Here is a 57671-nt window from a genome sequence, read left to right as displayed (position 1 = left end):
GACGCTTAAGCGTCTGCCTGTCCGCCACGATAATGGCTTTTAGCTCAGTCAAAGCGACCTCAAAATTGTCATTAATAATCACAAAATCAAAATGGACATATTGCGCCATCTCAGTCACTGCGCCGGCTAGGCGTTGCTCTATTACCTCCATAGTATCTTGCCCACGCGTCGATAAGCGCTGACGTAAAGTGGCAATGCTTGGCGGTAAAATGAAAATCATAATGGCGTCAGTAAAGATTTTTTTGACTTGTAGTGCGCCCTGCCAATCAATCTCTAAAATAACATCGACGCCTGCTTCTAACTGCGTCCGCACGCTTTGCTCCGAGGTGCCATAGTAATTACCAAAGACCTCAGCATGTTCTAAAAACTTGTTTTCACCGATGGCAGTTACAAAGTTTTCGACATCGGTAAAATGATAATGATGACCATCAATCTCGCCGGGACGCGGCGTGCGCGTGGTGTGTGATACGCTGACGGTTAAGTCATTAGTCGTGGCAAGTAGCTGCTTTACCAGTGAGGTTTTGCCCGTACCTGAGGCGGCGGTAATAATAAATAATGAACCTGTCATACAATTTGTCCTAATGGAGTGTGTGCTAGTCAAATCTGTGCGAATAAAAAAGCCAAAGCTGTTTTAGTAAACAATTCAAAACTGGTAAAAAGAAAAATCGCCATCATGTATGGCGATAGACATTGTCATCGATGCACTATTATAAACTGCTTTTGTGGCTTTTATTTTAATTAAAGCCGCCTTTGACCAGTCGTTATCATCGAAGCGATCTAAAGATGGCATAGGGCAACTTATTATAAATCACATTTTTAGTGCATTAAGTGCAGTTAACGCTGCCACTATGGATAAATACTTTGAACGTATGAATATGTGTGTGCTTCTAGTTAAAACAGCCTCTAGTACCGTGCTATTTTCAAAGGCAATAAAAGTAAATTATGCTAAAGTAGCGTAATGAATTCATCCCAATTTTTGAATTAAAGCTTTTGACAGTAATGTTGTGTATTTAAGCTTTAATAATAAATTATCTAATGATAGGCCCTCTTATGCAAATTTATCTTGCCAATCCACGTGGATTTTGTGCTGGTGTGGATCGCGCGATTGCGATTGTGAACGAAGCATTGACACGTTTTGAACCGCCCATTTATGTACGTCACGAGGTGGTACATAATAAATTTGTCGTCTCTGATTTGGCCAATCGCGGTGCGGTCTTTGTGGAAGAACTTCATGAAGTGCCAGATGGCTCTATCGTTATTTTTTCTGCTCATGGCGTATCAAAAGCTGTTGAAGATGAGGCTGAGCGCCGTGATTTGACGGTATTTGATGCTACTTGTCCGCTGGTCACTAAAGTACATATCGAAGTCGCTAAATTTGCGCAAGAGGGTATGGATGCGGTATTGATTGGACATGCGGGACATCCCGAAGTGGAAGGCACGATGGGGCGCTTTAACCGTCGCCACGGCGGTCACATTCATTTGGTTGAAAACGAAGCCGATGTGGCAGCATTGAGCGTACAAAATGCCGAACGTTTGGCATTTGTTACCCAAACGACCTTATCTATGGATGACACCGCGCGCGTTATCGATGCACTGCGTGAAAAATTCCCTAGTATTCAAGGTCCGCGCAAAGACGATATCTGTTATGCCACGCAAAACCGCCAAGATGCGGTAAAAGACTTAGCCAGTCGCTGTGAGGTGGTCTTGGTGGTTGGCTCGCCCAATTCATCAAACTCTAATCGTCTGCGTGAGCTGGCTGAGCGGATGAATTGCCGTGCGTATTTAATCGACAATGCCAGTGAGATGGATAAAAGCTGGTTAGATGGTGTGCAGAGTATCGGCGTCACCGCTGGCGCATCAGCACCCGAAGTACTGATTCAAGAAGTGCTACAGCAGTTGCAAGATTGGGGTGGTGATTTACCGAGTGAGCTATCAGGCATCGAAGAAAATGTCACTTTCAGTCTGCCTAAAGCCTTGCGTATCCCAGTCACCCAAGTGGGTAAATAGATAAGGCTTTGTACAAGACATCTAATAGGTAACGTATAGTAGGTAACGCAAAATGAAAAAGCAAAAAAAAGGATTTGTATTGGCAGAAGCCACTCTCGGTGAGGTTAACAAACAATTGAAAGTGAATTTGTTTGTCATCGTGGTGGTGGGATTCGTGTTAGGCAGTAATATTCTGCATTTTATGCGAGAAAAGAATGTTTTTTATGGCGTATTAATTGCCGCGATGGTCGTTGCGTTATTTTTTGTCATTAAGAGTCGACAGGTTCTTAAATTAAAACAACAAGAGCTTATTAAATAAATCATAGGACAGTCATGTCAGCTTATTATAATTTTATCAAACGCGAACAGCGAGAAGACGGCGTCAACGTCGCACATTATCAGCCAACCAAACATGCCCAAGGGGCTTGGAATGAGCATGAACAGCATATGGCACCAGCGACAGGGTTGCTCACGGCTGAGCTCAACGGTTATGTGCCGCAAGAAAACATGCGTATCGCTCGCATTAGCCTAGATATCTTAGGATTGATTCCACTGGATGACTTTACCATTACCACGCGTTGTATTCGTCCAGGCAAGACTATTGAGCTTATTGAAGCAGTGATGAGCAGTCGCGGTCGTGATGCAATTATTGCGCGGGCATGGCGTCTAATGACCCAAGATACCAGCGAGATTGCAGGCATTGAAGACCAAAAAGCGGTACATAAGCCCGAAGAGTTGCCCATTTGGGAAGACATGAAAGGCTGGCCGGGCGGGTTTATTGAAAGTGTGCGCTTGGTCGCTGATGATACGCAGCGTCGCCCAGGACGCGGTATGGTCTGGATTACTAATGATGTGGATATGATCGAGGGCAAGCCAACTGATGACTTGGTGCATCTATTGGGCATGGTCGATACGGCCAATGGCGTTGTGCCTCGGCTTGGGCTTGGCTTGTCAGAATTAGAATGGATGTTTCCCAATACGGATTTGCAAATTCATATGCATCGCGCGCCGCAAGGTCGCTGGCTTGGCATCGAAGCGGTGCAGCAGTATGGCAATGATGGCATTGGTTTAACGAGCGCTGTGTTACATGACGTTCATGGCCCTTTTGGTCGTAGTGAGCAAATATTGACGATTCGTCCGATGCCGCGTTAATTGCTCTGTGGTATTTAATTAAGCTCTATTTAATATGGTCAATTCGCTTTAAAAAAGTGATAGCAAGGCTGATAGAGAGTAGTTGCACTGTTAATATTTATCGTTGTTAATAACAACCATCCTAAGGAGTAAAGTATTTGGGTGAGTAAAAAACAAGTTAAGTGGTTCTGAAAAACAAAACGAAAGCATGTAATTAATTAATTATACAAATCAATGGTAATGGGTTGTAATAGTATCTAACCACAGAACATGACTGTCATTAGACATTACTATGAAAAAAACAAACCGTTTTTCGAACAAGCTGACAACTATTCTGGAACTATTAATAGAAGCGTATTCAGAATAGATTTTGTACTTTAATCCATTTGCTATTCACAGGAGTATGACTATGAGCAACGATATGAACAATGATATGAGCGATAAAAAATGTCCTTATGCACCGACCCAATTGACCATGGGCAATGGCGCACCAGTGGCAGATAATCAAAACAGCATGACTGCAGGCAAACGCGGCCCATTATTGGCGCAAGATGTTTGGCTCAATGAAAAGTTAGGAAATTTCGTCCGTGAAGTGATTCCAGAGCGCCGTATGCACGCCAAAGGCTCTGGCGCATTTGGTACTTTTACCGTGACCAATGACATCACTAAATATACCCGTGCGGATATTTTTAGCGAAGTGGGTAAACAGACTGAGATGTTTGCGCGCTTTAGTACCGTCGCAGGTGAGCGCGGCGCAGCTGATGCCGAGCGTGACATTCGCGGATTTGCTTTGAAATTCTACACCGAAGAAGGTAACTGGGATATGGTGGGTAATAATACACCTGTGTTCTTCTTACGTGATCCGCGCAAATTCCCAGACCTAAACAAAGCCGTCAAACGTGATCCACGTACCAATATGCGTTCGGCGACCAACAACTGGGACTTTTGGACTTTATTACCTGAAGCCTTACATCAAGTTACTATCGTTATGAGTGATCGCGGTCTGCCAGCCTCGTACAGAAATATGCATGGTTTTGGCTCGCACACGTATAGTTTTTGGAACGAAGCCAAAGAACGTTTTTGGGTCAAATTCCATTTCCGCACGCAACAAGGCATTAAGAACTTAACCGACGCAGAAGCGGCAGAGGTGGTTGGTTCTGATCGTGAGAGTCATCAAAAAGATTTGTACGATGCCATCGAAAATGGCGATTTCCCAAAATGGAAAATGTATGTGCAAATCATGCCAGAAGCTGAGGCGGATACCGTTCCTTATCATCCGTTTGACTTGACCAAAGTATGGCCAAAAGGGGATTATCCGCTGATTGAAGTGGGTGAGTTTGAATTAAACAAAAACTCTGACAATTACTTTGTCGATGTGGAACAAGCCGCATTTGCCCCAAGTAATTTAGTACCGGGTATCAGCGTTTCACCGGATAAAATGCTACAAAACCGCTTGGTTAACTATGCTGATGCTCAGCGTTATCGTGTCGGTGTCAATCATCAACAGATTCCGGTAAATAAGCCGCGCTGCCCTGTGATGAGCAATCATCGTGATGGTCAAGGCCGTGTCGATGATAACTATGGCAGTCGCCCGCATTATGAGCCAAACAGCTTTAGCCAGTGGCAAGAGCAGCCTGATTATGCTGAGCCACCATTAAAAATTGACGGCTATGCGGCGCATTATGACTTCCGTGAAGATGATAGCGATTATTTTAGCCAACCTCGCGCATTGTTTAATTTGATGAGTGCTGAGCAACAACAAGTGCTATTTGAAAACACAGCGAATAATATGGCTGGTGTGCCGGACTTTATTCAGTATCGCCATATTCGCAACTGTAACTGGTGTGATGCTGCTTATGGCGCAGGCGTTGCCAAAGCACTAGGCTTAACGGTTGAAGATGCGATGAATGCTCGTGAGTCAGATCCAGCGCTGCATTTGCCTAGCTGCTTATAGTTGATAGGTCTATCTAAAAACGTATTACTAAATCTATTTGCTGAATATACTTGCTAAACCTATTATCGATATAACGACACCGCCTTAGGAAACTAGGGCGGTGTTTTTGTTGAATTGTGCTTTTTAGCTTGAAATTTTCTGCTGCGCCCCTATTAGTATAAACAGCTTAGCGATATTCGAAATTGAACTGCTTAATTTGTAGCTGAGTAGAGACAGTCAAATGATTGCTATTTTATGATACGTTTTTGACATAAATTAAAGGAGTTTTTTATGAGTGAACAGACCCCAGTTGATAACCAAAAGGTTGATAGCATCAATGTTAATAAAAGCAGCCCAGAATTAAAAAAACATACCTTTGAGGCGGAAGTAGCGCAACTGCTGCATCTAGTTACCCATTCGCTTTACTCTAATTCTGATATCTTTGTGCGTGAGCTGGTTTCAAACGCCTCTGATGCTTGTGATAAATTGCGCTTTGAGGCGACCAATGATGACAGTCTTTATGAAGACGATGGCGAGCTAAAAATTCGCATTGCTGTCGATGAAGATGCCAAAACCATCACCTTTACCGACAACGGTATTGGCATGAATGAAGCAGATGCCATCGAAAACTTGGGTACGATTGCCAAGTCCGGTACTAAAGCATTTTTAGACAAGCTGTCTGAATCACAAAAGCAAGATGGTCAATTAATTGGTCAGTTTGGGGTTGGTTTTTATTCAGGTTTTATCGTTGCTGACACGATTAGCGTCGAAACACGCAAAGCGGGTGAGCCTGCGGATCAAGGCGTGCGCTGGGTATCAGACGGTACAGGTAGCTTTACCGTTGAGCCTATCACGAAAGAAACTCGTGGCACCGCCATTACTTTGCATTTAAAAGAGCAGTATTCTGAGGGTGAAGACAGCTATTTAGACCGTGGCAAAATTAAGCGCTTGGTCAATAAATACTCAGACCATATCAGCTTACCGATTCAGATGCGTAAAGAAGTTTGGCAAGAAGATGTCAAAGAAGAGGGCGACGATTCTGAAGAAAACAGCGCTCCAACCAGCGGCGAGATGGTATTGACCGACGAATGGGAAACTATCAACAAAGCCAGCGCTCTATGGACACGTACGGCATCTGAGATTGAAGATGATGAGTATGTCGATTTTTATAAAAATATTACCTATGACATGGACGCGCCACTAGCATGGACGCACAATCGTGTTGAAGGCCGTGTGCAGTATACTCAGCTGCTATATATTCCGAAAAAAGCCCCTGTCGATTTATATACTCGTGACCAGCAGCATGGCCTAAAGCTATACGTGAAGCGCGTCTTTATTATGGATGAAGCTGAACAGTTACTGCCAATGTACCTACGCTTTGTGAAAGGTGTGATTGATTCAGCAGACTTGCCATTGAACGTCAGCCGCGAGCTATTACAAGAGTCACGTGATGTAAAATCGATCCGCGATGGTAACGCCCGCCGTATTTTGACGTTGCTCGCCAGTCTAGCCAATAGTGAAGACAGTGATAAGCAAGAAAAATTCGCGCAGTTCTACGCTGAATTTGGTGATGTTATCAAAGAAGGCGTTGGCGAAGACATGGGCAATCAAGAACGTATTGCCAAATTGCTGCGTTATGCAACCAGTACTCAGGATAGTGTGACCACCAGCTTTGAAGACTATAAAGCGCGTATGAAAGAGGGTCAAAAAGCCATTTATTATCTAACGGCTGACAATCTAGCGGCTGCTAAAAATAGCCCACAATTAGAGCTGTTTAAAAAGAAAGGCATCGAAGTTATTTTGATGACCAGCCGTGTCGATGAATGGGCAATGAACTTCTTAACTTCATTTGATGAGACACCGCTACAAAACATCGCTAAAGGTGCCGTTGATTTGGGCGACTTGCAAGACGAAGCCGAAAAAGCGGAAGCTGAAAAAGCACAAGAAACCATGAAGCCTGTCGTCGATAAACTTAAAGCAGCATTGGGCGAGCGTGCGAAAGATGTGAAAGTCTCAACACGTTTGGTTGATAGCCCAGCCTGCCTAGTCGTTGGGGAAGGTGAGCTATCACCACAAATGATTCAGATGCTTAAGCAAATGGGTCAAGATGTACCAGAAAGCAAGCCAACGTTAGAGGTCAACCCTGATCATCCATTGATTAAAAAGTTAGAGACTAGCGAGCAATCTGACGTCGATTTTGATAAATTGGCGCAAGTAATTTTTGACCAAGCATTGTTAGCAGATGGCGGTCAGTTAGATGATCCAGCCGCTTATCTAAAACGTGTGAATGAGCTTTTGATGAGATAGTAGTGAGTCTTTGATACAGTCATTTTTGAGAAAAAAGGAGGTCTTGGATTCAAGACCTCCTTTTTTATATGTTCTTAGCCAAATTTAAGCGAATTTTACAAATCAGCCTTATCCTCTTGACCGACAATCCGTTACAATCGCGTTATATTAGCGAGCTAAACTGTTTAGTCATATTTTTAGTCTTTGCTATTCGTCTCTTAAAATTATCTCATTGTGAATTGCATGTAATATTGATGTCCATATGCTATATAAAAAATGTGAATTAATGACATTTTGTAGGTAGCTGCACACCAAAAATCATCATCAACTCACTTTCTTTTCTCGACTGGCTAGAGGTTTAAGTCTTTGTCACTTGCGTCGTTAAAAACCGTATCGCTTCAGCGTTTTTCGCTCAATTTCGCTGCCAATATTATTGCAACCTTGTGGATGCTAGTAGGGTCGACGCGCGCGTTTTCTTGGGTAAAACCGACCTTTATCCAGTTTGCCGTATTTGCACTATTGGCACTCGGTAGTAATGTACTGTTTTCTTGGTTAGCCGCGGAAAATGGCAGTATCTTTAATGAGCAAGGGTTGGTCAGCTACTTGATTTGGCCGATGATAATTTTATTGGGTGGCATCATTTTGGCACGGCGTTCTGGCAATCAAACGTTGGTGTTTGTGCCCGTGGTATTGTGGTTAGTGGCTGATACCTTATCTGCATTATTACAAAGTTTGGTGCAGTTTTTGGGCAGTTATGGTTGGTTACCAGATTGGAGCTATTCACTTTTACCCATACTGTTTTTGGTGCTGTTTTTATGGCAGACGTTGGCGTTATTATGGATTTTTTCTCGTCGTCTACGCATACCGTGGTGGGAGCGGGTCATTGTATTGGTAGGTGCAGTCGCACTGTTGACGATTTGGCAGCGTAATGTCGCGGACCAGCCTATATTTAAGCAGATTCCTGTAGAGCCTGTTTTAGCCGAAGCAGCATTATACGAGCAGCCTCGTTTGTTACAGCAAGCATTAAACAGTATCGATCCCAGCACTTCGGGCAAGACCGACTGGTATTTTATGGGTGTGGCAGGATTCTCTGGTCAAGATGTTTTTCGCTCTGAGATTAATAAAGTGCGTGAGCTGTTCGATGTGCGTTTTGGTACTAGTGGACATTCACTCTCGTTGATCAACAATACTTATAGTTGGCTTGATGAGCCAATCGCTACCAAAACCAGTATTCTGCGCGGATTAAAGAAAATTGGTCAGCAGATGAATGCCGATGAGGATGTGTTATTCCTAACCTTGTCTTCACACGGCAACGAAAATATCATTCAATTAGCAAATCCACCATTAGCAATGGAGAATCTAGACGCCGCATGGTTACGGGAGGCGCTAGACGCTTCAGGTATTCGCTGGCGGGTGATTGTGGTATCTGCTTGCTATTCAGGCTCATTTATCGATGAATTGGCATCACCGACTACGGTAGTGATTACTGCATCAGCCGCTGACAAAGCATCGTTTGGCTGCACCAACACAGCTGAGATGACCTATTTTGGGCAAGCGTTTTTTGCTGAAAGCCTGCGTGGCAATACCAGTTTTGAATCTGCTTTTAAAGATGCCCGTTTGCGTGTGAATGAGCGCGAGAGTGCGATGGGTTTTGAACCATCAGAGCCGCAGATGGTGATTGGTAGTCTGATGGAGACTGCTTTGCCAGCGTTCGAACAAGTATTGTTTGATAAAACCCGACCACCAGTTGCCAGCATTATTAATGACAGTGATTCTATAGCCATTAATATCGTAGAGGATAGTGCTTCTGGTCAGCCAGTGGCTAATACTGTGATCACGGCCAATTAACAACTAACAGTAAACTCAGAACCCACAACCCAAAAATCACGATGAGCCGTATTAAGCTCGTTCAGTCTAGAATCTGTAATACTGACACTCGCTTTCCTTACTACTTTAATTCTTGTGAATGGTATAATGATTGAGTACTAAGTGAGTTTGGAGAAGTACTAGTATTACTTTACCAATGCTTTTTATAAGTCATCGTGTACTTTACTTTGGATAAAAAGGATGTCGCTTATGAACAACTCTTATAAACACAGTCTATCTACTAACTCAAAAATCACGCAGATCAGCGTCAACCGCTGTTTCGATGGTGAGCAACATTACTATAGCCATCAATCATTATCGACCAAAACGCCGATGACCTTTAGCATTTATCTGCCAGATGAAGCGCTTGCTGGTCGCCGTTGTCCTGCGATTCTATATTTATCAGGTCTCACTTGCAATGCTGATAATGTCACCCACAAAGCGCATTTTCAGCAAAAATGCAGCGAGCTTGGCATGATATTTATCGCCCCTGATACATCACCTCGAAGTAGTGATGACAGCGATGTGCCAAACGACGACCGCTATTTTGTCGGTCAGGGTGCCAGCTATTATGTCGATGCGACGCAAGCACCTTGGTCAGAGCATTTTAATATGCAAAGCTATATCGTTGATGAGTTATATGACTTGTTACGCTCAGAATTTCCTATTGACAGTATCGGCGTGACAGGGCATTCGATGGGCGGTCACGGAGCATTACTATTGGGCTTTAAGTTTCCAGGCAAGTTTGTGAGTGTCTCAGCTTTATCGCCTGTGTGCGCGGCCAGTGAGTCGGCATGGGGGCAAGCCGCTTATACAGAATACTTCGGCGATGATAAATCACGATGGGCGCAGGCAGATGCTGCGCAGATGATTGAAAAATCGGGGCAGCAGTATGCAAGTATCTTGGTGGATCAAGGCGCGGCTGATAATTTTTTAGCAGAGGGTCAACTGCAAACCACCAAATTGCAACATGCTTGTGACAAATCCAATCAGCCCTTAACCTTGCGTTATCAGGCGGGTCACGATCATAGCTATTATTTTATTCAAACGGTGATTAACGATCATATTGAACATCACTGGCGTATGGCGCAAATGAGCTAAGCCCAGTATTAGAATGATGATCTGATCGATAAATTGACAGACAGTTACGCTGATTATTTAGTCAAGCGTACTTATTGATATAATATAGATTATTATAAAATAAAAGTTGGCTAAGTATCTGTTAAGCATCTCTAAAGGTAAGGTTTTATGGTAAGTAATCTGACAGCATTAGTAGCCGATGGTTTGGCTTGTAAGCAGCAAACCGTTCAGTCATCGCTTGCGACCATGCAAGCCGATATGACCGCGGCTCTAAAAAATAATCAGCATGCTGATATTAGTACTGAATCAAATGACAGACAGACACGTCCAGATGAGCTTATCGCAACTGTAGTCAATGAATCGGGTGATAAAGTGCTAGATGACGCGCAAGTCTCACGAGTGATAGAAATGGCGTGGGAGGACAGAACACCGTTTGCGGCGATAGAGCATAGCTATGGTCTCAATGAAGCAGGCGTGATTAAGCTGATGCGCCAAACGCTAAAGCCGTCATCTTTTCGCTTATGGCGTCAGCGTGTCAGTAATCGCGCGACCAAACATCAAGCTAAGCGAGGCTTCGATGTCGGTCGTGCTTATTGCAAAACCCAGTATAAGCAGCGCTAGTGGTTTGAGTTCTTAATATTATTGCTTTAAAGGCTCAGTTTTTTTAAAGTCAGTCCTTAGTTTCTTTTTATTTTTATTCGTATTTTATTTCAACAGAATCAGGTAGCTCAACTATGATTATTCCTTCTAAACCTTACCTTATCGCCCCATCAATACTCTCAGCTGATTTTGCACGTCTAGGTGAAGAAGTTGAAAGGGTGTTGGAATCAGGTGCTGATGTGATTCATTTTGATGTAATGGATAACCATTATGTACCCAATCTCACCTTTGGTAGTATGATTTGTAAGGCGCTGCGTGATTATGGGATTGATGCGCCAATCGATGTGCATTTGATGGTATCACCAGTTGACGGCATGATTGAGCAGTTTTTGGAAGCAGGTGCGAGTGTTATCACTTTTCATCCAGAAGCCAGTGGGCATATTGATCGCTCTTTACAGCTGATCAAAGATGGCGGTGCTGAATGTGGTTTAGTATTGAATCCCGCAACGCCATTACATTATTTAGACTATGTGATGGACAAGGTAGATCAAATTTTATTGATGAGCGTCAACCCAGGTTTTGGCGGTCAGTCATTTATTGAAGGGACGTTAGAAAAAGTGCGCCAAGTCCGTCAGCGCATCATCACCAGTGGTCGTGATATCAGATTAGAAGTAGATGGCGGTATCAAAGCCAGTAATATCCGAGCCATTGCCGAAGCGGGTGCTGATATGTTTGTGGCAGGGTCGGCGATCTTTAACCAAGATGACTATAAAGTGGCTATTGATGCTATGCGTGCTGAGCTGGCTTTGGCTAATGGTAACGAATAACTACGGTCTTATGTGATCGATAAATGCGTTCGTCAGTCATTTTTGTCATAAAAGAATAGTAGCAAAATGTGCTGTATAACGGATAACGATGCATAACAGCAAGTTACGTAAAGGTGAAATATGGACACAAAAAACTCAATCAATTCGTTAGAATTACCTGAGTCAGAGCAAAGCACTGAGCAGCCAATTCAGAATGAACCACAGCAACGCAGTCTGGTGCCAAAGGGCATTACTATTGGCTTGGCTGTATTTGCCTTGGTTCTAAGTTTGGCGGGTTACGGCTTTCGGCTAATGGTGGGTGATGATACTGGTGAAGTATTACGTCATGCTGCGGTCATTGTGCCTGCATTTATGCTGGGCATTCCCCTGTTTTTTTGGCTAGGTTCTAAGATACTTAACAAAGTCAAAGGCATGCATATAGAGAGCTGGAATGCTATTAGCTTGGGTTATTTAACCTCTTGTATATCGATGTTATGGTTGATGGGTACTTACAGTTAGAGTCTTATGAGCAGAGATAAAGCTGTTTGGTAAATAGTGCACTGCAATATTTATGATAGGCTATTTTTACACAATTTTTAATTATTAAGTCACGTGCTACAAGCGTGACTGGAATTTTACATGAGAATCATACCGACCAAGATTGCCAATATCATCTATCCAAAAGACCTACCCAATGGCTTATTCACCAGCTTAATTATCGCCTGTTTGCTGCTAGGGCTGGCATCATTACGTAACGGTACTGATTTACAAGGCTGGCTCAATGTCATCGAAAACTGGCTGCTTATGCTGTTGATATTTCCGACCGCCACCGCCACTGTAGCCTTACCGTTTAAATATCGAGATCCGACATTAGAGTTAAAGCTTATGTACTATCTCGGTATGTTTGTTGCCTTCTTATTTACTGTGGCAAAATTACGCTACTGGCGCTAATACTATCAGTGATAGCACACCCAAAGAGCCTTTATGTAGAAGACTTATGTGACAAGCCTTGAATTTCAAGACCAAAGCGTCCATTGTATGACTAAGATAGTTTTACCCGTATTACTGTAAAACAATAATGTTGCGACGCGCGATTTTTCTTGCAAGTATTAGACGGGACAATGAGGAAGCAATTCATGCCATACGATATCGATAATGATATAGAAGTAGATAACGAAAGTACGGATCAATTTGCAGGATTTGCCAAAGAGACGACCCTTGAGCTGGTAGAGGCAGAAGATGGTCGCTTATTGTTACGTGACGCGGAACAAGACGAAGCGCCGCTGATGACCATTGATTTTTCTGAAAAGCTTAAAGAGCTGCTCGGTAGTGACACCCAAGCGATAGGTCAGCATATGATTCATGCCGCGATTCAGGTCATTATGCAAAAGCAGATGAGCCAATGGCATGCGCATGTTTATGACAAAGAGCCGACGCACTATAGTTAGTGATGAGCTGGGTTGCTGTTAAGCTGGTTAGTAGTAGTCAATTAAAATAGTCATCATAAAAAGTAGCAAGCATAAAAAAGGGTATATCAATTGATATACCCTTTTTTTTCAAATAAATTATTTATAGAACATATTTATAAAAAATACATTCCATAAAATAGCAATTATTTGATTTTAGCTTCTTTAAACATCACGTGCTGGCGAATTTTTGGATCGAATTTCTTCATTTCCATTTTGCCAGGCATAGTGCGTTTGTTTTTAGTAGTGGTGTAGTAATACCCAGTACCAGCTGTTGATACTAATTTAATTTTATCTCTCATGATAGCTTTCCTGTAAATGAGGGGTCTTCAAACGATAGGTACGGATCTAAAATATTAAGTAGCTACATAAGATGTAGCAGAAAAGCAGCTTAAATGACGAAAATTATCGAGATATTAAGCTGCCAGTCTTAACTTATACTTTTTGACCTTGTGCGCGCATATCTGCTAACACTTTATCGATACCAAGTTTGTCAATAGTGCGCATACCTTTGGTAGACACACGTAGACGTACAAAACGATTTTCAGACTCTACCCAAAAACGATGGTTATGAAGGTTTGGTAGAAAGCGACGACGGGTTTTGTTGTTTGCGTGCGAAACATTATTACCCACCATAGGGCGCTTTCCAGTCACTTGGCAAACTCGAGACATGGCGAACTCCTAATCTATGAGGTATGAGTTTTTCTCATACCAGTCTGGGCAAGTTGCACGTTTTTGCGGCATGGACACAGCAAGCGGCAGCTTTGCACCAAACAAAACTATATGAATGTTGAGTTGATATTGCTGTTATCTAAAGGCAAATAACAAGCATACCAATTCAGAAAATTTTAAAGCCGACATTTATACCATAAAAGAGATTAATACTCAAATATTTTTATGATTATTGTCGATCTAAAGGATGGCTATTATACCCTGAAATTCGCTGGCTATGTTGTTGATTATTTAATAGTGAAGATTAATTTTTAGTTGTAAGTTATAACAAAAGTCAGTAAAGTTGCTGTTATATATTTAATACAATCTGTTAATACAACGGGTATTAATGTAAATCTATGTATCATTACCAATCTATTATGATTCTGTGTAATGATTTTCGCTTATTTGCTCGAATAAATTACTGCTGACGCGGAGTCCAAAACATGTCATATAGCTCATTGCCTTTTACCTCTAAACTGTTTCAGCTCACTTCTTTGACTTGTGCTTTAGCATTGGCAGGCTGCGGTGGCGGCGGTGACGGTGATACCGTAGATTCTGTTGCACCGGCGCCTGATTTGGGTGTCACGCAACCTGGTACTGGTGGTAATGGTAATACTGGTGGTGGCGAACAAGTGCCAGACGTCGAGCCAGACTTCTTTATCCAAAAACTGAGCACAGCGCCTACTATTATTGAGTTGTCTGATGAGCAAGCAGCCTTTAGCGTTGCGGTTAAAGCTGTTGAAAAAGTATCTGGTGGAGCGATGGTTGGTAAAGCCGTGACTCTAAAAGTAGTGGATTCTGAAAATAACGGTATCACTATCGAAGGTCAAAGCACCCAAACCACGGACAATGATGGCAATGCAGTATATGCATTAAAGCTCAATCCGCAAGCAGTTGCTGATAAAGATGACCTGATAAAAAATGGTTTTACGTTAGTAGCGACTGCTAAGAAAGCAGATGGCACTGCGGTTGCACCGCAAGAGCTAAAAGTTTCAGTCAGCAAAAAAGGTAGTGGTGACGGTACCCAAGTTATCGAAAGTGAGCTTGATATCAGTACTTCGTTAACTACGAGTTCGGTCTCCAATAACGTTTTAAACGTATATGGTGATACGGCAACCCTTAGTGTTATTGCCAAAAATAGTAAAGGTGCTCGCGTCAAAGATGTAGCGGTTGGCTTAGGTATTGCCAACGTCAAAGGAATTGCTATCGTTGGCGGTAGCACTAAAGTTACTGATGATAACGGTCTAGCGACATTTACAATTCAAGTTGATGATAAATTATCAGTCGCTGACCGTACAGCGCTAGTGGGTAAAGCGATCGCTTATGCTATCAATATTGCAGAAGAAAGTGGCGCTACTAAAGAAACTAAAGGTGAATTCAAAGCAGCGCTTCCTGTCTCTGATTATGCTTTAACAGTGACTGGTAGCTCTAGTCGTCTTAGTGCTTATGGTGACAGTCAAACTATTACTATTGCTGCCACTGCTAAAAATTCTAAAGTACCGACAGCTATCAGTGGGTCGACAGCTACCATTAAACTTAATGATGGGTTGACTGGAGTGAATTTAAGCACTAACAAAGTGACTCTAAATGCTCAAGGGCAAGCCAATGTGACCTTGAACATTGATGCAGCTGTGAGTGAGGCTGACCGCAAGACGCTTATCAAAAACGGCATTAGTTATACGGTTGTCTTAACTGAGCCTAATCGTTCATCAACCTCAAAAACAGCTTCTAGCATAGTTTATCTACCTACTGCAGAATATAAAATCAACTTTAATGAAAGCAACAAGAAAGAACTATCAAGCTCAGGTGGTAGTGCTGTTATTAGCTTCCGTGTTAACAATAGTCGCGGCGGTATCATTGCAGGTCAGAAAGTTACAGCAAGCTTGCCCAAGGACTTAGCTAATGCTGGTCTATTAACGCTACAGAATAACTCTGAGCAAGTAACAGACAGTAAAGGTGAAGTTAGCTACACAGTAAGAGTGCCTAACAACTTGACAGAAGCTCAGAAACTACAGTTAGAAAAAGCGACAACATTTGCTTTAACAGCAAGCATCATCGAGTCTTCAGGAGTACCGAGCTCTGTCAGTAGCGAAAAGATTCGTATTGGCTCAGACATAGGTCAGAGCGATATCCAATTATCAGCACAAAGCTTACCTACGACGGTTAGCGCGCTAGCAGAACAGTTCAAACTGCAAGTTTCTGGTAAACGTAAGAACGGTAGTGCAGCAGTGGGTCGTACAGTCAAAGTAGTGTTAGATCAAAGTACAAGTACTGGAATCACTATTATCGGTAATGAGCTTATTACTGATAATAGTGGAATAGCAGAATTTAGTATTGGCATCAGCAAAAGCTTAACGCCAACGCAACGTGAAAATTTGATAAAGTCGGGAATTGGTTATACAGCGGTAATAACGGACGAGGATGGCACTCAGTCTAGGTTGCCAGGAAATATCAAAGTTGAGCAGCCAGTAACCAGCATTCAGTTTGCCTCTATTGCGACACCATCTATCAGTGAGCTAGGTGGTAACGGTAATATCAGTGTTAAGCTGACGACTAAAGGTAGCAACGTTAAGCCGGTTTCAGATAAAGAAATTACTATTCAATTGGGGGCCAAGGCACTTAGTTATGGAGTCACTGTCACACAGTCGGCGATGACTGACTTCAATGGTGATGCCTTATTTGCGGTTAATATACCAAGTGATCTAACAGCCGCTGAACGTACCGACCTTAAAAATACTGGTATTAATTATCAATTGTCTTATGTTGAAAACGGTATTGTCTATAACTCTGCAGCCACAAAAGTCACTATTATCACTCCAGTGGTCACTCTAAATATTCTGAATGCTACCAATAATATTAACAGCCAAGCAGGCTATATCCTCAATAACGTTGGTAGTAATGCTAGCATACAAGCCCAGTTGAATGACCAGTCTTCTGGTGAGCAAATTGCAAGTCAGCCTGTTAAATTGACCTTTTCTAATAAACAACTGGCCAGTTTGTTGACCGTGAATGGTCAAATTGGATCATCAACTATTACTGCAAGTACGAATGAAAATGGTCTCGTTAGCTTCAATGTCGTGGTTTCAAACGATCTGACTGCTGAGCAAAAAGCTGCGCTAAGTACAGAAGTTTTGACAGCGACTTTGACTGAGACACTAACAGGTAAAAAGCAGCAAGTTAATGTCAAAGTCCAGTCTATAGCTTCTGCTATTTCTTTGCTTGTTAATTCATCAAAAGCTCTAAATTTAAACGGTGGTGAAACACAGATTGAGGTAGTGGCAAAAGATAAAAAAGGTAACGTAGTTACTGGTCAAAAAGTTTTCTTTGCATTGCCGGCTTCTGTGGCTAGTAAAGGGGTTATCTTGGTATCTGATAGTCAAACGACTGACAATTCGGGTAAAGCAGTATTCACTATCGCTGTGGCAAACAACTTAACTGAATCACAAAAATCTGCTATCGGCAGCAGCATTAGTATTGCTTTATCTGCTGCTGACGTTAACGGTAATATTGTTACTCAAGCAGCCAATGTCACAACTGTGACACCAGATGTAAACGGTACTAAAGAGAATTTAACAATAGGTGCGAATAAAGTCGTTAATACCAAAGGTGATACTTTTAAAGTATTTGTTCGTTTAGAGAATGAAGATGGCGCTGTTGCCAATCGTGAAGTAAGTTTAAATGTTGATGATCCTTTAAGAACAGGCGTTAGTGTCTCTAATGGGACTGCGAATACTAACAGTGATGGTGTGGCGACATTCAACCTGACACTTGAAAGTGGTGCTAATGTTAATCAAGCAATTTTAGCAGATGGCATTCGTTTAACGGCGACCACAACGACTGCTGAAAATGTCAAGTTGGAGCAAAACTACATCGTTGCAGTCGATACGGCTACGATTGATAGTTATCAGCTAATAGCATCTTCGGATAAACCTACCTTAAACACTGGTGGTGATCAAACTAATGCTACTTTCCGTGTGACTGACAGTAAAGGTGGTATCTTAGCAGGGGTGCCTGTACAGCTGAATATCGAAGCTTTAGAAGCAAGTGGAGCTGCTTTAACTACACCAAGCATGGTAACTACTGATGCTAATGGTCAGATCGATATTGGCGTTATCTTAGCAGCCAATTCTATCAATTCACGTCTAAATCATAGCGTAGTAATCAATGCCAAAATCGTCACGCCACAATATGATGCAGATGGCAAAGTCAGCATGCAAGTGCGTGAAGAGAAATCATTAAGCCTATCAGCTATCGGTACAGAAATTACTATTACAGCTACAGACGCTAATCTAAAAGATGGCGCATCTACTACTATCACGACCACATTAGTAGATGGTGCGGGACGTGCTATTGCCAATGCTGATATGGAGTTAGTCGACGCGAACGGTGATATTATCCATTCTAGTGCGACTGCTACTAGTAATGTAGATGGTAAAGCAGTATTTAATATTAACGAAGCTGATTTGAATTTTGATAATAACGGTAACTTACGTATTTTTGCCAGAGCCACTGGTGAGCGTGCACTAGTTGCACAGCGTAGTACTAGCAGTCTTGATTTGGTTAAAGTATCACAAGCAGGTATTAGTTTTATTAATATTGAAGATGTCTATGATGTCAATGCGGCACAAAATATTAATGTACAAATCCGTACTGACTCTCCAGCCCAAGCGACTGCGCTTATTGGTAAGGTTGTAGAGGTACAAACAACGATTGGTACGTTTGCTAACAATAATGTGATTGTTACTCAAGCAATCACTGCAGGCAATATTCAAGGCAATATTATTACTGTCCCTGTGGTGCTAACGTCTACGCTTGCTGGTACAACTGTATTACAGGCAACTGTGCTAGGCGAAATGACTAACGGCGCGCTTAAATATCAAACCACAGTTGATACCCGTTTTAGAGCCACTACACCTGCGAAGATGCTGTTTCAAGCAGTGAAATCAGTCATCACACCCGGCAGTAGCACAGAAGTTGTTGCCACGGTTAAAGACAAAAATGATGTGCCAGTAGAAGGGCAAACGGTTGTATTCAGTCGTGCTGCAGATTCATCAGCTGGCCGCTTATCTGCTGCTACCGCAGTTACAAACAGCAAAGGCGAGGCGCGTGTGGTATATCAAGCCAATGCCAGCTCACCTATCGGTGGCGTGATTATTAATGCTCGCTTATTAAACGACAATGCCAGCATTGGCACCAAAACAACTAATATTACGGTATCGAAAGAAGCGGTTTATACAACCTTAGCGTTTAGTAATGTCTTATCTACTGATAATATTTATTACACGGTTCGCGGTTCAATATCTGTTATGGATGGCTCAGGGCGCGCGGTACCAAATAAAGAAGTATCGATCAAGTCTTATGCTATTGAATATGCTCAAGGTAAAGTTTGTTTGCTTGATAGCAATGTGACTTATCAAGCGGCCAATACTACAGACGCCGATGGTAATGTGAATACACCTGAACCTATAACTTTTGCAGAATTAGTTCCTGTACTGCAGAAGACTGATTGGATTATTAGCGAAGACAGTCCTGAATATAACTATACTTTAGATAGTGATGAAGATGTGAATAGCAACAATAGTCTTGATGCTATCAATCCCGTAGCCATTATTGGTGGCACACTATCTGATGACGGTTATTCATTCGTGACTGATGAAGAAGGTCGTGCAGACTTCGAGATTCGCTATCCGATTCGTTATTCAAGCTGGGTGAAAGTGCGTTTTGAGGCTTCTACTTTCTTAAATGGTAGTGAAAATACTCAAAGTATTAACTATTCTCTACCATATTTGGCAAGTGACTTGAGAGTAGAAGATCCAAACTTATTCTCTCCTTGGATTGGTGATACCAGTCCGTTTGGTGATGCTGGTGTGGTGTGTGTAAACAGTTTGAGTGTCAATATTAATGCCGAGAAAAATACATCTAAAATAGTATTATCTCCTTATCAAGCCAGTTACTCTGTGTCTATTAACGGCGTAAGTCCAACGACAACAGCACAAGGCTATAACAGCTTTATTGTAGACTTCAATCAAGCATTTGATTTGGGTTCTACAATAGGTGTTAACAGTAACGGTTCAGGATTTTCTAGAAATATTACAATCGAATAAACCACACTCTAGTAGGTAATCTGCTCAATCACATACTGCTATCAAGCAAAAACCCCCAACCACGCGTTGGGGGTTTCGTATTTATAACCTCAATAACGAAATACAACCAACTCAATCAGCAAAGTTAGGTAAAAGCGATTAGAATAGTCGGTTTCCTATGCTAATGACCGTATTGAAAGTCAGTAGCAAGTTTAATTTTTTGATTGGGCGCACTATGTCAGACACTGCAACGATTACTTCAGCAAAAAACTCATCTCATAAACTATCTAATAACCTGTCTAACAAGACGACAATCGATACTGCCACGCTATTGATTAAATGCCGTGATCAAGCCGGTATCGTGCAAGCGGTATCTGAGTTTATCCATCGCTATGGCGCTAATATCATCACTCTCGATCAGTATTCAACTGCTCATGAGGGTGGTCAATATTTTATGCGTTTAGAGTTTGCTTTAGCAGGATTGAGCGAGATTATTGAGAATTTTGAAGCCAGTTTTGCGCATACGGTAGCCAAGCGCCATAACATGGCTTGGCGTTTACATGATAATGCGATTAAGACGAAAGTTGGTATTTTAGTATCAAAGTTTGATCATGCATTGTTGGATTTGTTATGGCGGCATCAGCGAGGTTTACTTGACTGCGAGATTACCTCTGTTGTTAGTAATCACGAAGACTTGCGCCAATCGGTAGAGAACTTCGGTATTACTTTCCATCATGTGCCAGTGACCAAAGACAATAAATCAGAGGCAGAAGAGCAGATTCATACGCTAATGGCAGGCAATGACTTGTTGGTATTGGCGCGTTATATGCAGATATTGTCGTCTGATTTTGTCAAGCGATGGCCGATGCAAGTCATTAATATTCACCATTCATTTTTGCCTGCATTTGTGGGAGCTGACCCTTATCGTCAGGCTTATGATAAAGGTGTGAAACTCATTGGCGCGACCGCGCATTACGTCACCGCTGAGCTTGATCAAGGTCCTATCATTGAGCAAGATGTACACCGAGTCACTCACCGTCAAGGTGTGACCGAGCTGCGCGCTATTGGTCGTGATATCGAGCGTAATGTCTTGGCACGCGCTGTGAACTGGCATGTACAAAACCGCGTGATTGTAGCGGGTAATAAAACCGTGGTTTTTAATTAGCCTTTAATTAGAGCGATTTCAAATTGAGAAGTGCTGGTTAACAGAAGGTTAAAAAAAGCCGTGGGTATTATTCATTAATACTCACGGCTTTTTTCTGGACCTATTGCTATTGCAGCACTGATTTTATATCAGCATCTCTAACACAAACTTGCTGCCCACAAAGCCAATAGCTAATAGGATAAAAGCATAGATAGTCATATTGGCGGCACGTTTGCCCCGCCATCCAGCACGCCAGTTACCGACCAGTAGCGCCCCAAACAATAACCAAGACAGCAGGCTAAACACGGTCTTATGCACAATATGCTGTGCCATCAAATCCTCTACATAGATAAAGCCAATGCCAAGAGCTATACTGAGCAGAACGAAGCCAACCAACAGCATGTCAAATAACAGGCTCTCCATACTTTGTAAGGATGGCAGTTTATTGACCCAAAACCGATGAATAGAGTGGTGCTTGAGTTCGCGTATTTGTAGGCGCAAAAATAGCGCTTGCACCGCTGCCATCAGCAGCACACAATAGGCGGCAAGTGATAGTAATATATGAGCTTCAAGCCCAATACTGATATTTGTAATGGGTTGATAAGGCGCACGGCCAATATAGCCAATTGTCAACCCTACCAATGCTGTTGGCGCTGCCAGTATGCCCAGACTAACAATGGGGCGATATAAACAAAATAAAAAATAGAAGAACAAAAAGAACAAGCTGATTAGGCTAATGATATTAAAAAGATTGAAATTTAGCCCGTAAAGCGTCACAACATAAGGATAAAGTAGCGCCGCATGCGCGAGCATGCCGACCATCAATAATCCCAAACTGATGCCTTTATGGATAGGCTTATCCCGAGTCAGTGCCCAACTAAGGTAAGCGCTGACTAAGATATAGGCTAGGCTAGCAAGTAAGAATGCAAAGTGCACAGATATAATGCCTCATCTCATACTGAGCGTAAAATAGCCGCTCAATTTAATGCTAAAGTGGTATTATCGGAATGATTAGAATAATCGTCCAATTTATCATAAAATGGGTGCCAATTGAGCACCAACTTGCTTATTCCTTATAAATGCTTGGCCAAGTTTGCTTGAATGAGCGCTCATATGCCTAGCTTATAAAGCGATTGTCTATAAGTCATAAAGCGCCGCGCCAAGCCTTGGTAATGCTGTATTTGCAAAATCATTATAATTTTGGCGTCGTCTTGGTGCTATATTATTGATAATAGACTATTTTTTATCATTGTTTTATGAAGATACGATTAAATACTTTACAGTATTCCCTAATAATATTTATCCGCCATTTGAGCTGAAGCCAGTTTCACTAAGTATTGTTTTAAGTAAGCATTATTTTAAGTAAATATTGTTTTCACCAAGAATTATTTTAACTGAGAGTTATTTATGTTTGATACCTTAACAGAACGCTTATCGTCGAGCCTGCGCAATATCGTCGGTACTGGGCAGTTGACCGAAGACAACATCAAAGATACCCTGCGTGAAGTGCGTATGGCGCTACTAGAAGCCGACGTCGCGCTACCCGTCACCCGTGACTTTGTGAAGCGCGTCAAAGAGCAAGCGCTTGGCGCGGAAGTACTCAAAGAGTTAGCGCCAGGGCAAGCCTTTGTCAAAATCGTCCATGACGAACTGACCGAAATGATGGGCAGTGCCAATCAGCAGCTTGAGATGACGGGTAAGCCACCAGTTGTTTATTTACTGGCTGGTTTGCAAGGTGCAGGTAAAACCACGACTGCCGGTAAATTGGCGAAGTTTTTGCAAGAGCGCCATAAGAAAAAAGTGATGCTGGTATCCGCTGACGTCTATCGTCCAGCGGCGATTGCCCAGCTTGAGCAAGTGGCAGGTCAAGTGAATGCCAAGTTTGTTAATTCAAGTAGCGACGAAAACCCGATAGACATCGCGCTGCGTGCTATCGAAGAAGCAAAGATTCAGTACCAAGATATTTTGATTATTGATACCGCTGGTCGTCTGGCTATCGATGAGACTATGATGGCTGAGATTAAGGCGTTAACTGCAGCGGTCAATCCTTCTGAAACGCTATTTGTCGTCGATGCGATGACGGGTCAGGATGCGGCAAATACTGCCAAAGCCTTTAATGATGCGCTGCCATTAACGGGTGTCATCTTAACCAAGACTGACGGTGATGCTCGCGGCGGTGCGGCACTTTCCGTACGTGCGATTACTGGTAAGCCAATTAAGTTTTTAGGTCGCGGTGAAAAATTAGACGCGCTAGAGCTGTTCCATCCTGAACGTATCGCTCAACGTATTCTTGGTATGGGTGACGTCTTAAGCCTAGTCGAAGAAGTTGAACAAAAAATCGACCGTGATAAAGCCGAAAAAATGGCGAAAAAGATGCAAAAAGGCGGCGATTTCGACCTTGAGGATCTATTGACCCAATTCCAACAAATGAAAAGCATGGGCGGCATGGCAGGCTTCTTAGATAAGATGCCAGGTATGGGCGGCTCGGATATGCAAAAAGCAGTCGAAGATGCTAAGCCAGAAGAAAAAGTACGTGAGATGGAAGCGTTGATTAATTCGATGACGCCATTTGAGCGCAAAAATCCCGATAAAATTAACCCAAGCCGTAAGCGCCGTATTGCCGCAGGTTCGGGACGTGAGATTCAAGACGTCAATCGTTTGCTCAAACAACACAAGCAAATGGCAAAAATGATGAAAATGATCTCTAAGCCTGAAGGCATCAGTAAAATGATGAAATCGATGCAAGGGTTAATGGGTGGCGGCGGTGCTGGTGGCGGCGGTGCTGGTGGCGGCGGTGGCGGTCCTTTATTTGGTGGCGGCGGTCAGCAAGGCGGCGTCAAGGATGTGAATCCACAACAAATGGCTAAGCAGATGGGTCTGGATCCAAACAACATGCCAAGCACCGAAGAGATGCAAAAACAAATGCAGAAAATGCAGAATCAAGCGCCAAAAAAGTTTAAAACCCGTTTTTAATTGATAGATGCTTAGATTGCTATAGTATTGAATTCTTAATGAAAACCCCAAGGTGCAAGTCGCTTTGGGGTTTTTTATGTCTGTCATGTTCCCATAAATATTGATGGATTAAGTATGAAAGTTTAGAAATTAATAAAATTTGCCTATCCTAAATGCTATGATAGGCGCTGTTTTATAATGCTAAGTGAATAGGCCGAGGTTATGATGTTTTTAGCAATGGATACCGTGTTTGACCAGTGTTCGATCGCGATTTTAGATGCCAGTGGTCAAGTGCTATCGAGTCATACGGAGACGGGTAAACGCCAGCAAACCCAGCAAATTCTACCGATGATTGACGCCGCTTTGTCCGAGGCTAAGCTCAACCTTGCTGATTTACAAGCCTTGATATTTAACCGTGGTCCTGGTGCCTTTAGTGGCATACGGATTAATACGGCAGTAGTACAAGCATTGTCTGTCGCCCATGATATTCCTTGTGTAGGAGTCTCAAGCCTACAAGCGATTGCGCAAGCAGCGTATCAAAAATATGGTGTGACCGAAGTGTATAGCGCCCTTGATGCGCGTATGCAGCAAGTTTATTTTGGGCAATATGTGCTAATAGGCAACCTTATGCAGGCGGTTAAGCAAGAAAATGGCGAAGATACCGAGCAGTTGCTCGATTATGACAGCCAGACAGTGCTTAATATTCCCATTGCTGGTAATGGTGCGCCGTTATTAACATTACACGACGGTCAGATCATTCAGGCAGATATTCACCCTGACGCTACTGTGATAGGGCAGCTTGGTGTTGCTCAATTTATGGCGACAGGCGGCACAGAAGCCTCGCAAGCGTTACCAAAGTATCTGCGCAATCAAGCGTGGAAAACACTTAAAGAACAAGGTAAGGCGTAACCGTCATATTAATGCCAGCCATTATCAGCGCTATATAAAATATAAAAATACTCTAAAACGCTATTAGCCAATAGATCCATATTTAGGAAAGCCATCGTGGATATCATTTTATTAATTCAAGCTGTTATCATGGGTATCGTTGAAGGTATCACTGAATTTTTACCCATCTCTAGCACTGGCTACTTGATTTTATCAGCGGATTTGATGGGCTTTTGGACCAAAGAAAAAGTCGATTTATTTGTGGTAGTGGTGCAGCTTGGCGCTATCTTAGCGGTCATTTATGATTACTGGGACAGACTATGGCAAGCGCTTATGGGTCTGCTGACAGGCAAAGCTGAAGGCATGAGTAATCCACGCCAGCTAGGACTTAGCTTGATTGTGGCGACTATTCCAGTGATGATCGTTGGCTTCACCTTCGCTGATGAGATTAAATCATATTTATTTAATCCCATCGTCGTGGCAATTATGCTGATTATCGGTGGTTTATTGATATTCTATGTAGAAAATCGCCCTAAAACGATTATTGCGCAAGAAGCAGAAGACGTCAGTCTAAAAACAGCGTTGATGATTGGTCTGCTGCAATGTCTGGCATTGATACCGGGAACATCACGCTCAGGCGCGACAATTATCGGCGCGCTATGGCTCGGCGTCTCACGTAAAGCTTCCGCTGAATTTTCTTTCTTTTTGGGTATTCCAGTCATCGTGGGCGCGGCATTATTGGATTTGCTGAAGCATCATGATGTATTGACTAATAGCGAGGATTGGCTGGTATTAGGTATAGGTACGGTGGTGTCATTTATCGTCGCCTTACTCTGTATCCGTTTGCTAGTAGAATGGGTCAGTCGTCGTGATTTTAAAATCTTTGCGTGGTTACGCATTATTACTGGCATCATTGTATTAATAGCGGCTTGGGGTTTTGGTTATCAAATGGCAGGCTAGAGCCGATTGTAGGATGAGTCTATAAGCCGCGAATAGGAAAGTAGAGATGACCGCTTCACGCCAAGGGTTCAAAGAGAGTAGTAACATTATGCGCTGCCAACTATACTATGTCAGCGAGTCGCAGCATAGTCAGGTTGCAGATATACAAGCGTTAATAATTGCACATGAGCTGCCCATTATTTTACACCTTGAGCTGTTTACCGATAAGCTTAGTCAAAAACGTCGCCAGCAGTTAAGCCAGGCAGCTACCCAACCTATATTGTTGTTGGAAGAAAAAAATAAGCTGTCATGGCTGAGCGATGGGTTAAGCGTTGCACCAGAATGGGATAAGCTGCAACGCCGTGTGGTGAGCGCGGGGCGTAAGTCTGAGTTATTATTACAAGCAGTCAAAATCACATCTGACAGTCATGTTATCGATGCTACAGCAGGCTTTGGTCATGACAGTCTGATATTAGCCAGTACGGGCGCACAGGTCATTATGCTCGAGCAGCAGCCCTTGATGGCATTGTTATTGTTAGTAGAACAGCAGCGTATGAGTGGGCTAGCAAATTGGCAAAAGCTGATGAGCCGTCTGCATATTATCAATACCAATGCGCTTGGCTATTTTGCAACTCTAGCAGCGGATGCGATAGATGACACTAAAGAAATCGATAAGAAATTAATCGATGTGGTTTATCTGGATCCTATGTTTCCGGAAGACAGTTATCAAGATAGCAAAACGGGTAAAGGCGCTAAAGTAGGCAAGCATATGCAAGCCTTACACCAATTGGCTAGCCCACCAACGCTAGAACAAGAAGAACAGTTGCTACAAAGTGCGCAAGCAGTCGTCCGTCAAAAGGGACAAAACACAAACACACAGGGGCGCGTGGTCGTTAAGCGTCCGCAATTTGCGCCGTTACTTGCGCATCAACAACCAAGTGAGAGCTGGCATAACGAAGCCGTACGCTTTGATGGTTATTTTGTTTAATAGCCGTTTCTCATCATAATAAATGCGCCTAGCGATTGAACTTAGCTGTTGAACTAAGTTATTTGACTCAGTTATTGAGCTTAGAGCGCGCAGTTAGCAACTCCATACTTGTAAAATTAAGAGTGATTGGATTTAGGAGCAGGGAATGTCGACGTTAATTATTTGGATCATGGGTGCAGGGTTATTATTAATAAATATCATGTTGCGCACCCGAATATTAAGGCTAGAAGCTCGTTTAAAAGAGTTCAGTCGTCCTGAAGATTATGTGGCATTTTTGCGTCAACAAGCCGCACAAAAAGACAAAATCCCTGCTATTAAAGCTTTACGTAAACAATATCCTGAGCTGTCGCTCATCGAAGCAAATAAACTGTGGCAACAAATTCAGTAGCTCGCCAATGTATTAATAATTCAATGTAATAGCACTTAATATAAGAGCTGCCGAAAAAGTAGGCAAACACGCACAAAAAAACCTTCTATTAATGATAATAAAAAGCCATGACATTTAACGACAAACTACAAGCCTACTTGCAATTAACGCGCTTTGATAAACCCGTAGGTATAGAACTATTATTATGGCCAACGCTATGGGGCGTAATGCTGGCGGCGATGGGTCAAGCGCAACAGCAAGGGGCAATGGCAGGTCTGCCAAGCCTAAAGATATTTTTGATATTTGCACTGGGCGCGATTTTTATGCGGGCGGCAGGTTGCGCGATTAATGATTTTGCCGATCGTAAGGTCGATGGTCATGTGACGCGCACCAAAGGACGTCCATTAGCTGATGGGCGTCTGTCTGCTAAAGAAGCAATCGCTGCTTTTTTAGTATTGGTATTACTCAGTGCCAGTTTGCTATTCTTTTTGCCGATAGCCGTATTTTACTGGTCGCTTGGCGCAGTGTTATTGGCATTCATTTATCCATTTATGAAGCGTTTTACCCATTTGCCGCAGGTGTTTTTAGCAGCGGCTTTTGGTTGGGCGATACCGATGGCGTATGTGGCGATACAAGGCGCGCCTGATATCTGGTGTTGGTTGTTGTTTATTGCTTATATGTGTTGGACCGTGGCTTATGATACCCAATATGCTATGGCTGACCGTGAAGATGATTTAAAAATTGGGGTCAAATCAACGGCGATATTATTTGGTCGCTATGATGTGATTATTATCTCGCTGTTACAAACATTGTTTTTGCTTATTATGGGCGCGACCATTTGGCATTACTTTGCACCGACAAGCTTAGGCCTGACGCCAGTATTTGGCTTGGCGTTAGTGGCGATGATGTTTGCTAAGCAAAATAGCGCTTGTGCTACTCGTAATGCAAGAGCCTGTTTTCAGGCGTTTTTAGCCAATATATGGGTAGGGCGTTACGTCTTTGCTCTCATCGCAATCGCTTGCCTATGGACGACTTTTAATGGATAACTTCAAAAAGCTTTCAAAGTCAAAAGCGAAAAAATCTTCTGATGCCAATGTACCTGTTATCGATTATCAAGCAAAGCTAGCTGAGCATGGGCTAACACGCGAACAAGTGATCGCCACCGAGCGTAAATTGGCTAAGTTTGCTAATACGATGGATTCGCTGGTACGTGTGCCTTTTACCAAACAAGGCATGGGTGCAGATGCGGCGCTTTCAACGATTCCGCTGGCAGGAGATTTAGCGGGACTGGCTTTAACCAGCTATGCTTTTGTATTAGGGCGTCAGTTGGGCGTGCCAGCGCATAAAATGACGCCTGCGGTCAGACTGGCACTCATTGATATGGTCGTTGGTATCGTACCGGGTATTGGCACGCTGCTCGATATTTTTATTCGCCCCAGTCGTAAGACTTTAGGCATCGTGCATGAGCATCTGCACAATGAATATGGCATTACTGAAACGATGCACATGGATCGGCCGTTTTTGCATCAATCGCTAGAAGATAAGCAGCGTAGTCGTTTTGGCGCTTTTTGGCACAATCCTATCATTGCGTGGTTGTATTTGCACATTCCTGATCTGTTGGGATTGATCGTTATTGTAGTGGTTGGTTGGGGACTGTGGGCAGTAATCAGTTGGCTGGTCAGTCTGTTTGGCAAGGTAACTGGATTTGGCTAGAGAAAAGTTAATAGCATTAAAAAGGCGGCAAATATCATAAATATTTGCTGCCTTTTTAATGCTCAAGAGATTTCTTTTATGTAACTTTTTAAAGGTGCTAAGCTGTATTTTTTAATCAATTACTCAGTGATGACTTCTGCTTCGGCACTGACTGCATCAAAGCTAGTAATTTTGTTATTTTGGACAAGGTCGATAGTACCACCACCAGCATGACTGACCAGTTGGATGCTGCCATCGCTTGATCGATAAGTTGGGTTATTGCCTTGGCCTTCTGGCGCACTTAGTGTCATTTTTGGTTTGTTCGGTAGGCTAACGATAGCGTTGAGTACGCCTGCTGCTGAGGTTTCAAAAACGACCAAGAGTGATTCACCAGCCGCATTTTTATAACGGACATCAGTAATTTGCGCGCCTTTAATAGCTTGTTCTGGATTTGGTGCTGGGGCAGTATTGTTTGCTGTCGAGTCTGTTGCACCAAGGTCATTCTCTAGCTCAGTTAAGCTTACATCTTGTTCTGAACTTACTTCAGGATTTGCGATATCATCACCGTTATTAGCGGTCGTATCAACATTAATATTGGTAGTCACGGGTGTGGTTTGTACTGCCGCTTCAGAGATTGTTTCGTTATCTGTCTCAGGCTCTGGTGTTTTTTGGCAAGCACTCAATAGTGAGAGACTTAAAAAAATAGCAGAAATTGCCTGAAAATAGGGCTTTGATTTTGCAATTGTAAGAGCATCGATTTTCATGATAATACGGCTATCCATTGGCAGAGTTTTTGTTTAAAGTATAGTGAACGACGTAGACTTATTTATCCCTCACAGTCAAATATGACCGTCATTTGCTATTGTTATCAATTTCTTGCTTACTATCTACAGGCATTACTTATTTCAGTTTTAGGTTGTCGGCTGCCATACCGCTTTCTTTATACACGTCATCTAAGTATCGACGGCTGGCAAGTAGCTTGTCTACAACGCCACTTTGGCTTTGAATATTGAGCTTTTGAGAAAAGTCTAAAATCGAGTTTAATTGATCTAATACCATGTCATAGCTGGTATTTTGTTTGTCGGTATCGATAATGACTGTTTTGGCATAATGTTGATCGAGGCTAAGGTAGTCGTCCATCAATTCTGGAACACGTGTGGTGATGAGTTTATTGAGGGTAAATAGCTGTGATTCAGTGATTTCTTCATGATGGGTGGACTCATATTGTTGTCCAATATCATCCATCACAGATCGAAACGCCTTAGGTACTTGCTCGTCATAAAGTAGCTTGATAAAAGGATGTCGAGCTGAAAAATTAATCATGCTGAGCCCGTTAGCTCGCTCATGATTTACCTCGTTGTTTACAGTCATATCTGCTTTAGACTGGGTAGCGACAAGATTTGCAGAAGCCAAGTATTCTTGATGCCGCTGTATAGAAGCAATCTGTGTGTGCTTAGACTTTTCTTTCATCACAAAAAATATTGGCACAATAACAATTAGGCTAAGCAAAATGAGTAAGGTAAAAAAAGACATGTCGGGACTCTGTCATAAAAAATGCTATTTATTAAAAAAAAGTTTTTAGATTACAATATAACATGCTTGTGTTATGTTAAGGCAAAATAGCGGTCGATAAAAGTTGTATCTCGCTACTGTTTATCTCGCTATTATGTATCTTACCACTATATATTTTACGACTAAGTGCTTGCCTATTTCTAATTAAGGAAGATGATGAATAATGACACGATTACTAAGAATCAGCTAGCCGCTTATAAACCAACTACTGCTTATGTCGGGACTTCTTGGGCGGTGATGTTGGTGGGTGTCCTAGCGTATTTACTTGGCTTATGGAATGCACAGAGTATGTTATTAAATGAAAAAGGCTATTATATAGCGGTGCTGGCGCTAGGTCTTTATTCAGCAATTAGTTTGCAAAAAACCCTTCGTGATCGTAGTGAAGGTATCCCAACAACCAATATGTATTATCTAATCAGCTGGGCGGCTCTTGGGTTGTCCATTGCACTAATCGCTATTGGTTTGATGAATGCGGGAAGTTTAAGCTTAAGTGAAAAAGGCTTTTATATGATGGCATTTACCATGAGTTTATTTGCTGCAGTGACCATCCAAAAAAACACCCGTGACGAAGCACAGATTCGCACTTTAACTGCACCAATGATTACGACTGACACTCAAAGTAGTACTAAAATTGGTCATCAAGAGTCCCGCGACTCTGACACTGGAAAATCACTTTTTGGTGCAGTTAAATCTAGAATGGAAGGCAGTGATTAAACCTTTGACTAAAAATTTCAAGTAAGCGGTGTTTGTAAACGCGTACGATTTGGCGACAGGCGCGTAAGCATCGCTGTTGATAAGGGGGGAAATGCTCCTAACATCATATCTGTTAACGCTTCAGCACATATTGGTGCAATGGCATACCCCTTAGCTCCCATGGCACTCATTACCCAAGTTCGTTTACTGTCTGCTAACGCTCCAACGATAGGATGATAATCAGGCGTTTGCGTGCGAATCCCCGCCCGTCCTTGCCACAAACTAATATCTGTTGGAATAATCGAGTCCATCTCGGGAATGGCAGTCACTAGTTTGTCGCGGCTAATCTGATGCTCTTCTGTGCGGATATCTATGTCAGTATCATTACGTATAAAGCTTGCGCCTAATAAAAACTGAGATTGCTGTTCTACAACATCGTTCAATTGTGCATCGCCTGTTTGCGCGGTAAATAACGCACAGTAACCGCTGTATTTAAGCGGTATTTTGGGCAATATGGTGAGCTGCTCGGTTGTGGGCGTAAACCAAGAAAGCTGACCACGAATTTTACGACAATCAAAAATACGCTTGTCCAGTTGATGACTCTCAAAAGCTGCGCAAATGACCACGTTATCAGCGCTAATGGATATCGTCTGCTTATCCTGATTATTGCCTTTGATACAAACACTTTCTTCTGTTTCGCTAATACTCTTAACGTCTACTTGCTGAAAGTGGATGAGCGGATGCATTAGGATAGTATCTTTTAGTGCTTGTGGATTGACCAAGCCAGACTGCGGTAAATACAAATTCTCTGATAAATCTTGTGTTTTTAACCCGCTGACAGTTTGCGCCTGCTCATGGGATAGTGTGGTGGCCATCTCATCGGGATAATCAGCGATTTGCTCTGTGCCAATATTGGCTTTCATAAGTAGATCAAGAGCGCCCGTTGGTTCAAGTATTGGCACTAATCCTGATTTTTTAGCGTCTACATTTAAGCATCGATATAGCCTGCTGCTATAGAGATAGCCTATGGTATGCAAATGTTCATCGACATGATGAATGGGCGTCATCTTGGGGGCAAGTAGGGCGCGAGGGTTGCCTGATGCGCCTGCCAAAGGTGCTGATTTATCTAGCAAAGTAACTGGAATACCACGATTGGCCAGTGACCAAGCCGTTAATAGCCCCGAAACGCCAGCGCCAATGACAATGCTATGGGCGGGCAGGTTATCAGTGGGTTTGGCAGATTGGCTATCGTTGTCGGGCGCGGCGGTGCTAGTATTATTGTAAGAGATTATGTCTTTACTATTTATGTCTTTACTATTGTTGCCATTATTATTGTCAGTTAAATTTACGGTATCCAGCATGATCGCCGTTAGCATTTCGTTCTTACGACCAAAGCCTTTCACTTTTTTGATCTGAAAGCCACAATCTTGCAGCGCACGTTTGACGATACCGGCACAGCTATAGGTGGCGGCAGTTGTATTGGGGCGTGATAAACGCTGCATTTGTGCAAAAATACTATCCGCCCACAAGGTACTATTGCAAGAGGGCGCAAAACCATCTAAAAACCAAGCGTCAACATAAGGTACATGCGAGCTAGAAGAGTTACTTGATAGTTTGGTTAAGCTCTCAGCTGCGTCACCCAACCATATATCAACGGTCAAATTATCATCAAAGAAACTCAAACGATGACAGCCCGCGATAAGAGGCGGATAGGCCGCTAATAATAGCTCTATTAGTGTTGTCAATTCAGGCGCGCGCTGTCCCCATAAGGCAAGTATTTGGGTAAGGTCGGTACGAGGTATCGGGAACTTTTCAGTGCTAATAAAATGCAGTTTTGCAGTTGCTAATTGAGGGTGTATATCCCGCAGCTGTCGCCATAGCTGCCAAGTCGCTAAGAGGTTCAACCCAGTACCAAAGCCCAATTCAGCAATCGTAAAGCATTGATTTGGCGCAAGATTGGTCAGTCGTTCAGGCAGTTGATTGTGCGCCAAAAACACATGACGCGATTCCGCTAGACCATCAGCATTTGAGAAGTAAACATCACCAAACTCACCCGATACAGGCACTTTATTACCCGTATCATCCATCTGCCAATCAATCTTGGCAGGGGTGATATTTGATGAGTGAATGCTTAGTGACTGAGTGTTTTTGGAGGGTGTCGACGATGTATCAGTATCTTTTGATTCGAACGTGGATTTAGACATAGACAGTCACATAAGATAAATCAATAAAAAGCGCGTGGTACTAGTTACCAGCGTTCACGGCGGACAAACACCAACCAAGAAACAAAAATACCAACCAGCAAGCTAATTAACACAGTAAATGCACCGTATAAAAAAAGCTGACCTTTGCTCTCGTAGACCAAAACATTCACTTGAGTTTGCAAGTCATTCAACTCGCGCTGCAACTGTGCATTACGGCTTAATAGCTGCTGATTGGCATCGGATAACGCCTTATCAGATGGTTGTAATTGCGCCGCCAATGTATCGCTGATATTCATCACTGAGTTTTTTGTTGGTTGAGCGGTCGATATTGATTGAGCTGGCACGGGTGTCGTGAGTGTTGGATCAGCCACATCGATAGCTGTCACCGTCGGCGCAGCCTGTGCTGAAACAGTAGCCATAAAAATCATACTAACAATGCTGCGCTGATAAGAGCGACTTTTTAACAAAGATAGGCACTGAATCACGATTTTGCTACTTTAACTGATGCGCTGTCATCCGCTTTTGGCAATGTATGGATAAAGGGTTTGATATCTACGTGACTGTACACGCCATCACGTAAGTAAGGCTCATCGTTTGCCCATGATTGCGCTGCTTCTGCAGAGTCAAAGTCAGCAATGATTAGGCTGCCTGACATCTCGCCTTTGCCATGCTCGATAGGTGTTGGACCAGCGATAATCAGTCTATTGTCATGATCTAAAGCTTGCAAGCGTTCGACATGTTCAGCGCGGGTAATCTGACGTTGTGCGCTGCTATTGGCCACGTCATGACCAATAATGGCAAATAAGGACATGAGACTTCCTCGATTAATAAAAATTATGATTAATTTAAAGTGTTTTGCTTAATGTGCCCGAGCTAATTGCGATTAATGATTGTCGCTATTGGCATTTAGAAATAGCATTGGCTCTATTATAAAATGATAAATTGAGTATCATTTGACGGTTTTATCGGTGAGCGCAGGGTTGAGGTGCTTTTTTAATACGGCAAACTGGGCGATGACGAATACCAGCATAATCGGAATCCAGCCATAAGTTTTAAAGTTAATCCATGCCTCATCTGACATCGTAAACGCTGTGATATAATGCAGTATGCCCATAAAGGCGAAGAATAGTGCCCAAGCGAGAGTGAGTTTTTTCCAACCACTCATCGTCAGCAAAAAAACATCTTTCATCGCCAGTTGCATCAGTGGCTTATTAATCGCAGCACTGACTAAAAGTGTTAGTGCAAAGATACCGTTGATAATAGGTGACTTCCAACGCAGATAGATATCATCACGCAATAATAAAGTACCACCACAAAACAAAATGGTTAATAGTAAGACAACCCATTGCTGTTTATCAAACGTGCCTTTTTGGCGAATAAAATGAATGGCATAAACGATGATGGTGGCGATGAGTAACGCACCTGCCCCCGCTAGGATACCACTGTAGCGAGCAGCAATAAAAAAGGCAATTAAGGGAATAAAGTCTAATAAAGCTTTCATAGCAAAAGGGATGTCCGACAAAAACGTATGGGGTAGTTTACACGTCTACTGCGCCAAAAAAAAGCAATCAACACGATAATCATGCTATATCACGGGCCTGCGTAGCAATACCTGATGATTATGACTCATAATCATGACAACTGCCAAATATAACGGCTTATTGCCAATGTGCTCATTTTTTTATTTTCTACACTTTTAATTTTTAATGCTAAGGCTTCTCTTATGAAATTCGATTTACATTGTCACAGCACTTGCTCTGATGGCACTTATGCACCAACGGAAGTAGTGCAGCGTGCCCATGCGGCCGGCGTCAATGTATTGGCATTGACCGATCACGATACGCTGGCAGGAATTGATGAGGCGCGTGCGGCTGCCATTGCCTGCGATATGCAGCTGATTAATGGGGTCGAGATAAGCTGTGAGCACACACTTATTGGTGGTTATGGCAAAAATAAATCAACCAATAAAATTATCCATGTGCTGGGGCTAGATTTTACCGATCGCGAAAAAATGCATGCAACGCTGCAACAATTACAGGATAGCCGTGCCACGCGTGGTCAACGAATCACTGAAAAGCTCAGTGAGCTATTAGATATTAACTATGATGAGTTGTGGCAAGCCGTACTTGATAAAGCTGGCGGCAATCCACAAGCGGTCGGGCGCGCGCATATTGGTCAAGTATTGTTTGAGCGCGGTGAAGTCAAGACGGTACAAAAAGCCTTTGATAAGTATTTGGCAGATAATAAGCCTGCTTATGTGGCGATTGATGCACTGAGTATGGCTGACGGCATTGAGCTGATCCATGCTTGTGGTGGCAAGGCGGTGTTGGCGCATCCCACGCGTTATCAGCTTTCAGCAACACGAGTCCGTAAACTGATTGAAGAGTTTGCTGGTCTTGGTGGCGATGCTTGTGAGCTGCCGTCGAATAGCGAACCGGTTAGTACTCGCAGAATGGTCGATCGCAGTATCGCTGCTCACAATCTTGTCGCCTCGATCGGTAGTGACTTTCATGGTAGCAATATGCCGTGGCGTCGTTTGGGTGATGTACCGACAATGAACCCTGATCAGCAGGGAGTTTGGCAGTCTTTTGCAATGTTTTCTTAGCCGAAAATTCATTGCTGAATACAGTTTTGGAATGTTGACTCAGCTCAAACATCAATTGACAGGTTATCCAAAAAACATGCGTCATATATTGACGCATGCAGGCATGAAATAGATTGATAACTGCGACAGAAATTGCCACACTAGATAAGTGGGATTCATTTTCAAAAATGAAATTGTCGGGGTTAACTCCTATTTAGTTTACAAAATGTAGTACCGACACTCGCATTCTTATCTACTTAAGTTTTTGGGAATGGTATAAGGTAAAAAGTCATACTATTTATTATTGTTGATTCAGGCTTTTGATTTTTATTTAATGGTTTTAATGTCGACTTAATAACTTTCAATATTTGCGGTAGCCCTACTATGGCTGTATCGATATCTCATCTAGGCTACACCAAGCTATCTCAAGCAATTTTTGAGTGGCAAGCTGCTGATAAAACGTCATTACTGGCTTTATTTATGGTGATGGAGGTATCTTTACACTGGCTATGGTGCTTATTTGTTTGGTGGCGCCGCGATATTTATGACACCTATGTCGATATAGCCCTGCTGTATCCACTATGGTTCGGCGTGACACTGGTAGCTTTGTTTTTATTATGGATGACCAGTCGTTTTTCACCTGTCAAAAAAGCCAATAGCAATTTGTATAAGTGGCAAGGCATACTAATTACGGTCTATAGTGCCTATATTGCAATGGTTATTTTAGTTTTGGGACATAGTAGCTTGGTCGCGGGCGTCTCTTTAGTCGGCGGTGCGATACTGGGGATGATGCTTATACGTCGGCGTTATGTATGGAGAGCATTTTTAGGACATGCAGCCGTCATTCTAGCAGTCACATTTATTCCTTATCTTGGCGTTACTTTACCCAATCTGCGTCAAATGACGCTCACGGTCATTCCTCTTGATACCTATTATAGTTATATCAATTATAGTGAAATTACGACAATCGAAAACGCCATCTCTGCCTCTATTTTTCAAAATGGCACACTAAACTGGGACAGTGTTGATCAATTGCGCCGATCTTCCGCTTTTTTTTGGCGTTCTACACATATTTATATGGCGCTACCAAAAGCTATTTTTATTATCTATATGTTTCGTACTTTGTTACTAATATTGGATGACAGTAAAAAGGAAATTCTGCAGCATGCCAATCAAGATGAGCTAACTCAACTCAAAAGTCGCCGTTACGGGATGATGCAAATGAAGCAGGTGCTGAAGTCAGTAGAAGACCATCAAGATATCAGCGTTATTTTATTGGATTTGGATTGGTTTAAAGAAGTCAATGACAGTTACGGCCATGAGATTGGGGATCGAGTATTGGTGGAGGTCGCGCAGACGCTCTTGCAGTCTTTAACTGATGAAACAATCGTGAGTCGCTATGGCGGTGAGGAGTTTTTGATTGTATTGCCAGATACGAAGCACGACACAGCTATGATAATTGCTGAACAATTACGGCGTGTTATCGCCAAACACGTCATCATTCTCGATGACGATACAACCTTTAGTGTGACTGCCAGCTTGGGGCTATATACACTGACCCATGGTGAGCGTAATTGTATAAAACAAGCCTGCGAAACTCTGAATAAAAAGGATGCATCGCAGTCGCTTGCTAAACCGCAGAGAATCCCCTCGTATAGTAGCAAACGCGTTAATCGTAAAATTCCCGCAGTGCAGCTACCTCATGATATTTGCCAGCGCTTAATTTGTATGGCAGATAAGGCTTTGTATGAAGCCAAAGGCCGTGGCCGTGATCAAGTGGTGAGTGCCAACGAGATGTTGGCAGCAAAAAATAATAATATTGAAGCGCTTTATGGCACATAGCTGGCTGCCATAGTCGAAGGGTCAACTACGCTTTAGTGTATTAATTGTTTTACTAAGCTTGCCAAAACACTGGTGGCAAAGCTACCTGTCGTTAACGTAAAGCTCAGCACCAATGTTTGTTCATTATCTTTATCCTGCCATTCCCAAGACAGCGCTTCAATAGGTAGGCGCAGCGCGCGGCGCTGTGCTTTTACATCGCGCTGCTCTAAACCATTGGCTAGGCGAGCCAGTAGCGGATTTTGCTGAATCACATTTTTCTCAATATTTGCCGCCATGCCACTGACTTTATCATTATCCTTGCCCCATAATGCAGCAGTGGGATGGATATCACCCGTCTCAAGGCGTGCACGCAACGTGTCGTCTATGGCTTCGCTAGTAAATATTGATCCTGAACCCTCTAAGTTAAACACTTCGCCTGCCAGCCCAGTATTCCAGCTGCCATCATGCACTCGTACTGCCAATATCTCATTGAAAATTAAGCTACGTGCGGCAGACAGCTCCATTGTATTCTGCTCACGTGGCGCGTGCTTGCGTTTGCTCTTTTTGGGTTGTGGTCGACTTTGCTGTAGTGGACGCGCAAACAGCGATAATGCTTCTCTAATATTATTGCCATTTCGTCCAAAACGCTGAGGGCCAAAATAATTGGGCACGCCAGCTATAGCGATGCTTGATAAATGCTGCTCGACATCTTGCTTCGCCGACAATAATTGCTCAGGTGCTGGCAATGCTGTATCAAAATCAGAAAATTGGATATCACGCAAGGTAATAATGAATTGATTGGCGCGATGCGTGCCGCGATTGAGCTTTTTGTTGTGCCATTGCTGGTCGATGATCGTGACCGATTCATTGCCTCCGATATCGACTGGTGCAAACTCAGCAGCTGGCAGTTGTTTTTTTGGGATTCGCAAGCTAAACCACTGGGTTGTCAATGCATGGCGATCTTTAAGACCTGAATAACCAACATCACGCAGAGGAATCTCTGCCCACTCTGACAGCAGTTTGGCAAGATAAGCGGTATTCATCCCTAATTTTTGGATATGCAGCCATAAATGCTCACCTTCACCGGTGAATTCGAGCGGCAATAGCTCATTAACGATAAAGTCTGTTGCGTTGGCTTTATAGGTCGCTTGCTGTACAGGTGGTTGAAGAGGCTGCGGTAACTGCGCAGTATCCGTCGCTGCGGTAATATCGATACTTGCCATATTAAACTGCTCATTATTAAATTGATTGTTTTCAAGAGCGGATTGAGGGCTAGCATTAATATCGGTCATGTCATCACGAGAAGTCATAAAGTTATCTTTTATGTTGAGGATAAGATTTAAAAAAATAGGTAAGCATAGGGATTAACAGTTAACGATTACGTTTTGCAACGCAGGAAACATACAAAAAAACAGCGTGTGCGAAAGTGTCTTGCTACTATCAATGGATATCGTTTTAAAAAAGCATTTAAATAAACGTATCGAGAATGGTGTTTTTCGTTGAAACTGGCTGATGCGATAGGGCTATTTTCAACACGTTTGATTCAGGGAACCATTATAACTGTTAAGGAAGACTTATGACCAATGCAACGATTGACACAGTGACTATTAATAAGGCCGATATTGCCAGTGGCGGTATGAAATCGTACAAGCAAGATGATGATAGTATCATTTTAATCACCCGCGACGAAGATGAGTTTCAGGCATTCGATGGCAAATGCCCGCACGCAGGCGCAGATTTAGGCACAGGCTTACGTTGTGGCAATCGAGTGGTCTGTCCTTGGCATCATGCGACTTTTGATAGCCGTGATGGGACGCTATTAGAGCCAGTCGCGACAGCAGGCTTGACTCAATATGAAGTGACCGATAACGGCGACAGCTTGACGGTGAATACCTCAGCCAAGATAGCCAAACAGATTGCAAATGATAAGCTTATCGATACGCATACGCTCATCGTGGGTGGTGGCGCAGCAGGTTTTATGACAGCGCATCAGCTGCGTAACACTGGCTATGGTGGCAAAATTACCTTAATTAGTGCTGATGATAAAGCTCCTTATAATCGTCCATTATTGTCCAAAGCATTTTTAGCGGGCAATATGCCTGAAGAGAAGCTTCTACTAGGCGGTGCAGATTGGGCGAGCAAACACGATATTGATTTGCGCTTGAATCAGACCGTCAGCGAAGTATTGCCCAATGAACGTACCATTATCATTAAAGATAAAAATGGTCGTAGTGACAGACAAACTGCTGATTTTTTAGTGGTTGCAACAGGCGCTGAGCCAAAGATTCCTCCCTTTAAAGGGGCTGAGCTTGATGGCGTTTATACGCTGCGTAGTATGGATGATGCCAAATTGATAAAAGCGGCCAGTCATGACCAGCGTGTAGTGATTGTAGGTACTGGCTTTATCGGTATGGAGGTCGCTTCCGCATTGGCACAAGCAGGCACGACGGCTTCTATTACCGTCATCGGACAAGAGCATCGGGTAATGGGAAATATCGTCTCAGAAACCGTCAGTAATGCGCTGATCAAGCTGCATGAAGAAAATGGCATTCAGTTTGTCTTTGATGCCAGGGTCAATGAAATCACTGAGGTCAAAAGGATTGTTAATCCGTCTGAGAATGAAGAAGAAAACCAAACCTTTTCACAAGTGGGCGGTGTCACGCTGGCGAATGGTGAGCAAGTTGATGCAGACATCGTGATTTTGGGGACTGGCGTAGCACCACGTATAGAACTATTTGAAGAAGTAAACGCGCCAGATGGCTTGCAAGTGGATGAGCATTTACAGCTACGTGAAAGGGTTTATGCATTGGGTGATATTGCAAAAGCTTCTGGGCAAATGGGGCGCATGCGCATTGAACATTGGCGCGTGGCCTTGCAACATGGCTTAGTGACTGCGGCTGCGATACTAAATGATGATAGTGTCAGCTCGCTCGCCGCGCGCATCCCGTTCTTTTGGACGATGCAATATGGCAAAAGCCTACGCTATAGTGGGCATGCGAAGACACCCGATAATAATATATTGTTTGGTTCACCAGATACGTTAGATTATATCGAATACTACTTTGATGATGATGGGGAAGACACACGTGCTAGTGCGGCTAGCACTTTAGGGCGTGATAAAGAATTGGTTGCCTTTTCTGAACTGCTCCGCCGTGGTCATGCGCCAACGCGTGCACAGCTTCAGGCAGGATTTAATATTATCGACCAAGCACTGGCCTTATCGCCCTAGTACTCAAGATGGATACATATTACTATTAAGGCTGACCTATCGATTTGGGTCAGTTTTTTTAATACAAACAAGGAAAGGAAAAATTATAATATGAATAAAAAACATCTAGATGAAAATAACTTGGAGAGAGAGTCTGTGTTTTTACGACAAGCGCAAGCCGATGATATTAGTGCACTTGAGCAATTATTAAATCGCTGTTATCGCGAGACCGCAGGTTGGACCAATGAGGCTGATTTGATTGGTGGTATTCGAACCACGTCAGCCGAGCTCGCTGCCGTGATTAATGACCCTAATCACTATTACTTTGTCTATCCAAAAACGACAACGGGCGACCGTGATGGAAAGGAAACGGGTGAGATACTCGGTTGTATCGCTGTCGATATCAAAACCGATGCTAACTCAAACAACAAAGCCTATATCGGTATGTTTGCGGTAGATCCAGAGTTGCAGGGGCATGGCGTTGGTAATATTATTTTGCAAGCAGCAGAAACCTTTGCTACTCGTCATCTACAGTCAGACGGGCAAGCAGCAGCTAAAAAAACTGCACGTTTGACCATGTCTATTTTAAGTCATCGTCCTGAGCTATTGGCTTACTATCAGCGCCGAGGTTATGAGCTAAATGGTAATAAAATGCCATTTCCAAATGACGGCAATAATGGCGAGCCAAAGCGTGAAGATTTAGAATTATTGGAGTTGGAAAAAATAGTTCATTAAAGAATATTGAATGTTTAAAGGCTGATTTTATCAACCCCAAAAATGACCAAAGGTCATAAATAGCCCAACACTTAGCAGTATAAATGCCACGATAATTAAGCGCTTGAACCAGTTAAAAGCGGGCAAGCGCGTGGCATTGTCATCAGACATCAGATAAGCAAACAAAAACAACAAACTTGCTGCCAAGGTCATAATTCCCAGACCAATCGGTAATATAAAAAAGTACACCTGCCACACAGTTATCTCGCAACGGTTTTGAATACCACATCATAGCAGTATCGTGAATGCACTGTCAGTATACACCGCACGTTAATTCCTTCATCTCATTAGATTATTAAAGCTATTCATCATAAATCCAAACTTGTACTCTAAAATTAAGTTGGGTATTTAGAAGTAATTCTGTATAGTGAAGTAACATTATAGACACATTGAGATTGAGATGACTAATCTGAAAAAACTGGCAGTCATAGCATTACTAACACCGCTATTTGTCGCATGCTCTAATGCACCTTCTGAAAGCACAGTTGAAGCGTTAATCGAGGCACAATACGAGCAAGCCAATAGTATGATGGACGATGCGATGGCGAACGCAGGCAATGATGAGATGGCAAAGGCGATGAGCGGCATGATGGAGGGTATGATGCCAAAGCTTGAGCGCGTCGAAAATATCAACTGTGACACTGTCGAGGGCGACAATACTTATATGTGCACCGCTGATATCACTCAGACAATCGCGGGGGAAAGCCGCACTAACAAGACCAATTTCAAGGTTTATCAAGTGAACGATGAATGGGTATTAGGTAATTAAAGCAGAGCTTAATATTTAAATAATTTTATAAAGGAATATATCCAGACATGCCTAATAGTACGCAACAACCCCACGTAAATATCAATAAAGACGCTAGTAATAACGATATTAATAATGTTCAAGCAAGCAGCCATAGAACAGATATGCAAGCTGCTAGTACCAAGCAGGACTCTACAAACATAGCTCTCCTAAACTGGTTAGGCTGTTTGTTCTTTGGATTTATTCCACCACTCATTATTATGCTAGTCAAAAAAGATGATGCTTATGTGCAAACACAAGCTAAAGAGGCGCTGAACTGGTCGATCACTTTCGTTATCGGCTATATTGGCTTATGGATTGTGGCAATGATACTTGGCTTTATTCTAGCCTTTATATTTGCGCCTTTAGCGATGATTCCAATGCTAGCGCTGGTATTATTTGGCTTCTCGCACTTAGTGTTTTGCGTAATGGGGGTAATCAAGTGCTCTTCTGGTAAAGATTTTAGAGTGCCTTTTAATATTCGTCTGATCAAGTAACATCAATTTAGTGGTTAACGTTAAAAAAATATACTGATATAAAACAACCCCATAAGTTGTTTACCACTTATGGGGTTGTTTTATAGAATAGGCTTTCTATTAATACTACCTACTCAAATTAACGCATTGTCACAAATTCTTCTGAGCCAGTTGGATGAATGGCAACGGTATTGTCAAAGTCCGCTTTAGTCGCGCCCATTTTGATCGCGACCGCAAAGCCCTGAATCATCTCATCAACACCAAAGCCAAGACCGTGTAGACCAATGACTTTTTCCTCATCGCCCAAGCATACCAGTTTCATCATACACTTCTGACGATGCTGGGTCACCGCGCTATACATAGAGGTAAAGGTCGATTTATAACATTTGATATTTTCTTTGCCATAGCGCTCAACCGCGTCGATTTCAGACAAACCAATCGTACCAATAGCAGGGTGGGTAAAGATCACCGTCGGTATCAACGTATAGTCCAAATGCTCATTAGGCTTGTTGTTAAACAAGCGCTCTGAAAGACGACGACCTGCTGCAATCGCCACGGGTGTTAAATCCACACTGTTTTCGATAATATCGCCGACCGCATAGATGTTCTTAACATTGGTGTTCTGGAATTTATCGACTTTGATTTTGCCAATTTCGTTCGTTTCCACACCCGTCACTTGCAGGTTGATATTGTCTGTCGATGGCGCACGACCAATCGCCCAAATCAAACAATCTGTCGTGTCTAGGCTGCCATTTTCGGTACACAAAGTCAGGCTGCCATCTTCGTTTTTATTGACTTCCGTGAGCGTAGTATTGGTATGCAATTGAATACCGTCTTGCTCCATCTCTATCAGCAACGCCTCTACTACACTGTGGTCAAATGAGCGCAGCGGCGAGTGCTGGCGTACATACAAATGCACCTCAGCGCCCAAACTGTTTAACACACCTGCAATTTCAACAGCGATATATCCAGCTCCCACAATTGCCACGCGTTTTGGCAAATGATTCAACGCAAAAAAGCCATCAGAATCGATACCGTATTCTGCGCCCTTGATATCTGGCTGAATCGGGTGACCGCCGGTGGCAATCAAAATATGGTCAGCGGTAATCAGCTCGCCATTCACTTCTACGGTATTGGTATCGACAAATTTGGCAAAGCCTTTGATCACTTCTACGCCATTTTTGGCCAAGTTATTATCATAAGAGCGATGAATATTTTCGATATATTGTTGACGGCTCTGTACCAGTTTTTGAAAGTCAAAACCTTTAACATCCACATTAAATCCATAGTCTGGCGCATATTTATGAATAGCTTCAGCGATTTGCGCGCCATACCACATCACTTTTTTGGGAACGCAGCCCAAATTCACACAAGTGCCGCCCAATTGATTGGCTTCGATAACGGCGCATTTTTTGCCATAACTAGCCGCACGGTTGATTGAAGCAATGCCGCCGCTACCGCCGCCAATGGCGATATAATCATAATGTTTTGTCATATTAAGTCTCTTTATTCAGGACGTATTGATGCGTATTGGTACAATTTTGCCGTCTATTATTTTTTAATTCTGTTGTTTTGAACTCTATTGTAATGGGTATCATTATTAATCTTACAAGGTTTTGCTTACGAGGATGTACCAGCTAGCATCAGAATATAAAAGCATTTAGGCAAAAATAGCCTGACATTTAATAATCCCATCTAAACTTACTTAAACAATGGCACGTCGTCTATAAAATAACAGTCCCGGAATGGATAAGCCAAGCACCAATCCTGAGGTGACAAATAATGCTTCAAACAAGTACACCATCATTTGGCTAAATAACTCGTCTGAAAAACCAAAATAACCAATCTGCACCATACTGACCATCGCTTTATAAGCGGCGATACCGGGCATCATACAAATGACACTAGGCGAGATAAGTGCTTTGGGTGGTAAGGTATATTTCTTAGAAAAATACACGCCCAAAAAGCTGGCAAGCATTGCCCCAAAAAAGCTGGCAACCACGAGATGTACATGTTGATAAACGAGAGCAGTCTTTAATCCGAAGCCAAAAGCAGTCATCAACAAACAAGGCAAAATATAGCGTTTGGGTACGCTGAACATCAGCGTCCAACCAAGGGTAATAATACATGAAAGCACAACAGTTTCAATGAACCACATCTCAAAACCCCCAATGCTGTATGCGAAGTAAAACCAGCGCCATCACGATACCAACGCACGCGGATAAGGTGAGCATATAGGTAAACACCGCACGCCCAACGCCAATATTGACATAGCCTTTTAAGATATCTGAGAACGAGTTAATCAAAGGAAAGCTGGGCACCAGTAGCAGCACGCTAGAGGCAACCGCAATATCGGCATTATTACCGATATCAAAATAGTAGGTCGTCGCTCCAATTAAAGAAGCAATAAAGGCCGTCACAATGACGGTGATAAAAGGATTAAAGTGATGCTTGGACAGATAAATACGGGTAAACATCGCTACCATACCCGCAATAAATGTCACGGCGGTAATTGACCAACTACCACCATTTAGATACGCAAACGCTGCGCAAGACGCACCAACAAATATGCCCACTAGCCACGTTGGGTATACGGTCTTATCTAACTCATCAAAGGCAAGGGTAGTGCGGTCAGTCAAATCGGTACTGTCTACGATGGCTTCGGTTCTATTGACGATTTGCTGAATTTGTACCAATAAATTGACATTGATGCTCTGATTAATCGTGTCTCTGGTGGTGGTAATACAGCGCTCGTCACAGATGGTCGTCAGGGTGATGGCATTAAAGTTCAGCGAACATTCGACGCTGTTCATCCCCAAAGCAAGACCCAAGCGTTTGGATAAGTCCACGACTACGGCAGACTCAGCGCCATACTGCATGAGGAGTAAGCCGCAGCGCACGCATAGTCGAGTAATGCGTTGCTGCTTTACGTAGCTGATAGAGGTCATGGTGAGACACGCAGGTTGGTTGGTATCGATACGCTATTATAAAGGGTCTGGGAGCAGCTGCGCAGACATTATCGGACATTATGTTTGATGCTACGATAAATTATAAAATTTTTTGGCAAAGAGAAAATAGAACGTACGGTAGATGCGTGGGTGATGAATTTGATTCGAGCGTTTATTTAGGTGGGATCTATTGCAGGATGCTCTCTGAGCAGAGAGTCTAATTAAAAGAATAAAGTTGTAGGCGTCAAATGGAGGTTGGCTGGGGCTTGTGATATCAAACAAATAGTAGATTATAAAATTAATAGACTTTTGTTTTCTATAGTGATAATCTCTTCCTCGATAATCTAGACACATTACTTACATGATAATTACATATTGATTGAATTTTAGTTACGTCATCAATCATATGTGCTCTCAATTAATGTGTGGCAAGACATGAATTTCGATCGTGGAATTTTAAGTCTATCAATTCATTGCCTTTAGCTTAGCTATTTAACTTAATTGTATCTCTCAACCAGGACGTCTAATGACCACTTTTAATAACATAAAAAATGCTCTATTGCTGACTACTATCACTACTTTAGTAGGGTGTACTACGGTCGCCGATATGGCAGGGTACGATACGGCTACATTAAATACCGATGCGGCTAAAAGTTACTCTCAAGTGGTCTCTAAAGCCAGTAGTCAAGGCGCGGTAGATAATACTTCTGCTACCGCCATTCGAGTTAAAAACGTCTTTAATCGTATGAAGCCCTACGCCGTTCGCGCTAATACAACAGGCGTTCCTTTTGATTGGCAGGTCACGGTTATACGTTCACCTGAATTAAACGCTTGGGCAATGCCGGGTGGTAAGATGGCTTTTTATACCGGTATTGTAGAAAAGCTACAGTTAACAGATGCAGAGATCGCTGCGATCATGGGACACGAAATGACCCATGCGTTATCTGAGCACAGTAAAAAAGATGCTGGGCAAAAAATTCTGACAGGCTTAGCGCTGCAGTTAGGTGGTGCCGAACTACAGTCAAGAACAGGGTTAAGTGATGATGCGTTGGGTTTGATTAGTGACTACGGACTTGATAAGCCGTTTTCTCGTAGTCAGGAGTCACAAGCCGATGCGGGTGGTTTACGCTTAATGGCGCAGGCAGGCTACAATCCAGAAGCTGCCGTTGCAGTATGGCAAAAAATGGAGGCTGCCAATGGTCGTAGCAACACCATAGCTACTTTAATGTCTACCCATCCAAACTCTGGGCAGCGTATCGCTAAAATTCAGGCACTCTTACCTGAGGTTACGCCAGTTTATCAAGCGGCTGCTAAAGCACCTGCTAACGCAACTAGTGGGGCAACGACTGGGGTAACTACTAGAACCATTAAACGTAAATAACTCAGTAACCATTCTCAAAAGTAAATGTTATCAAAAAAGGTAAGTCAAAAGACTTACCTTTTTTTGCAGAAAAATGTTGGAAATTGGCTGGTTTGATTTTTATCTTACTTTGTGATTTTGGATGTCGCGAGCTGCGCCCGATTCAACCTACAGGCTTTGGCAATACGCCAAGCATTGCGGTCTGTGAGAGTGGCGAGCGTGATCGTCATGATGCCGGCGAGTGGACGTTTGTAATAGTCGGGCTATCTAAACGTGAGGTTGAATCTCAATGTAGCCAAATGGAAGAGAAGATAGAACGCATTGTAGATGCGCGGATAATGAATGTTGAAAGAGAGTTTATTTAATTGAGAGCGTTTTTGTAGGTAGCTAATCCCACTTTTCTTCTAATCCATGAGTTGGTAAGCAGGTTTTTGATTGAATAAAATCTATATTCGTAGACTTAAGAATTTAGGTTTTTCAGGTTGTTTGAATATTCTAACCAGTTTTCAATAGCAGCTTTAGTACTAGGCTTCTCAACAATTCTTTCTCGTAATAACTTTATTATCCAACCTCTCAATTCCTCACTCTTAAGGAGTAATATAGAAGGTTGAAAAGGACTGAAAAGTATGTTTTTCCGATAGTTAATATCTACTAATATCCAAGTTCTATCACTTAGTATAGTTTCATTAGTAAATATAATCTGCACTATTTTTCTAAACCTAAAGACAGGATGCTGTAGTATTTTACGGATATACTGTTTTCTATCTCTTTCGTTATCAATAGGTTGCCAAAGGACTGCTTTCAAGTCATCTTCTTGAATATCTCTCATAGCTTCATATAGCTCTTCACTATTATAGCCACTTTGATAAAAGCGTTTAAAAGCTTCACAAATTAAATTTATATCATTTCTTTGCTTTATTTCTAATTTTCTATCTTTGACTACCTGAACCAGATAATCATAAAATATATCGTATGACTCTATACCAAAAAAGTACCACTTCTCTTTATGCCAGTAGTCGGAGCTCTCAGAGACTTTTCTTCTTATATAGTCTTTTACCAAGCCTTCTAAATGAATCGATAATGCAATCTCACCATTTTGCTTAAGAGTGTTGCAGTAAAAGCTTAAGTTAGTTAAATTTTCTCTACCAATCTGCTTTAGACTACTTTCAAAAAGCCTCTTGTCGAAATTCTCTCCTGCATTTAGACTATGATGTTCAGTAATTAAGATTTCTTTTTCTCTATCATTCTCAAGATCTTGTTCATTTATCAAATCTTGGTTAAGAGTTTTTTCGAATTTTTCACTATCTATATCAATATTTGTAATCAATTCGATAACAACTTCAGTCCACCCTTTCATACGAAAGTTAGGGTAGAATTTTGAAAGATTTTTCTCTACATCATCTTTTTTAGTTCTAACATTTGCTTTTAACGCTTCATCATCATTTTTTAAAAATATATCTAATCGATCATCGAGACCATCTTCAGAAAAGTATAGTTCTAACTCTTTCATATCGATATCAAGAACTTTAGGAATGTCATTAACAAGCTTGATAATAAGAATTTGTCTTAGGATTTCTTCTTTGCTCAACTTTGATAAAGATGATGAGTATTTTATTATCTCCTGATAGACTTTCTGAACACGCTGATAAAATCTAAGATTTCTAACGTCCATATTTTGATAGAACTTTTCGTAGATAGGGAATGTCTCGACATCACTAATCTCGCGTTTAATAATTGATAATGAGTCGTCTAAAATTAGGACTTCATCAAACACCTTTTCTTTATTTTTGTCAAAATATTCTTTATCTTCTGATTCTTCGTCATGCGTTATCATCAGTATTTGGCATTTACGCTCATTTCTTAAATAATTTATCAAACCCAATATTTCTGACATTGGTAAGCTATCTGATTTCCTTTCTATATCATCTAAGCAAACTAATGTATTTTTGAGATGTGAAAAAACAACACTAGTAATAATATTATTACCAAGATTCAGTCCTATGCGCACATCAGAAGTAGTTCCAATGCTGCTACCTGTCAGGGATGATAGAAACTTTTTAGTAGGTTTGAGGATATCTTTTTTCCATATGCTGTCACTAACCCCAACTGATTTATGAACTTCTATAGCAATTGCAGATTTTAGGCTTGCTAATGAATCCAAGCCAAACAAAGAGACGTAGGCATACTTCTTACCAGAAAATGATTTTCCATTGTTATCACGAATTTCGTTCCACAGGTGCGTTTTCCCAACTCCCCATTCGCCAGTTAAAGCAATGGCACAAGGTTTTTCAGTTTCGATAAGCTTTACAAGCTTTTTTTCGAGGTTCGTTACATTTGCCATTACTTATTACCTTACAGATGTTCTTAAAATATTGCTTATATTAACACTAAAATAAAAACCCAACCCAAAAAAAAAGGCCACTCCCTAAAGAGTAGCCTTTCATCAACGATTATCTAGAAATCATTAGTTATTAGTGACGACCATGGCCTGCAGGCTTCTCAAACCCTTTTGCACTCATGCATGAATCTATTTTCTTCATATCGCTTTTACTTGGACGACTGTCTTTATTCATTTTTACACCAACTCGTTGAGCACAATCATTCATGGCTTGTTTCATGTCTGCTGACATCGCAGGTCTTTGATGGTTGCGATCGCTTGAGCCATTTGATGTGCCGTTTGACGCACAGGCACTAATGCCAACAGTAGATGCTAAGACAATGAACAGTAATTTTTTCATAAGAAGTCCTTGAGGGTTTTAGGGATAGGATAGGGGTTAGCTGTGTCAATGTGTAAGTGCTATTGCTTGCTACCCAGTTTTTAACCAGATATTTCTATATCGTATGCGTCTACGCATCATATCTAACTATTTAAATATTAATACAATCAACGTTTAAGTATCTTTAATAAAGATTAAGAAAGGTAACGCAACGAGCTATATATATCTTGATACCTTAATCAAGATATATAGTGTGCAGATTGGACAAAGCCTTATATTAGCCAATAAAAAAGGCCACCCTATAAAGAGTGGCCTTTTATCAATTATTCACTAATTTGTATTAGCTTACGTCTTTTAACCCTTGCTCTAGCATCGGCTTTAAGAATATACCCGTGTAGGATTCTGTGACTTCAGCTACTTCTTCAGGCGTACCTTCCGCGATAATCAGTCCGCCACCTTTACCGCCTTCAGGGCCCAGATCAATCACCCAATCGGCCGTTTTGATGACGTCAAGATTGTGCTCGATGACCACAATAGTATTACCTTTATCGCGTAGGGCATGCAAGATATGCAGCAGTTTATCGATATCATGGAAATGCAAACCAGTGGTTGGCTCATCCAAGATATAGAGCGTCTGTCCCGTATCGCGTTTGGCCAGCTCACGCGCCAGTTTGACACGTTGCGCTTCACCGCCTGATAGCGTTGGCGCAGACTGACCTAAGCGAATGTAGCTAAGACCAACATCCATCAAAGCTTGCAGACGACGATAAATCGCTGGAATGGCTGAGAAGAATTCAGTGGCATCTTCGACGGTCATATCTAGGACATCGGCAATATTTTTACCTTTATAGTGAATCTCTAAGGTCTCGCGGTTATAGCGCTTGCCCTCACAGGTATCACATGGCACATACATATCAGGTAAGAAATGCATCTCAACCTTGATAAGACCATCACCTTGGCACATCTCACAGCGTCCGCCTTTGACGTTGAAGCTAAAGCGACCCGGTTTATAACCGCGAGCACGCGCTTCTTGCGTTTGTGCAAACATCTCACGTACCGGCGTAAACACACCGGTATAAGTCGCTGGGTTTGAGCGCGGCGTACGACCAATCGGGCTTTGATCGATATCGACCATTTTATCCAAATGCTCAAGACCACTAATACTCTCATGTTTATCAGCGATAAGCGTTGAGGCATTATTTAACTGGGTTGCTGCTAATGGCATTAAGGTACGGTTGATCAAAGTTGATTTGCCCGAACCTGAGACACCAGTCACACAAGTCATAATACCAATGGGAATGGTCAAATCTACATCATCCAAGTTATTACCTGAGGCACCTTTTAGCTCAATCGTCATCGGAACTTGTTTGGGTTTGGCTTTACCTTTGACTTCCATATCGGTCGTTTTGGCTTTATGACGAATGGCTGGAATCTCGATTCTCTTCTTACCAGACATATATTGTCCAGTTAGCGAATCTTTGTTTGCCATGATGTCATCGACCGTACCTTGAGCGATAATATGACCGCCATGTACACCTGCGCCGATACCGATATCGATGACGTGATCCGCTTGCCGAATCGCATCTTCATCATGCTCAACGACCAGTACAGTATTACCCAAATCACGCAAGCGCGTTAGGGTTTTGAGCAAGCGATCATTATCGCGCTGATGCAGACCGATGGACGGCTCATCAAGTACATACATCACGCCCATCAGACCTGCGCCAATTTGGCTGGCAAGACGGATACGCTGTGCTTCACCGCCTGATAGGGTTTCAGCAGAGCGGGCAAGGGATAGATAATCAAGTCCGACACTAACGAGAAAGTTTAGACGCTCATTAATCTCTTTAAAGATTTTTTCCGCGACTTCGCCTTTATGACCGCTAATTTTAATAGTCTTATAATATTCAGCCGCATCACCGATAGACAACTTCACGATTTGAGCGATGGTTTGGTCATCAACGCGGACATTGCGTGAAATCTCATTGAGGCGTGCACCATCACAGACGTTACAAGTGGTATCCGCTAAATATTTAGCCAGCTCATCACGGACAAGGTTACTTTGAGTTTTGGCATAACGGCGCTCTAAATAAGGCAGCACCCCTTCAAATGATACGGTTTTATTTGTTTTACGACCGCGCTCATCGGTAAAGTTAAAGGTCAGCTTCTCTTTACCAGAGCCTTGCATGATGAGGTCTTGCTGCACTTTGGTCAGATCTTGCCACGGCGCATCCATATCAATTTTGAAGTGATTGCAGACGGTAGAGAGCAAACCAAAGTAGTAGGCATGACGTTTATCCCAACCATTAATCGCCCCTTGATTGAGCGATTTTTCATGATGAGTAATCAGTTTTTCAGCCGCGAAGTATTGACGTTTACCAAGACCGTCACAGCTTGGGCAAGCGCCATATGGGTTGTTAAAACTGAACATACGTGGCTCAAGCTCAGGTACGGCACGATCACACACAGGGCATGAATGCTTGGCTGACATGACTTGATTGTCATCGCCGCCTTCTTTTGGATTGCCATCCATAAAGTGCAGCGTGACCAGACCTTGTCCTAGACGTAGCGCCGTCTCTAGACTTTCAGCGACGCGGTTACCTAAATCATCACGGACTTTAAAGCGGTCAACCACCACTTCGATGGTATGTTTTTTCTTTTTATCGAGTGTCGGTAGCTCGTCAGTATCGTAGACATCGCCATCGACACGCACACGTACAAATCCTTGACCAATTAATTGCTCAAGTAAAACCGTATGTTCACCTTTACGCTCACGAATCACTGGAGCTAAGATCATGATTTTGGTGTCATCTGGCAACGCCATGACTTGATCGACCATTTCAGTGACCGACTGCGCGACCATTGGCTCGCCATGCTCAGGGCAAAAGGGCGTACCGATACGCGCATAGAGCAGACGCAAATAGTCATAAATCTCGGTAATCGTCCCGACCGTTGAGCGTGGGTTATGGTTGGTCGATTTTTGCTCGATAGCAATCGCAGGGGATAAGCCCTCGATACTATCGACGTCAGGTTTTTCCATTTGCGAGAGGAATTGACGCGCATACGCCGATAGACTCTCGACATAACGACGTTGCCCTTCGGCATAAAGTGTGTCGAATGCCAATGACGATTTACCAGAACCTGATAAACCAGTAATCACCACAAACTTATCTCGTGGAATGTCTAAATCGATATTTTTTAGATTATGAGTGCGTGCGCCGCGAACCTTAATATACTCGTGTGCCATCGGTGTTAGGTTTCCTATTTGCTAAAAGGGGATTGGAAATATCTCAAATTAAAAGGTAAATATGAATCAATTAAATGGTCGGTTAAAAACGTGGATATTCTGTAAATTTATAATGTTGTTATAAATAGTTTCATTATCAAAGATTTTGTTATAAATAATATTTTTATAAAGTGTTCATACGTTGATGAAGTGAGAGCTATAGATGCCTAATTTACTGTTTTAATTTTTATAATTGCTGAGCGGTATACTGCTTGGCGTTCATTTTGCTGTTTTCTCATTCTACAGCCTTTGAGGCAATTGATTTTCGTAGGACTAAGCAAATCTAAATCAAATCAATGTTAAGTAGTAGTCATCTTTTGTCATGGTTTTGACCAAAATGTCATTTTATAGAGGAGTTTGTCATCTAAGCGATCGCTCTAGCTGACGAGCAATAATATTTATGACGCCTTACTTTATTGTCATGGCGACCGCATTATTCAAGGTGTGATTGCGCATCCGATGCAGTTGGTAACAAAATAATCGCGTAATATGAATGGCTTGGGTCGAGAAGGTATAGGAGGCTGCACTCATAAGACAAAAGTCTCGGCACGCAAACGGCGAATGTCTTATACTAGTGGGCTTAATTTGTAGCTAAAGTCTTGATAGCATCACAATAGTACAAGCAGCGCAGTAGTGATAAATCAGCAATGACGAACCAGTGAGGCAAGTATGAATAGCGTAGAAAAACGGGCAATCCTCGGGGTCGGTGGTATATTTGCTTTGCGGATGATTGGTCTGTTTATGATTGTGCCTGTGTTTTCTGTATATGGTGACAATTATGCGCACGCGACGCCGTTTTTGATTGGTTTGGCGGTCGGTATTTATGGACTGGGACAGGCGATATTTCAGATTCCCATGAGTTTGGCTGCGGATAAATTCCCGCGTAAGCCGATTATCTTTTTAGGGCTGATCTTATTTGCCATAGGCGGTATCATTGCGGCAAATGCGACTGATATTTACGAGGTTATCATTGGTCGGGCGCTGGCAGGTAGTGGCGCGGTATCTGCAGTATTGATGGCATTATTGGCTGATGTGACGCGCGAAGAAATGCGTACCAAAGCGATGGCAACGATGGGCTTGACCATTGCGACTTCTATCATGCTCGCTTTTGCCTTTGGTCCGTTATTGGTTGGCTCGCTAGGTATCTCTGGTTTATTTTGGTTGACCTCAGGCTTTGCCGTATTGGCGATGCTGTTATTGTTGTTTGTGCCGACACCGCTACGAGTGCTTAAACACAATTTAGACAATAAATCGATTGGTCAACAATTAGCGACCGTCCTAAAAATTGGCGATTTAAACCGCCTACATATTGGTATCTTTGCTCTGCATCTAACCATGACGGCGATATTTGTGATCTTGCCGCATCAGCTTAATGAAGTGATGGGTCTGTCGGTACGTCAGCAAGGCTTGGTTTATTTGCCGCTGTTATTTATTGGTTTTGCCGTCGCCATTCCTTTTATTATCATTGCCGAAAAGAAACGCAAAATGCGCCAAGTATTCTTAGGCGCGATTGCGCTGATGACCGCTGCTTTAGCGATATTGGCTATTGGCAGTCAGGTTGGTGTTGGTATTATATTAGGTCTGCTGCTGTACTTTATGGGCTTTAACTTGCTTGAGGCAACGATTCCTTCATGGATATCTAAGCGCGCCCCAGTCGCCAATAAAGCAACAGCGATGGGGCTAAATTCATCGAGCCAGTTCTTTGGCGCGTTTGTCGGTGGAGCAATGGGTGGTTTGTTATTAAGTCAGCCGAATTTGCTGGCGTGGGGTATTTTAGCCGTCATTATGGGCGTGGCGCTACTCATTATCATTCCGATTGCACAGCCACCTTATTTATCGAGTACTACTGTGACCATCCCTAAAAACATTAATATCCAAGACTGGTCACGGCAAATGCTAGCGGTAGATGGCGTGGATGAGCTGGTCGTGATGGCAAAAGAGCAAGTGGCTTATTTAAAGTTGGACAAAACACAATTGACAGATGACTCGCGGATGCAGCTATCGAGTTTGGCACAGAGTCCACTAGATATTTAGCAAAGGGTATGGACAACGTACTTAGGCGAGTAGAGATAAGGCTGAGTAGGCAAAAACTGAGTAGACAACGACTAGATAGACAGCCATTATTAATAAGTGAACGCTAAATCTTTATCTCTATTTAAAAGGAATTAATATGAGTAAGTTTAAAGTGCTGTCGCACGGTGTTGCGCTTCGAGCAGTGGCTAAATTTTCGATAGGTCTTGGTCTATCAGCCACGTTACTACTCTCAGGTTGCGCCACACAAAATATCCAAGCCTATCAGAACAGCACGCCCACGCTCGATATGCATGAGTTCTTCTCAGGTCGAATCGATGGTTGGGGCATGTTTCAAGGTCGCAATGGCGAGGTTAAAAAACGCTTTTACGTCGATATTGATGCCACTCACGAAGGCGATAATGTCATCGTTTTAGATGAAAAATTCTCATGGGCAGATGGGTCAAAATCACAGCGTATCTGGCGACTGACCAAACAAGCTGATGTAGCTGGAAAGGCACAGCAGGCGATGTCATTGGCGAGGCAACAGGGAAAGTGGTTGGCAATACCTTGCATTGGAATTACTTGTTAGAGCTACCCGTTGAGAATAAAACCTACAAAGTGAATTTTGATGACTGGATGTATCTGGTTGATAAAAACGTCATGCTCAATCGCTCAGTCATGAAAAAATTTGGCGTAGAGCTGGGTAGCGTCACCTTGAGTATGCATCGCAATAACGAGAGCAATGATTCTAAATAAGTTTATAAAGGACAGAGTGAGTTGATAAGTCAGTAACTGGTAATAGTATTAATTCGCTTAATAAAATGGCAAAATAGCAATATCATGGTTTTTTAAACCCAAAAATTATAATATATATCTAAACGACATAGATTGTCGTCTTTAATAGATAGCTTGTAGATATTCCAATAAAAATTGATTACAGTAAAATCATTAATGAATGCGCTTAGCTGCACAGTCATTAAAGCGATTCATAAAATTATTCATAAGTAAAAGGACGGTATCATGCGCGGAGTTAATAAAGTTATCATCATCGGTAACCTTGGAGCAGACCCTGAGGCACGTCAATTTAATAACGGCGGTAGCGTGACCAATATCTCGGTTGCAACGTCAGAGCAGTGGACCGACAAGCAAAGTGGTGAAAAAAGAGAAGCGACGGAATGGCATCGTATTTCTCTATTTAATCGTTTGGGTGAAATTGCCGCGCAGTATTTGCGTAAAGGCAGTAAAGTTTATATCGAAGGCAGTTTGCGTACCCGTAAATATCAAGATCCCAATGGTCAAGACCGTTATATCACTGAGATTCGCGCTGAGCAAATGCAAATGCTAGATGGTGCGACTGGTGGTCAAAGTGATAATAGCTTTGGCGGTCAAAATCAGGGTCAAGGTGGTGGCTATGGCAATCAAGGTGGTCAAAGTAATCAAAACAACTTTGGTCAGCAAGCAAACAATCAGCCAGCACAGCAAGGCGGTTACAACCAGTCAGGTGGTCAAAACAGCTTTAACAATCAAAGCGCACCTGCTCAGCAGAATCAGTTCAATCAACCTGCGCAAAAGCCTGCACAGTCAAAGCCAACAGCAATGCCTGACGGTCCTGTCGATGATGATATTCCGTTCTAGGATATACTTTAGAGTTATCTGTTAAGAATAATCTATAGAAGACCCTGCAATTGCAGGGTTTTTTTATGCCTAGTGATAAATAATTTAAAAAATAAATTTTCTATAGTGCCCATAAAGGTCGTATGAGAGTGAGCGCGTTAAGAAAGATAGACTTTGTCAATTGCTATATTATCTCGCTAAAAAAGTAAAACGTTTGTTGGTTTTTATAGTTGTAACCTGATAGTTATTTGAAAGAATAGAAAATTAATTATTGGGTGGTAAACGATTTAGTAAGAAGATAAAACGGATAAATATTAGCCTGCCTTATTGAGTTTATCGATTTTTTTATTCTCATTATTTTATCAAATTTTATATTGAAATTTATGAAAACTACCTTTCATATCCTATATAGACCGTCTGTTCTATTGGATTTAATTAGTGCTAACGGTTCATTAAATGGATTGATATAATCCACTCGAATCAATAATTCAAACAATATTAAATGTGGGGCTTTGATTTAAAGCAATTTTTATTAGCCACTGAAAAGTCAAAATCTGACTGTTCAATGGCTGAAATAATAAAAATTCATCTGGTCGACTGCTTACGATAGGGTTGGTTCAATGTGAAAGGTTAAAGCTGTCACGCTTTTATAATCAATTGACTATAAAAGTGCCCACCTTACTGCTAGTGCTG

The 57671-nt window shown here is 42.4% G+C and carries 52 protein-coding genes (1 of these 52 cut by a window edge); 34 read left to right on the top strand and 18 right to left on the bottom strand.

The features are described from left to right. Positions 1–568: the 5' portion of a guanylate kinase gene (gene gmk, locus C8D84_RS02025; protein ID WP_045454143.1), read on the bottom strand. Its footprint begins 59 nt before the window's first position; 568 of the gene's 627 nt are visible here — the first part of the coding sequence; the start codon lies at positions 566–568; its stop codon lies off the left edge, out of view. Positions 569–1050: 482 nt separating this feature from the next. Between gmk and ispH the strand changes: the two genes are divergently transcribed. The 12 genes from ispH to C8D84_RS01965 all read left to right on the top strand — a co-directional run bounded on the left by ispH (position 1051) and on the right by C8D84_RS01965 (position 13136). Continuing rightward, a complete protein-coding gene (gene ispH, locus C8D84_RS02020) occupies positions 1051–2007 on the top strand; it encodes a 4-hydroxy-3-methylbut-2-enyl diphosphate reductase (RefSeq protein ID WP_045444223.1) in 957 nt (318 codons plus the stop codon). Positions 2008–2059: 52 nt separating this feature from the next. Next, a complete protein-coding gene (locus C8D84_RS02015; protein WP_055124696.1) occupies positions 2060–2305 on the top strand; it encodes a hypothetical protein in 246 nt (81 codons plus the stop codon). A gap of 14 nt (positions 2306–2319) precedes the next feature. Continuing rightward, positions 2320–3138, top strand: coding sequence for a thioesterase family protein (locus C8D84_RS02010; RefSeq protein WP_109589602.1), 819 nt, complete (start codon positions 2320–2322; stop codon positions 3136–3138). Positions 3139–3538: 400 nt separating this feature from the next. After that, positions 3539–5071: a catalase gene (locus C8D84_RS02005; RefSeq protein WP_280513819.1), complete on the top strand. Its 1533-nt coding sequence runs from the start codon at positions 3539–3541 to the stop codon at positions 5069–5071. 270 nt (positions 5072–5341) lie between these two features. Continuing rightward, entirely contained in the window at positions 5342–7357 is a 2016-nt protein-coding gene (gene htpG / locus C8D84_RS02000) for a molecular chaperone HtpG (RefSeq protein ID WP_228244409.1), read from the top strand. A 345-nt stretch (positions 7358–7702) separates the two neighbouring features. After that, positions 7703–9184: a C13 family peptidase gene (locus C8D84_RS01995; protein WP_109589598.1), complete on the top strand. Its 1482-nt coding sequence runs from the start codon at positions 7703–7705 to the stop codon at positions 9182–9184. A 228-nt stretch (positions 9185–9412) separates the two neighbouring features. Next, the gene (gene fghA, locus C8D84_RS01990; RefSeq protein WP_109589596.1) at positions 9413–10303 is read left to right on the top strand and encodes an S-formylglutathione hydrolase; all 891 of its coding nucleotides are present in this window, start codon (positions 9413–9415) and stop codon (positions 10301–10303) included. Between the two features lie 318 nt (positions 10304–10621). Beyond that, positions 10622–10903 (top strand): TIGR03643 family protein, encoded by a 282-nt coding sequence (locus C8D84_RS13985; protein ID WP_374220464.1) that lies wholly within the window; start codon positions 10622–10624, stop codon positions 10901–10903. 113 nt (positions 10904–11016) lie between these two features. After that, on the top strand, positions 11017–11709 hold the full coding sequence (rpe, locus tag C8D84_RS01980) for a ribulose-phosphate 3-epimerase (RefSeq protein WP_055124691.1): 693 nt from the start codon (positions 11017–11019) through the stop codon (positions 11707–11709). A gap of 120 nt (positions 11710–11829) precedes the next feature. After that, positions 11830–12207, top strand: coding sequence for a hypothetical protein (locus tag C8D84_RS01975; protein ID WP_228244407.1), 378 nt, complete (start codon positions 11830–11832; stop codon positions 12205–12207). Positions 12208–12327: 120 nt separating this feature from the next. Next, positions 12328–12639 carry a hypothetical protein gene (locus tag C8D84_RS01970; protein ID WP_045444243.1) on the top strand — a complete coding sequence of 104 codons (312 nt, stop codon included), beginning with the start codon at positions 12328–12330 and terminating at the stop codon, positions 12637–12639. A 185-nt stretch (positions 12640–12824) separates the two neighbouring features. Continuing rightward, entirely contained in the window at positions 12825–13136 is a 312-nt protein-coding gene (locus C8D84_RS01965; protein WP_045444246.1) for a hypothetical protein, read from the top strand. A 164-nt stretch (positions 13137–13300) separates the two neighbouring features. Here the strand turns inward: C8D84_RS01965 and rpmG are convergent, their stop codons facing one another. Beyond that, complete coding sequence (rpmG, locus tag C8D84_RS01960) at positions 13301–13456, bottom strand: 50S ribosomal protein L33 (RefSeq protein WP_045444249.1); 156 nt, start codon at positions 13454–13456, stop codon at positions 13301–13303. A 133-nt stretch (positions 13457–13589) separates the two neighbouring features. Then, entirely contained in the window at positions 13590–13826 is a 237-nt protein-coding gene (gene rpmB / locus C8D84_RS01955) for a 50S ribosomal protein L28 (protein ID WP_010201401.1), read from the bottom strand. A 485-nt stretch (positions 13827–14311) separates the two neighbouring features. Between rpmB and C8D84_RS01950 the strand changes: the two genes are divergently transcribed. Further along, a complete protein-coding gene (locus C8D84_RS01950; RefSeq protein WP_109589592.1) occupies positions 14312–19972 on the top strand; it encodes a beta strand repeat-containing protein in 5661 nt (1886 codons plus the stop codon). A gap of 214 nt (positions 19973–20186) precedes the next feature. Continuing rightward, positions 20187–21116, top strand: coding sequence for a formyltetrahydrofolate deformylase (gene purU, locus C8D84_RS01945; protein WP_109589658.1), 930 nt, complete (start codon positions 20187–20189; stop codon positions 21114–21116). 123 nt (positions 21117–21239) lie between these two features. Here the strand turns inward: purU and C8D84_RS01940 are convergent, their stop codons facing one another. Beyond that, positions 21240–22031, bottom strand: a complete 792-nt coding sequence (locus C8D84_RS01940) for a cytochrome C assembly family protein (RefSeq protein ID WP_055124689.1) — start codon at positions 22029–22031, stop codon at positions 21240–21242. Positions 22032–22502: 471 nt separating this feature from the next. On the opposite strand from C8D84_RS01940, the gene ffh reads away from it, so the two are divergent. The 7 genes from ffh (at position 22503) to C8D84_RS01905 (ending at position 28942) form a co-directional block, all read left to right on the top strand. Further along, on the top strand, positions 22503–24068 hold the full coding sequence (gene ffh, locus C8D84_RS01935) for a signal recognition particle protein (RefSeq protein WP_109589590.1): 1566 nt from the start codon (positions 22503–22505) through the stop codon (positions 24066–24068). 204 nt (positions 24069–24272) lie between these two features. Next, entirely contained in the window at positions 24273–24956 is a 684-nt protein-coding gene (gene tsaB / locus C8D84_RS01930) for a tRNA (adenosine(37)-N6)-threonylcarbamoyltransferase complex dimerization subunit type 1 TsaB (protein WP_109589656.1), read from the top strand. 96 nt (positions 24957–25052) lie between these two features. Beyond that, positions 25053–25895, top strand: a complete 843-nt coding sequence (locus C8D84_RS01925; protein ID WP_109589588.1) for an undecaprenyl-diphosphate phosphatase — start codon at positions 25053–25055, stop codon at positions 25893–25895. Between the two features lie 46 nt (positions 25896–25941). Next, the gene (locus C8D84_RS01920) at positions 25942–26862 is read left to right on the top strand and encodes a class I SAM-dependent methyltransferase (RefSeq protein ID WP_109589586.1); all 921 of its coding nucleotides are present in this window, start codon (positions 25942–25944) and stop codon (positions 26860–26862) included. Positions 26863–27007: 145 nt separating this feature from the next. Next, on the top strand, positions 27008–27250 hold the full coding sequence (locus tag C8D84_RS01915; protein WP_087815087.1) for a hypothetical protein: 243 nt from the start codon (positions 27008–27010) through the stop codon (positions 27248–27250). A 107-nt stretch (positions 27251–27357) separates the two neighbouring features. Next, the gene (gene ubiA, locus C8D84_RS01910; RefSeq protein ID WP_109589584.1) at positions 27358–28275 is read left to right on the top strand and encodes a 4-hydroxybenzoate octaprenyltransferase; all 918 of its coding nucleotides are present in this window, start codon (positions 27358–27360) and stop codon (positions 28273–28275) included. Continuing rightward, on the top strand, positions 28268–28942 hold the full coding sequence (locus C8D84_RS01905) for a DUF4112 domain-containing protein (RefSeq protein ID WP_109589582.1): 675 nt from the start codon (positions 28268–28270) through the stop codon (positions 28940–28942). Before ubiA ends, C8D84_RS01905 begins: the two co-directional genes overlap by 8 nt. A gap of 119 nt (positions 28943–29061) precedes the next feature. Here C8D84_RS01905 and C8D84_RS01900 read toward each other — a convergent pair whose 3' ends face one another. After that, positions 29062–29685 (bottom strand): hypothetical protein, encoded by a 624-nt coding sequence (locus C8D84_RS01900; RefSeq protein ID WP_228244405.1) that lies wholly within the window; start codon positions 29683–29685, stop codon positions 29062–29064. A 136-nt stretch (positions 29686–29821) separates the two neighbouring features. After that, positions 29822–30454, bottom strand: coding sequence for a hypothetical protein (locus C8D84_RS01895; RefSeq protein WP_109589579.1), 633 nt, complete (start codon positions 30452–30454; stop codon positions 29822–29824). Positions 30455–30649: 195 nt separating this feature from the next. Here C8D84_RS01895 and yiaA point away from each other — a divergent pair, with 195 nt between their 5' ends. Continuing rightward, a complete protein-coding gene (gene yiaA, locus C8D84_RS01890) occupies positions 30650–31207 on the top strand; it encodes an inner membrane protein YiaA (RefSeq protein WP_211181227.1) in 558 nt (185 codons plus the stop codon). Positions 31208–31224: 17 nt separating this feature from the next. Here the strand turns inward: yiaA and mnmD are convergent, their stop codons facing one another. From mnmD to ispZ, 4 genes are all read right to left on the bottom strand, one after another. After that, on the bottom strand, positions 31225–33390 hold the full coding sequence (gene mnmD / locus C8D84_RS01885; RefSeq protein ID WP_109589575.1) for a tRNA (5-methylaminomethyl-2-thiouridine)(34)-methyltransferase MnmD: 2166 nt from the start codon (positions 33388–33390) through the stop codon (positions 31225–31227). A 44-nt stretch (positions 33391–33434) separates the two neighbouring features. After that, positions 33435–33809, bottom strand: a complete 375-nt coding sequence (locus C8D84_RS01880; protein ID WP_228244404.1) for a hypothetical protein — start codon at positions 33807–33809, stop codon at positions 33435–33437. A gap of 62 nt (positions 33810–33871) precedes the next feature. Beyond that, on the bottom strand, positions 33872–34201 hold the full coding sequence (locus C8D84_RS01875) for a YciI family protein (RefSeq protein ID WP_109589571.1): 330 nt from the start codon (positions 34199–34201) through the stop codon (positions 33872–33874). Between the two features lie 138 nt (positions 34202–34339). Beyond that, positions 34340–34891 (bottom strand): septation protein IspZ, encoded by a 552-nt coding sequence (gene ispZ, locus C8D84_RS01870; protein ID WP_045444273.1) that lies wholly within the window; start codon positions 34889–34891, stop codon positions 34340–34342. Positions 34892–35113: 222 nt separating this feature from the next. Here ispZ and C8D84_RS01865 point away from each other — a divergent pair, with 222 nt between their 5' ends. Further along, positions 35114–35995 carry a PHP domain-containing protein gene (locus tag C8D84_RS01865; RefSeq protein WP_109589570.1) on the top strand — a complete coding sequence of 294 codons (882 nt, stop codon included), beginning with the start codon at positions 35114–35116 and terminating at the stop codon, positions 35993–35995. A gap of 363 nt (positions 35996–36358) precedes the next feature. Continuing rightward, positions 36359–37816, top strand: coding sequence for a GGDEF domain-containing protein (locus C8D84_RS01860; RefSeq protein ID WP_109589568.1), 1458 nt, complete (start codon positions 36359–36361; stop codon positions 37814–37816). 32 nt (positions 37817–37848) lie between these two features. On the opposite strand, the gene truD is transcribed toward C8D84_RS01860, so the two are convergent. Further along, complete coding sequence (gene truD, locus C8D84_RS01855; protein ID WP_407691863.1) at positions 37849–39105, bottom strand: tRNA pseudouridine(13) synthase TruD; 1257 nt, start codon at positions 39103–39105, stop codon at positions 37849–37851. Between the two features lie 266 nt (positions 39106–39371). Between truD and C8D84_RS01850 the strand changes: the two genes are divergently transcribed. Both C8D84_RS01850 and C8D84_RS01845 read left to right on the top strand, forming a co-directional pair. After that, entirely contained in the window at positions 39372–41024 is a 1653-nt protein-coding gene (locus C8D84_RS01850; RefSeq protein ID WP_109589566.1) for an FAD-dependent oxidoreductase, read from the top strand. Positions 41025–41114: 90 nt separating this feature from the next. Beyond that, complete coding sequence (locus C8D84_RS01845; protein WP_109589564.1) at positions 41115–41738, top strand: GNAT family N-acetyltransferase; 624 nt, start codon at positions 41115–41117, stop codon at positions 41736–41738. A 30-nt stretch (positions 41739–41768) separates the two neighbouring features. On the opposite strand, the gene C8D84_RS01840 is transcribed toward C8D84_RS01845, so the two are convergent. Further along, positions 41769–41930, bottom strand: a complete 162-nt coding sequence (locus C8D84_RS01840) for a hypothetical protein (RefSeq protein WP_227676031.1) — start codon at positions 41928–41930, stop codon at positions 41769–41771. A 247-nt stretch (positions 41931–42177) separates the two neighbouring features. On the opposite strand from C8D84_RS01840, the gene C8D84_RS01835 reads away from it, so the two are divergent. Together C8D84_RS01835 and C8D84_RS01830 are read left to right on the top strand one after the other, a co-directional pair. Further along, the gene (locus tag C8D84_RS01835; RefSeq protein ID WP_045454206.1) at positions 42178–42546 is read left to right on the top strand and encodes a hypothetical protein; all 369 of its coding nucleotides are present in this window, start codon (positions 42178–42180) and stop codon (positions 42544–42546) included. Between the two features lie 47 nt (positions 42547–42593). Further along, entirely contained in the window at positions 42594–43061 is a 468-nt protein-coding gene (locus tag C8D84_RS01830; protein WP_211181218.1) for a DUF4870 domain-containing protein, read from the top strand. 118 nt (positions 43062–43179) lie between these two features. Here C8D84_RS01830 and gorA read toward each other — a convergent pair whose 3' ends face one another. The 3 genes from gorA to C8D84_RS01815 form a co-directional block, all read right to left on the bottom strand. Beyond that, the gene (gene gorA, locus C8D84_RS01825) at positions 43180–44535 is read right to left on the bottom strand and encodes a glutathione-disulfide reductase (RefSeq protein WP_109589562.1); all 1356 of its coding nucleotides are present in this window, start codon (positions 44533–44535) and stop codon (positions 43180–43182) included. 210 nt (positions 44536–44745) lie between these two features. Next, positions 44746–45198 carry a threonine/serine exporter family protein gene (locus tag C8D84_RS01820; protein ID WP_010201359.1) on the bottom strand — a complete coding sequence of 151 codons (453 nt, stop codon included), beginning with the start codon at positions 45196–45198 and terminating at the stop codon, positions 44746–44748. Position 45199: 1 nt separating this feature from the next. Next, entirely contained in the window at positions 45200–45988 is a 789-nt protein-coding gene (locus C8D84_RS01815) for a threonine/serine exporter family protein (RefSeq protein WP_109589560.1), read from the bottom strand. Positions 45989–46514: 526 nt separating this feature from the next. Here C8D84_RS01815 and C8D84_RS01810 point away from each other — a divergent pair. Both C8D84_RS01810 and C8D84_RS01805 read left to right on the top strand, forming a co-directional pair. Then, positions 46515–47369, top strand: a complete 855-nt coding sequence (locus C8D84_RS01810) for a M48 family metallopeptidase (RefSeq protein ID WP_109589558.1) — start codon at positions 46515–46517, stop codon at positions 47367–47369. Positions 47370–47464: 95 nt separating this feature from the next. After that, positions 47465–47713, top strand: a complete 249-nt coding sequence (locus tag C8D84_RS01805; RefSeq protein ID WP_407691867.1) for a DUF503 family protein — start codon at positions 47465–47467, stop codon at positions 47711–47713. A 95-nt stretch (positions 47714–47808) separates the two neighbouring features. Here C8D84_RS01805 and C8D84_RS01800 read toward each other — a convergent pair whose 3' ends face one another. The 3 genes from C8D84_RS01800 to uvrA form a co-directional block, all read right to left on the bottom strand. Beyond that, positions 47809–49689: a P-loop NTPase fold protein gene (locus C8D84_RS01800; protein ID WP_109589556.1), complete on the bottom strand. Its 1881-nt coding sequence runs from the start codon at positions 49687–49689 to the stop codon at positions 47809–47811. Between the two features lie 130 nt (positions 49690–49819). After that, the gene (locus tag C8D84_RS01795) at positions 49820–50086 is read right to left on the bottom strand and encodes a hypothetical protein (RefSeq protein ID WP_109589554.1); all 267 of its coding nucleotides are present in this window, start codon (positions 50084–50086) and stop codon (positions 49820–49822) included. Between the two features lie 319 nt (positions 50087–50405). After that, positions 50406–53312, bottom strand: a complete 2907-nt coding sequence (uvrA, locus tag C8D84_RS01790) for an excinuclease ABC subunit UvrA (RefSeq protein ID WP_109589552.1) — start codon at positions 53310–53312, stop codon at positions 50406–50408. Positions 53313–54020: 708 nt separating this feature from the next. On the opposite strand from uvrA, the gene C8D84_RS01785 reads away from it, so the two are divergent. The 4 genes from C8D84_RS01785 (at position 54021) to ssb (ending at position 56999) form a co-directional block, all read left to right on the top strand. Beyond that, positions 54021–55385 (top strand): MFS transporter, encoded by a 1365-nt coding sequence (locus C8D84_RS01785; protein ID WP_109589551.1) that lies wholly within the window; start codon positions 54021–54023, stop codon positions 55383–55385. Positions 55386–55521: 136 nt separating this feature from the next. Continuing rightward, entirely contained in the window at positions 55522–55953 is a 432-nt protein-coding gene (locus tag C8D84_RS01780; protein WP_265735494.1) for a DUF3833 family protein, read from the top strand. Beyond that, positions 55932–56120 carry a DUF3833 family protein gene (locus tag C8D84_RS13930; RefSeq protein ID WP_407691862.1) on the top strand — a complete coding sequence of 63 codons (189 nt, stop codon included), beginning with the start codon at positions 55932–55934 and terminating at the stop codon, positions 56118–56120. Before C8D84_RS01780 ends, C8D84_RS13930 begins: the two co-directional genes overlap by 22 nt. 264 nt (positions 56121–56384) lie before the next feature. Next, entirely contained in the window at positions 56385–56999 is a 615-nt protein-coding gene (gene ssb, locus C8D84_RS01775) for a single-stranded DNA-binding protein (protein WP_109589549.1), read from the top strand. Positions 57000–57671 lie beyond the last annotated feature (672 nt).

Origin of the sequence: Psychrobacter immobilis (genome assembly GCF_003148585.1) — a bacterium.
Classification (GTDB): domain Bacteria; phylum Pseudomonadota; class Gammaproteobacteria; order Pseudomonadales; family Moraxellaceae; genus Psychrobacter; species Psychrobacter immobilis.
This window is presented reverse-complemented; position numbering and strand designations above follow the sequence as displayed.

Coding starts and splice junctions, on each gene's coding strand:
- ispH (WP_045444223.1), top strand. CDS start 1,051: ATGCAAATTTATCTTGCCAATCCACGTGGATTTTGTGCTGGTGTGGAT.
- C8D84_RS02015 (WP_055124696.1), top strand. CDS start 2,060: ATGAAAAAGCAAAAAAAAGGATTTGTATTGGCAGAAGCCACTCTCGGT.
- C8D84_RS02010 (WP_109589602.1), top strand. CDS start 2,320: ATGTCAGCTTATTATAATTTTATCAAACGCGAACAGCGAGAAGACGGC.
- C8D84_RS02005 (WP_280513819.1), top strand. CDS start 3,539: ATGAACAATGATATGAGCGATAAAAAATGTCCTTATGCACCGACCCAA.
- htpG (WP_228244409.1), top strand. CDS start 5,342: ATGAGTGAACAGACCCCAGTTGATAACCAAAAGGTTGATAGCATCAAT.
- fghA (WP_109589596.1), top strand. CDS start 9,413: ATGAACAACTCTTATAAACACAGTCTATCTACTAACTCAAAAATCACG.
- rpe (WP_055124691.1), top strand. CDS start 11,017: ATGATTATTCCTTCTAAACCTTACCTTATCGCCCCATCAATACTCTCA.
- C8D84_RS01975 (WP_228244407.1), top strand. CDS start 11,830: ATGGACACAAAAAACTCAATCAATTCGTTAGAATTACCTGAGTCAGAG.
- C8D84_RS01970 (WP_045444243.1), top strand. CDS start 12,328: ATGAGAATCATACCGACCAAGATTGCCAATATCATCTATCCAAAAGAC.
- C8D84_RS01965 (WP_045444246.1), top strand. CDS start 12,825: ATGCCATACGATATCGATAATGATATAGAAGTAGATAACGAAAGTACG.
- rpmG (WP_045444249.1), bottom strand. CDS start 13,456: ATGAGAGATAAAATTAAATTAGTATCAACAGCTGGTACTGGGTATTAC.
- rpmB (WP_010201401.1), bottom strand. CDS start 13,826: ATGTCTCGAGTTTGCCAAGTGACTGGAAAGCGCCCTATGGTGGGTAAT.
- C8D84_RS01950 (WP_109589592.1), top strand. CDS start 14,312: ATGTCATATAGCTCATTGCCTTTTACCTCTAAACTGTTTCAGCTCACT.
- purU (WP_109589658.1), top strand. CDS start 20,187: ATGTCAGACACTGCAACGATTACTTCAGCAAAAAACTCATCTCATAAA.
- ffh (WP_109589590.1), top strand. CDS start 22,503: ATGTTTGATACCTTAACAGAACGCTTATCGTCGAGCCTGCGCAATATC.
- tsaB (WP_109589656.1), top strand. CDS start 24,273: ATGTTTTTAGCAATGGATACCGTGTTTGACCAGTGTTCGATCGCGATT.
- C8D84_RS01920 (WP_109589586.1), top strand. CDS start 25,942: ATGACCGCTTCACGCCAAGGGTTCAAAGAGAGTAGTAACATTATGCGC.
- C8D84_RS01915 (WP_087815087.1), top strand. CDS start 27,008: ATGTCGACGTTAATTATTTGGATCATGGGTGCAGGGTTATTATTAATA.
- ubiA (WP_109589584.1), top strand. CDS start 27,358: ATGACATTTAACGACAAACTACAAGCCTACTTGCAATTAACGCGCTTT.
- C8D84_RS01905 (WP_109589582.1), top strand. CDS start 28,268: ATGGATAACTTCAAAAAGCTTTCAAAGTCAAAAGCGAAAAAATCTTCT.
- C8D84_RS01900 (WP_228244405.1), bottom strand. CDS start 29,685: ATGAAAATCGATGCTCTTACAATTGCAAAATCAAAGCCCTATTTTCAG.
- C8D84_RS01895 (WP_109589579.1), bottom strand. CDS start 30,454: ATGTCTTTTTTTACCTTACTCATTTTGCTTAGCCTAATTGTTATTGTG.
- yiaA (WP_211181227.1), top strand. CDS start 30,650: ATGAATAATGACACGATTACTAAGAATCAGCTAGCCGCTTATAAACCA.
- mnmD (WP_109589575.1), bottom strand. CDS start 33,390: ATGTCTAAATCCACGTTCGAATCAAAAGATACTGATACATCGTCGACA.
- C8D84_RS01880 (WP_228244404.1), bottom strand. CDS start 33,809: ATGGCTACTGTTTCAGCACAGGCTGCGCCGACGGTGACAGCTATCGAT.
- C8D84_RS01875 (WP_109589571.1), bottom strand. CDS start 34,201: ATGTCCTTATTTGCCATTATTGGTCATGACGTGGCCAATAGCAGCGCA.
- ispZ (WP_045444273.1), bottom strand. CDS start 34,891: ATGAAAGCTTTATTAGACTTTATTCCCTTAATTGCCTTTTTTATTGCT.
- C8D84_RS01865 (WP_109589570.1), top strand. CDS start 35,114: ATGAAATTCGATTTACATTGTCACAGCACTTGCTCTGATGGCACTTAT.
- C8D84_RS01860 (WP_109589568.1), top strand. CDS start 36,359: ATGGCTGTATCGATATCTCATCTAGGCTACACCAAGCTATCTCAAGCA.
- truD (WP_407691863.1), bottom strand. CDS start 39,105: ATGACTTCTCGTGATGACATGACCGATATTAATGCTAGCCCTCAATCC.
- C8D84_RS01850 (WP_109589566.1), top strand. CDS start 39,372: ATGACCAATGCAACGATTGACACAGTGACTATTAATAAGGCCGATATT.
- C8D84_RS01845 (WP_109589564.1), top strand. CDS start 41,115: ATGAATAAAAAACATCTAGATGAAAATAACTTGGAGAGAGAGTCTGTG.
- C8D84_RS01840 (WP_227676031.1), bottom strand. CDS start 41,930: ATGACCTTGGCAGCAAGTTTGTTGTTTTTGTTTGCTTATCTGATGTCT.
- C8D84_RS01835 (WP_045454206.1), top strand. CDS start 42,178: ATGACTAATCTGAAAAAACTGGCAGTCATAGCATTACTAACACCGCTA.
- C8D84_RS01830 (WP_211181218.1), top strand. CDS start 42,594: ATGCCTAATAGTACGCAACAACCCCACGTAAATATCAATAAAGACGCT.
- gorA (WP_109589562.1), bottom strand. CDS start 44,535: ATGACAAAACATTATGATTATATCGCCATTGGCGGCGGTAGCGGCGGC.
- C8D84_RS01820 (WP_010201359.1), bottom strand. CDS start 45,198: ATGTGGTTCATTGAAACTGTTGTGCTTTCATGTATTATTACCCTTGGT.
- C8D84_RS01815 (WP_109589560.1), bottom strand. CDS start 45,988: ATGACCTCTATCAGCTACGTAAAGCAGCAACGCATTACTCGACTATGC.
- C8D84_RS01810 (WP_109589558.1), top strand. CDS start 46,515: ATGACCACTTTTAATAACATAAAAAATGCTCTATTGCTGACTACTATC.
- C8D84_RS01800 (WP_109589556.1), bottom strand. CDS start 49,689: ATGGCAAATGTAACGAACCTCGAAAAAAAGCTTGTAAAGCTTATCGAA.
- C8D84_RS01795 (WP_109589554.1), bottom strand. CDS start 50,086: ATGAAAAAATTACTGTTCATTGTCTTAGCATCTACTGTTGGCATTAGT.
- uvrA (WP_109589552.1), bottom strand. CDS start 53,312: ATGGCACACGAGTATATTAAGGTTCGCGGCGCACGCACTCATAATCTA.
- C8D84_RS01785 (WP_109589551.1), top strand. CDS start 54,021: ATGAATAGCGTAGAAAAACGGGCAATCCTCGGGGTCGGTGGTATATTT.
- C8D84_RS01780 (WP_265735494.1), top strand. CDS start 55,522: ATGAGTAAGTTTAAAGTGCTGTCGCACGGTGTTGCGCTTCGAGCAGTG.
- ssb (WP_109589549.1), top strand. CDS start 56,385: ATGCGCGGAGTTAATAAAGTTATCATCATCGGTAACCTTGGAGCAGAC.